This is a genomic window from Microbacterium sp., from assembly GCF_047971895.1.
Classification (GTDB): domain Bacteria; phylum Actinomycetota; class Actinomycetes; order Actinomycetales; family Microbacteriaceae; genus Microbacterium.
On the sequence record NZ_JBKEAF010000075.1, the window covers coordinates 1 to 53,873 of the forward strand.

56 protein-coding genes, 3 tRNA genes and 1 other RNA gene are annotated in these 53,873 nt (G+C 70.9%); 41 read left to right on the forward strand and 19 right to left on the reverse strand.

All coding sequences use genetic code 11. The annotated features are described in order from the left end of the window. Positions 1 to 417 precede the first annotated feature (417 nt). Positions 418 to 494 (reverse strand) — tRNA-Met (locus ACK5IN_RS05980). 87 nt (positions 495 to 581) lie between these two features. On the opposite strand from ACK5IN_RS05980, the gene ACK5IN_RS05985 reads away from it, so the two are divergent. Next, on the forward strand, positions 582 to 929 hold the full coding sequence (locus ACK5IN_RS05985) for a DUF6328 family protein (protein WP_416895291.1): 348 nt from the start codon (positions 582 to 584) through the stop codon (positions 927 to 929). Further along, the gene (locus tag ACK5IN_RS05990) at positions 926 to 1,720 is read left to right on the forward strand and encodes a carbon-nitrogen hydrolase family protein (RefSeq protein WP_416895292.1); all 795 of its coding nucleotides are present in this window, start codon (positions 926 to 928) and stop codon (positions 1,718 to 1,720) included. Before ACK5IN_RS05985 ends, ACK5IN_RS05990 begins: the two co-directional genes overlap by 4 nt. Here the strand turns inward: ACK5IN_RS05990 and ACK5IN_RS05995 are convergent. Next, positions 1,707 to 2,927 (reverse strand): aminotransferase class I/II-fold pyridoxal phosphate-dependent enzyme, encoded by a 1,221-nt coding sequence (locus ACK5IN_RS05995; protein ID WP_416895293.1) that lies wholly within the window; start codon positions 2,925 to 2,927, stop codon positions 1,707 to 1,709. The two genes, ACK5IN_RS05990 and ACK5IN_RS05995, sit on opposite strands and share 14 nt — an antisense overlap. Positions 2,928 to 3,023: 96 nt before the next feature. Between ACK5IN_RS05995 and ACK5IN_RS06000 the strand changes: the two genes are divergently transcribed. The 3 genes from ACK5IN_RS06000 to ACK5IN_RS06010 are packed head-to-tail and all read left to right on the forward strand — an operon-like array spanning position 3,024 to position 7,231. Beyond that, positions 3,024 to 4,523: a S1C family serine protease gene (locus ACK5IN_RS06000; RefSeq protein ID WP_416895294.1), complete on the forward strand. Its 1,500-nt coding sequence runs from the start codon at positions 3,024 to 3,026 to the stop codon at positions 4,521 to 4,523. A 45-nt stretch (positions 4,524 to 4,568) separates the two neighbouring features. Continuing rightward, positions 4,569 to 5,804 carry a CDP-glycerol glycerophosphotransferase family protein gene (locus tag ACK5IN_RS06005; protein ID WP_416895295.1) on the forward strand — a complete coding sequence of 412 codons (1,236 nt, stop codon included), beginning with the start codon at positions 4,569 to 4,571 and terminating at the stop codon, positions 5,802 to 5,804. Beyond that, on the forward strand, positions 5,801 to 7,231 hold the full coding sequence (locus ACK5IN_RS06010) for a CDP-glycerol glycerophosphotransferase family protein (RefSeq protein ID WP_416895296.1): 1,431 nt from the start codon (positions 5,801 to 5,803) through the stop codon (positions 7,229 to 7,231). Before ACK5IN_RS06005 ends, ACK5IN_RS06010 begins: the two co-directional genes overlap by 4 nt. Positions 7,232 to 7,240: 9 nt before the next feature. Here ACK5IN_RS06010 and ACK5IN_RS06015 read toward each other — a convergent pair whose 3' ends face one another. The 4 genes from ACK5IN_RS06015 to ACK5IN_RS06030 form a co-directional block, all read right to left on the reverse strand. Next, a complete protein-coding gene (locus ACK5IN_RS06015) occupies positions 7,241 to 8,257 on the reverse strand; it encodes a glycosyltransferase family 2 protein (RefSeq protein ID WP_416895345.1) in 1,017 nt (338 codons plus the stop codon). Positions 8,258 to 8,360: 103 nt separating this feature from the next. Next, positions 8,361 to 8,594, reverse strand: coding sequence for a hypothetical protein (locus tag ACK5IN_RS06020; protein ID WP_416895297.1), 234 nt, complete (start codon positions 8,592 to 8,594; stop codon positions 8,361 to 8,363). Between the two features lie 27 nt (positions 8,595 to 8,621). Further along, positions 8,622 to 8,933, reverse strand: coding sequence for a hypothetical protein (locus ACK5IN_RS06025; RefSeq protein ID WP_416895298.1), 312 nt, complete (start codon positions 8,931 to 8,933; stop codon positions 8,622 to 8,624). A 125-nt stretch (positions 8,934 to 9,058) separates the two neighbouring features. Continuing rightward, positions 9,059 to 9,751, reverse strand: coding sequence for an NTP transferase domain-containing protein (locus tag ACK5IN_RS06030; RefSeq protein WP_416895299.1), 693 nt, complete (start codon positions 9,749 to 9,751; stop codon positions 9,059 to 9,061). 202 nt (positions 9,752 to 9,953) lie between these two features. Here ACK5IN_RS06030 and ACK5IN_RS06035 point away from each other — a divergent pair, with 202 nt between their 5' ends. The 3 genes from ACK5IN_RS06035 to ACK5IN_RS06045 are packed head-to-tail and all read left to right on the forward strand — an operon-like array spanning position 9,954 to position 12,968. Further along, positions 9,954 to 11,129 carry an ABC transporter ATP-binding protein gene (locus tag ACK5IN_RS06035; protein WP_416895300.1) on the forward strand — a complete coding sequence of 392 codons (1,176 nt, stop codon included), beginning with the start codon at positions 9,954 to 9,956 and terminating at the stop codon, positions 11,127 to 11,129. Between the two features lie 56 nt (positions 11,130 to 11,185). Then, a complete protein-coding gene (locus tag ACK5IN_RS06040) occupies positions 11,186 to 12,670 on the forward strand; it encodes a hypothetical protein (RefSeq protein WP_416895301.1) in 1,485 nt (494 codons plus the stop codon). 31 nt (positions 12,671 to 12,701) lie between these two features. Beyond that, positions 12,702 to 12,968, forward strand: coding sequence for a DUF3039 domain-containing protein (locus tag ACK5IN_RS06045; RefSeq protein WP_416895302.1), 267 nt, complete (start codon positions 12,702 to 12,704; stop codon positions 12,966 to 12,968). 5 nt (positions 12,969 to 12,973) lie between these two features. Here ACK5IN_RS06045 and ACK5IN_RS06050 read toward each other — a convergent pair whose 3' ends face one another. Continuing rightward, complete coding sequence (locus tag ACK5IN_RS06050; RefSeq protein ID WP_416895303.1) at positions 12,974 to 14,272, reverse strand: nicotinate phosphoribosyltransferase; 1,299 nt, start codon at positions 14,270 to 14,272, stop codon at positions 12,974 to 12,976. 40 nt (positions 14,273 to 14,312) lie between these two features. Between ACK5IN_RS06050 and murI the strand changes: the two genes are divergently transcribed. The 4 genes from murI to ACK5IN_RS06070 are packed head-to-tail and all read left to right on the forward strand — an operon-like array spanning position 14,313 to position 17,467. Then, positions 14,313 to 15,137, forward strand: a complete 825-nt coding sequence (murI, locus tag ACK5IN_RS06055; RefSeq protein ID WP_416895304.1) for a glutamate racemase — start codon at positions 14,313 to 14,315, stop codon at positions 15,135 to 15,137. A gap of 22 nt (positions 15,138 to 15,159) precedes the next feature. Next, positions 15,160 to 15,906: a ribonuclease PH gene (gene rph / locus ACK5IN_RS06060; RefSeq protein ID WP_416895305.1), complete on the forward strand. Its 747-nt coding sequence runs from the start codon at positions 15,160 to 15,162 to the stop codon at positions 15,904 to 15,906. Further along, positions 15,903 to 16,532 carry an RdgB/HAM1 family non-canonical purine NTP pyrophosphatase gene (gene rdgB, locus ACK5IN_RS06065; RefSeq protein WP_416895306.1) on the forward strand — a complete coding sequence of 210 codons (630 nt, stop codon included), beginning with the start codon at positions 15,903 to 15,905 and terminating at the stop codon, positions 16,530 to 16,532. Before rph ends, rdgB begins: the two co-directional genes overlap by 4 nt. A gap of 23 nt (positions 16,533 to 16,555) precedes the next feature. After that, positions 16,556 to 17,467, forward strand: a complete 912-nt coding sequence (locus ACK5IN_RS06070) for a cation diffusion facilitator family transporter (RefSeq protein ID WP_416895307.1) — start codon at positions 16,556 to 16,558, stop codon at positions 17,465 to 17,467. Here the strand turns inward: ACK5IN_RS06070 and ACK5IN_RS06075 are convergent, their stop codons facing one another. After that, positions 17,468 to 19,966 (reverse strand): ATP-dependent DNA ligase, encoded by a 2,499-nt coding sequence (locus tag ACK5IN_RS06075; protein WP_416895308.1) that lies wholly within the window; start codon positions 19,964 to 19,966, stop codon positions 17,468 to 17,470. A 47-nt stretch (positions 19,967 to 20,013) separates the two neighbouring features. On the opposite strand from ACK5IN_RS06075, the gene ACK5IN_RS06080 reads away from it, so the two are divergent. After that, entirely contained in the window at positions 20,014 to 20,820 is an 807-nt protein-coding gene (locus tag ACK5IN_RS06080; RefSeq protein ID WP_416895309.1) for a Ku protein, read from the forward strand. Here the strand turns inward: ACK5IN_RS06080 and ACK5IN_RS06085 are convergent. Further along, positions 20,817 to 21,518 (reverse strand): DedA family protein, encoded by a 702-nt coding sequence (locus tag ACK5IN_RS06085; protein ID WP_416895346.1) that lies wholly within the window; start codon positions 21,516 to 21,518, stop codon positions 20,817 to 20,819. The genes ACK5IN_RS06080 and ACK5IN_RS06085 overlap by 4 nt on opposite strands. Positions 21,519 to 21,590: 72 nt before the next feature. Next, positions 21,591 to 21,672 (reverse strand) — tRNA-Leu (locus ACK5IN_RS06090). A 122-nt stretch (positions 21,673 to 21,794) separates the two neighbouring features. On the opposite strand from ACK5IN_RS06090, the gene ACK5IN_RS06095 reads away from it, so the two are divergent. From ACK5IN_RS06095 to ACK5IN_RS06125, 7 genes are read left to right on the forward strand one after another with little or no spacing between them, the layout of a single operon-like run. After that, positions 21,795 to 22,961, forward strand: coding sequence for a CpaF family protein (locus ACK5IN_RS06095; RefSeq protein ID WP_416895310.1), 1,167 nt, complete (start codon positions 21,795 to 21,797; stop codon positions 22,959 to 22,961). Continuing rightward, positions 22,958 to 23,815, forward strand: coding sequence for a type II secretion system F family protein (locus tag ACK5IN_RS06100; RefSeq protein WP_416895311.1), 858 nt, complete (start codon positions 22,958 to 22,960; stop codon positions 23,813 to 23,815). The genes ACK5IN_RS06095 and ACK5IN_RS06100 overlap by 4 nt, the downstream gene beginning before the upstream one ends. After that, entirely contained in the window at positions 23,812 to 24,732 is a 921-nt protein-coding gene (locus tag ACK5IN_RS06105; protein ID WP_416895312.1) for a type II secretion system F family protein, read from the forward strand. Before ACK5IN_RS06100 ends, ACK5IN_RS06105 begins: the two co-directional genes overlap by 4 nt. Positions 24,733 to 24,761: 29 nt before the next feature. Beyond that, positions 24,762 to 24,962 carry a hypothetical protein gene (locus ACK5IN_RS06110; RefSeq protein WP_416895313.1) on the forward strand — a complete coding sequence of 67 codons (201 nt, stop codon included), beginning with the start codon at positions 24,762 to 24,764 and terminating at the stop codon, positions 24,960 to 24,962. A 4-nt stretch (positions 24,963 to 24,966) separates the two neighbouring features. Continuing rightward, positions 24,967 to 25,356 carry a TadE/TadG family type IV pilus assembly protein gene (locus tag ACK5IN_RS06115; RefSeq protein ID WP_416895314.1) on the forward strand — a complete coding sequence of 130 codons (390 nt, stop codon included), beginning with the start codon at positions 24,967 to 24,969 and terminating at the stop codon, positions 25,354 to 25,356. Next, positions 25,331 to 25,825, forward strand: a complete 495-nt coding sequence (locus ACK5IN_RS06120) for a TadE/TadG family type IV pilus assembly protein (RefSeq protein ID WP_416895315.1) — start codon at positions 25,331 to 25,333, stop codon at positions 25,823 to 25,825. Before ACK5IN_RS06115 ends, ACK5IN_RS06120 begins: the two co-directional genes overlap by 26 nt. Further along, a complete protein-coding gene (locus ACK5IN_RS06125) occupies positions 25,825 to 26,262 on the forward strand; it encodes a pilus assembly protein TadG-related protein (protein ID WP_416895316.1) in 438 nt (145 codons plus the stop codon). Before ACK5IN_RS06120 ends, ACK5IN_RS06125 begins: the two co-directional genes overlap by 1 nt. A gap of 10 nt (positions 26,263 to 26,272) precedes the next feature. Here the strand turns inward: ACK5IN_RS06125 and ACK5IN_RS06130 are convergent, their stop codons facing one another. Then, complete coding sequence (locus ACK5IN_RS06130) at positions 26,273 to 27,553, reverse strand: MFS transporter (protein WP_416895317.1); 1,281 nt, start codon at positions 27,551 to 27,553, stop codon at positions 26,273 to 26,275. A 27-nt stretch (positions 27,554 to 27,580) separates the two neighbouring features. Here ACK5IN_RS06130 and prfB point away from each other — a divergent pair, with 27 nt between their 5' ends. The 4 genes from prfB (at position 27,581) to smpB (ending at position 31,116) form a co-directional block, all read left to right on the forward strand. Next, complete coding sequence (prfB, locus tag ACK5IN_RS06135; RefSeq protein ID WP_416895318.1) at positions 27,581 to 28,690, forward strand: peptide chain release factor 2; 1,110 nt, start codon at positions 27,581 to 27,583, stop codon at positions 28,688 to 28,690. Between the two features lie 65 nt (positions 28,691 to 28,755). After that, positions 28,756 to 29,688 carry a cell division ATP-binding protein FtsE gene (ftsE, locus tag ACK5IN_RS06140; protein ID WP_416895319.1) on the forward strand — a complete coding sequence of 311 codons (933 nt, stop codon included), beginning with the start codon at positions 28,756 to 28,758 and terminating at the stop codon, positions 29,686 to 29,688. Continuing rightward, positions 29,685 to 30,599, forward strand: coding sequence for a permease-like cell division protein FtsX (ftsX, locus tag ACK5IN_RS06145; RefSeq protein ID WP_416895320.1), 915 nt, complete (start codon positions 29,685 to 29,687; stop codon positions 30,597 to 30,599). Before ftsE ends, ftsX begins: the two co-directional genes overlap by 4 nt. Positions 30,600 to 30,639: 40 nt before the next feature. Further along, positions 30,640 to 31,116 (forward strand): SsrA-binding protein SmpB, encoded by a 477-nt coding sequence (smpB, locus tag ACK5IN_RS06150; RefSeq protein ID WP_416895321.1) that lies wholly within the window; start codon positions 30,640 to 30,642, stop codon positions 31,114 to 31,116. A 3-nt stretch (positions 31,117 to 31,119) separates the two neighbouring features. Here the strand turns inward: smpB and ACK5IN_RS06155 are convergent, their stop codons facing one another. Genes ACK5IN_RS06155 through ACK5IN_RS06165 form a run of 3 tightly spaced genes read right to left on the reverse strand, consistent with a single transcriptional unit; the run spans position 31,120 to position 34,618 of the window. After that, positions 31,120 to 32,583, reverse strand: coding sequence for an MFS transporter (locus ACK5IN_RS06155; protein ID WP_416895322.1), 1,464 nt, complete (start codon positions 32,581 to 32,583; stop codon positions 31,120 to 31,122). Between the two features lie 38 nt (positions 32,584 to 32,621). Then, positions 32,622 to 33,914 carry a M20/M25/M40 family metallo-hydrolase gene (locus tag ACK5IN_RS06160; protein ID WP_416895323.1) on the reverse strand — a complete coding sequence of 431 codons (1,293 nt, stop codon included), beginning with the start codon at positions 33,912 to 33,914 and terminating at the stop codon, positions 32,622 to 32,624. A 44-nt stretch (positions 33,915 to 33,958) separates the two neighbouring features. Then, entirely contained in the window at positions 33,959 to 34,618 is a 660-nt protein-coding gene (locus ACK5IN_RS06165; RefSeq protein WP_416895324.1) for an SIMPL domain-containing protein, read from the reverse strand. A gap of 126 nt (positions 34,619 to 34,744) precedes the next feature. Here ACK5IN_RS06165 and ssrA point away from each other — a divergent pair. Next, positions 34,745 to 35,114: a transfer-messenger RNA gene (gene ssrA, locus ACK5IN_RS06170) on the forward strand. A 254-nt stretch (positions 35,115 to 35,368) separates the two neighbouring features. Here the strand turns inward: ssrA and ACK5IN_RS06175 are convergent. From ACK5IN_RS06175 to ACK5IN_RS06185, 3 genes are read right to left on the reverse strand one after another with little or no spacing between them, the layout of a single operon-like run. Beyond that, positions 35,369 to 36,364: a pirin family protein gene (locus ACK5IN_RS06175; RefSeq protein WP_416895325.1), complete on the reverse strand. Its 996-nt coding sequence runs from the start codon at positions 36,362 to 36,364 to the stop codon at positions 35,369 to 35,371. A 26-nt stretch (positions 36,365 to 36,390) separates the two neighbouring features. Further along, positions 36,391 to 36,966 (reverse strand): hypothetical protein, encoded by a 576-nt coding sequence (locus tag ACK5IN_RS06180; RefSeq protein WP_416895326.1) that lies wholly within the window; start codon positions 36,964 to 36,966, stop codon positions 36,391 to 36,393. After that, complete coding sequence (locus ACK5IN_RS06185; protein ID WP_416895327.1) at positions 36,963 to 37,769, reverse strand: inositol monophosphatase family protein; 807 nt, start codon at positions 37,767 to 37,769, stop codon at positions 36,963 to 36,965. The genes ACK5IN_RS06180 and ACK5IN_RS06185 overlap by 4 nt, the downstream gene beginning before the upstream one ends. Positions 37,770 to 37,863: 94 nt before the next feature. Between ACK5IN_RS06185 and ACK5IN_RS06190 the strand changes: the two genes are divergently transcribed. The 10 genes from ACK5IN_RS06190 to ACK5IN_RS06235 all read left to right on the forward strand — a co-directional run bounded on the left by ACK5IN_RS06190 (position 37,864) and on the right by ACK5IN_RS06235 (position 46,778). After that, a tRNA-Lys gene (locus ACK5IN_RS06190) sits at positions 37,864 to 37,939 on the forward strand. A 164-nt stretch (positions 37,940 to 38,103) separates the two neighbouring features. Then, positions 38,104 to 39,306, forward strand: coding sequence for a substrate-binding domain-containing protein (locus tag ACK5IN_RS06195; protein WP_416895328.1), 1,203 nt, complete (start codon positions 38,104 to 38,106; stop codon positions 39,304 to 39,306). A 57-nt stretch (positions 39,307 to 39,363) separates the two neighbouring features. Further along, a complete protein-coding gene (locus tag ACK5IN_RS06200; RefSeq protein ID WP_416895329.1) occupies positions 39,364 to 40,122 on the forward strand; it encodes an ABC transporter ATP-binding protein in 759 nt (252 codons plus the stop codon). Beyond that, on the forward strand, positions 40,119 to 40,871 hold the full coding sequence (locus tag ACK5IN_RS06205; protein ID WP_416895330.1) for an ABC transporter ATP-binding protein: 753 nt from the start codon (positions 40,119 to 40,121) through the stop codon (positions 40,869 to 40,871). The genes ACK5IN_RS06200 and ACK5IN_RS06205 overlap by 4 nt, the downstream gene beginning before the upstream one ends. After that, on the forward strand, positions 40,868 to 41,743 hold the full coding sequence (locus ACK5IN_RS06210) for a branched-chain amino acid ABC transporter permease (RefSeq protein ID WP_416895331.1): 876 nt from the start codon (positions 40,868 to 40,870) through the stop codon (positions 41,741 to 41,743). Before ACK5IN_RS06205 ends, ACK5IN_RS06210 begins: the two co-directional genes overlap by 4 nt. Further along, entirely contained in the window at positions 41,740 to 42,873 is a 1,134-nt protein-coding gene (locus ACK5IN_RS06215; RefSeq protein ID WP_416895332.1) for a branched-chain amino acid ABC transporter permease, read from the forward strand. The genes ACK5IN_RS06210 and ACK5IN_RS06215 overlap by 4 nt, the downstream gene beginning before the upstream one ends. Further along, positions 42,870 to 44,459, forward strand: a complete 1,590-nt coding sequence (locus ACK5IN_RS06220) for a class I adenylate-forming enzyme family protein (protein ID WP_416895333.1) — start codon at positions 42,870 to 42,872, stop codon at positions 44,457 to 44,459. The genes ACK5IN_RS06215 and ACK5IN_RS06220 overlap by 4 nt, the downstream gene beginning before the upstream one ends. Beyond that, a complete protein-coding gene (locus tag ACK5IN_RS06225) occupies positions 44,456 to 45,133 on the forward strand; it encodes a TetR/AcrR family transcriptional regulator (protein ID WP_416895334.1) in 678 nt (225 codons plus the stop codon). The genes ACK5IN_RS06220 and ACK5IN_RS06225 overlap by 4 nt, the downstream gene beginning before the upstream one ends. Continuing rightward, on the forward strand, positions 45,133 to 45,885 hold the full coding sequence (locus ACK5IN_RS06230) for a 3-hydroxybutyrate dehydrogenase (protein WP_416895335.1): 753 nt from the start codon (positions 45,133 to 45,135) through the stop codon (positions 45,883 to 45,885). The genes ACK5IN_RS06225 and ACK5IN_RS06230 overlap by 1 nt, the downstream gene beginning before the upstream one ends. Next, entirely contained in the window at positions 45,882 to 46,778 is an 897-nt protein-coding gene (locus tag ACK5IN_RS06235; protein WP_416895336.1) for an alpha/beta fold hydrolase, read from the forward strand. Before ACK5IN_RS06230 ends, ACK5IN_RS06235 begins: the two co-directional genes overlap by 4 nt. A gap of 13 nt (positions 46,779 to 46,791) precedes the next feature. On the opposite strand, the gene ACK5IN_RS06240 is transcribed toward ACK5IN_RS06235, so the two are convergent. Further along, complete coding sequence (locus tag ACK5IN_RS06240) at positions 46,792 to 47,583, reverse strand: IclR family transcriptional regulator (RefSeq protein WP_416895337.1); 792 nt, start codon at positions 47,581 to 47,583, stop codon at positions 46,792 to 46,794. A 108-nt stretch (positions 47,584 to 47,691) separates the two neighbouring features. Here ACK5IN_RS06240 and ACK5IN_RS06245 point away from each other — a divergent pair, with 108 nt between their 5' ends. From ACK5IN_RS06245 to ACK5IN_RS06255, 3 genes are read left to right on the forward strand one after another with little or no spacing between them, the layout of a single operon-like run. Beyond that, positions 47,692 to 48,465: a CoA transferase subunit A gene (locus ACK5IN_RS06245; RefSeq protein WP_416895338.1), complete on the forward strand. Its 774-nt coding sequence runs from the start codon at positions 47,692 to 47,694 to the stop codon at positions 48,463 to 48,465. Position 48,466: 1 nt separating this feature from the next. After that, positions 48,467 to 49,120: a CoA transferase subunit B gene (locus ACK5IN_RS06250; protein ID WP_416895339.1), complete on the forward strand. Its 654-nt coding sequence runs from the start codon at positions 48,467 to 48,469 to the stop codon at positions 49,118 to 49,120. Further along, positions 49,117 to 50,304 (forward strand): acetyl-CoA C-acetyltransferase, encoded by a 1,188-nt coding sequence (locus ACK5IN_RS06255; RefSeq protein ID WP_416895340.1) that lies wholly within the window; start codon positions 49,117 to 49,119, stop codon positions 50,302 to 50,304. The genes ACK5IN_RS06250 and ACK5IN_RS06255 overlap by 4 nt, the downstream gene beginning before the upstream one ends. A gap of 13 nt (positions 50,305 to 50,317) precedes the next feature. Here the strand turns inward: ACK5IN_RS06255 and ACK5IN_RS06260 are convergent, their stop codons facing one another. Further along, on the reverse strand, positions 50,318 to 50,572 hold the full coding sequence (locus tag ACK5IN_RS06260) for a hypothetical protein (protein WP_416895341.1): 255 nt from the start codon (positions 50,570 to 50,572) through the stop codon (positions 50,318 to 50,320). An 83-nt stretch (positions 50,573 to 50,655) separates the two neighbouring features. On the opposite strand from ACK5IN_RS06260, the gene ACK5IN_RS06265 reads away from it, so the two are divergent. The 3 genes from ACK5IN_RS06265 to ACK5IN_RS06275 form a co-directional block, all read left to right on the forward strand. Then, positions 50,656 to 52,068, forward strand: coding sequence for an alpha,alpha-trehalose-phosphate synthase (UDP-forming) (locus tag ACK5IN_RS06265; protein ID WP_416895342.1), 1,413 nt, complete (start codon positions 50,656 to 50,658; stop codon positions 52,066 to 52,068). Continuing rightward, on the forward strand, positions 52,065 to 52,865 hold the full coding sequence (gene otsB, locus ACK5IN_RS06270; RefSeq protein WP_416895343.1) for a trehalose-phosphatase: 801 nt from the start codon (positions 52,065 to 52,067) through the stop codon (positions 52,863 to 52,865). The genes ACK5IN_RS06265 and otsB overlap by 4 nt, the downstream gene beginning before the upstream one ends. 9 nt (positions 52,866 to 52,874) lie before the next feature. Continuing rightward, positions 52,875 to 53,873 (forward strand): dihydroxy-acid dehydratase (locus ACK5IN_RS06275; protein WP_416895344.1); only part of this gene is annotated, 999 nt, incomplete at its 3' end.

Here is a 53,873-nt window from a genome sequence, read left to right on the forward strand (position 1 = left end):
GCGGCCTACGGCGAGGCCGACAAGCGCCTCACGGACGCGGTCACGAAGCTGCTCGAGCTCGACGGCGCTCAAGGTTAGCGAGGGACGCCGGGCCGGTGTCGGCCCGGTGTCGCCGGCGGGCGTGCGAGACGCGCTCGCGCCCCGCGCATGCGAGCGAGGGTGCGTGTGGTGCACGCGGGTTCAGCGATCGTGGGTGGCGGGTGCGGGGCCGAGCATCGCGTCGACTGCCCCAGCCCCACCCCGCCGGTGCATCGAGGCTCAGGGCTGGGTGCTGCTCTGGCAGGCGATCGCGATCGTCCTATGGCCGACCCTGATGACCGCGATCGCCGCCGGCGTCCTCGCGCTCCTGCTCGGCCGACCCGCGCCGCGGGGAACGCGACAGCCCCTGACCGGAGATCTCCGATCAGGGGCTGTTCTTGGTTGCGGGGGCAGGATTTGAACCTACGACCTCTGGGTTATGAGCCCAGCGAGCTACCGAGCTGCTCCACCCCGCGGCACATCTGCCAGCCTAACACGCTCTCAGGAGCCTGGTCGCACGCGGGGCGCTTGTCCGGGACCGACCGGGCGGGGAGGATGAACGCATGGGCGACACGGCCGACCGCACCGAGAACCGTTCGCCAGGCGACGGGCGTGACGAGTCGCCCGCCGAGCGCTACGACCGCAACTGGAGCGAGGTTCTGCAGGATCAGCGCGTGCTGCAGACCGGAACGCAGATCCTCACCGAGTTCCTGCTGGCCCTCGCCTTCCAGCCCGCCCTCGCGACGGTGTCGCTGCTGGTCGTCGGGGTCGTGGCGTTCGTGTTCGTCGTGGTGGTCGGGCTGCCGGCATCCATCATCTCTGCCATTCTGCTGGGAGCACTCATCATCGTCGTGTGGCTGGTGGTCCCGGCGATCATCCACGCGGTGCGCCGCGGGAAGGAGGACGTATGACCGCCGTCGCCGTCGCCCAGTTCGCCCCGGCCGCGAGCGCCGAGGCGAACCTCGAGCACATCGCCGGCCTCATCGCGACCGCGGCCGGGCGCGGCGCCGACCTCGTGGTGTTCCCCGAGTACGCGAGCTACTTCACCGACCCGTTCGACGAATCGCTGCGCGCCCACGCACAGGACCTCGACGGACCCTTCGTGACGGGACTGATCGACCTGGCCGCCCGGCACGACGTGCACGTGGTCGCGGGGCTGCTCGAACGCGGCAGCGACGCGCAGCGTGTGCGCAACACGGTCGTCGCCGTCGACGGGTCGGGTCTTCTCGCCCGCTACCGCAAGCTGCACCTGTACGACGCGTTCGGGCAGCGGGAGTCGGACTGGGTCGAGCCGGGTGACCTCGAGCCGCCGCAGACCTTCGCGATCGGCGACCTCACCTTCGGTCTCATGACCTGCTACGACCTGCGGTTCCCCGAGGTCGCGCGGCTGCTCGCCGACGCCGGTGCCGACGTCATGCTCGTCCCGGCCGAGTGGGTGCGCGGGCCGCTGAAGGAGCACCAGTGGCGCACCCTGCTGCACGCCCGCGCGATCGAGAACACCGTGTACGTCGTCGCCGCCGACCACCCCCCGCCGCTCGGCGTCGGCCATTCGATGGTGGTCGATCCGCAGGGCGTGGAGATCGCCGCGATCGGCACCGCGACCGATGTGGCGGTCGCCTGGGTCGAGAAGGCCGCGATCGACCGCGTGCGGCGGGTCAATCCGGCGCTCGCGCTGCGGCGCCTGAGCGTCACCCCGCGCTGAGGCGGGCCACGGCCTCTTCGAGCACGTCGACGCGCTTGCAGGCGGCGAAGCGCACCAGAGTGGCGTAGGCGGCGCGGTTCGCACCGGTGGCGAACGCGGTGAGGGGGATGGCCACGACGCCGGATGCCTCGGGCAGCGCGCGGCAGAACTCGTCGGCGTCCTGCACCCCGAGCGCGGCCGCATCGGCCACGGTGAAATAGGTTCCCTGCGGGGCGAAGACCTCGTACCCGGCCGCGCGCAGCCCCGCGCCCAGCAGTTGTGCTTTGGCCCGCATGGTGGCAGCGATCCCGGTGAAGTACGCGTCGGGAAGGTCCAGCCCCACTGCGATGGCCGGCTGGAACGGTGCGCCGTTGGAGTACGAGAGGAATTGCTTGACGGTGAGCACGGCGGTGACGAGGTCGGCGGGGCCTGACGCCCAGCCGATCTTCCAGCCGGTGGTCGAGAAGGTCTTGCCTGCCGACGAGATCGTCACAGTGCGCTCCCACGCGCCGGGCAGCGTCGCCACGGGAACGTGCGGCACGAACGAGAGGTGCTCGTATACCTCGTCGGTGACGACGACCGCGTCGTGACGGTGTGCGAGCGCGACGACCCGTCCGAGCACCTCACGGGACAGCACGGCGCCGGTGGGGTTGTGTGGATTGTTCACCAGGATGACGCGAGTGCGGTCGGTCACCGCTGCGGCGAGCTCGTCGAGGTCGGGCTGGAAGCCGGGCCGGCGCAGCGGCACGGTCACCAGCCGTGCACCCGACAGCGCCACGCACGCCGCATAGGAGTCGTAGTGCGGCTCGAACATGACGACTTCGTCGTCGGGGCCGTCGACGAAGGCCAGCAGCGCCGCGGCGAGCGCTTCGGTCGCCCCCGCGGTCACCACGACGTCGCGCTCGGGGTCGAGGGAGAGCCCGTAGAAGCGGTGCTGATGGGCGGCGATCGCCTGGCGCAGGGTCTGGATGCCACGGCCCGGCGGATACTGATTGACGCCGTGTGCGATGGCCTCCTGCGCGGCCGCGAGCACCTCGGCCGGCCCATCCTCGTCGGGGAACCCCTGACCGAGGTTCAGCGCTCCGGTGCGGGCTGCGAGTGCCGTCATCTCTGCGAAGATGGTGGATGCCACCGCCCCCGTCGGGGAGAGGAGCCCGGCCCCGGCCGCGGTGCGGCGCCAGGCCCCGCGGATGCGGTGCTGCGGATCGTGCTGCGTGAGGTCCTGCATGACGTCAGGGTATCCGCATAGGTTCGTCCCACCCGCAACATAAGAAATCCACAGCATCGGCGCCCACGCTGGAGGGGAATCGGAGAAGGAGCGACAATGAGCGACAACCGCGGCGAGCACCCCACGCAGCCCGAACAGCCCGACCAGTCCGCGCAGCCGGGAACGCCCGTGCCACCTGCCCAGCAGACCCCGCCGGTACCGCCCCTTCCCCCGATTCCGCCGGTGCCGGTGCCGGTGCATGGCACTGTGCACGGTACGGTGCAGGCATCCAGCCCGGCCCCCGCCCCCCAGCCGCCGTACGCGGTCGGCGCGACCGCGCAGCACACCCAGCCCACCCAGCCGCTGTACGGCACCCAGAGCGCCCAGGCCACCCAGCCCGTGGCACCGGCCCGGGAGGGGCACAGGGGCGGCGGCATCATCGCCGGTGCCATCGTCGCTGCTCTCGTCGTCGGTGGTGCTGCCGGCCTGGGTGGCACCTACCTCGGCAACCAGCTGTGGCCGGCGCCGGTGGCCACGGGTCAGGCGGCCCCACCCACGGTGACGGTGAACAACCCCGACAAGGTCACCGCGACCACCGCGATCGCCGCGAAGGTCGTGCCCAGCGTGGTCACGATCGCCGCCTCGTCTGGAAGCGCGAGCGGCACCGGCTCGGGCGTGATCCTCACCGCGGACGGCTACGTCGTCACCAACACGCACGTGGTCACCCTCGACGGTGCCACCGGCACCCCCGGTCTGCGCGTGACCACCTCGGACGGGCACGTGTACGACGCGACCATCGTCGGCACCGACCCGGTCTACGACCTGGCGGTCATCAAGCTCGAGAACGCCTCGGGACTCACCCCGATCGAGTTCGCCTCGTCGTCCGACCTCAACGTCGGAGACCAGACCGTCGCCGTCGGCGCACCGCTAGGCCTGTCGAACAGCGTCACCACCGGCATCGTGAGCGCACTGAACCGCTCCATCGAGATCGCGTCATCGGCGGCCCCCGAGGGCGGCGACCAGGGTGATCAGGGCGAGGACGGCGACGAGGGCGAGGGTGGCGGTCCGTTCTTCTTCGACTTCGGCCAGGGCCAGCAGTCGCAGGGCGGCGGCGAGTCGATCAAGATCGCCGTCATCCAGACCGATGCCGCCATCAACCCCGGCAACTCCGGCGGCGCGCTCGTCGACGCAGAGGGCCGGCTCATCGGCATCAACGTCGCCATCGCGACCGCGGGCGGCACCACCGGCAAAGCCGGGTCGATCGGCGTGGGCTTCGCCATCCCGTCCGACATCGTCCAGCGCGTGGCCGACGAGATCATCGAGACCGGTGCGGCCACCCACGGCCTGCTCGGCGCCATGGTGCAGTCCGCCGCATACGTCGAGGGCTCCACGATCACCGGCGCGTACATCGCCGAGGTCACCTCCGGCGGCGCCGCCGCCGACGGCGGCCTGCGCCCGGGCGACACGGTCACCGCGTTCAACGGCGTGCCGATCACCGACTCGGTCGACCTCACCGCGCAAGTGCGGGCGGCGGCGGCCGGCAGCGTCGCGACGGTGACGTACGTGCGCGACGGCGACACGTACACGACCGATGTGACACTCGGCACGTTGCCGTAAGGCGGGCGCCCAGGGACGCCACTGGGCGAGCGGTAGGCTCGCACAGTGGCGTCCTTCTCGTTCGGCGCGGGCAACGCGCACAAGCTCGCCCGCATCCCCCTGTTCTTCCTGGGGCGCCTGATCACGTTCGCCGTCCCGCGTCGCCGCGGCGCCTGGGTCTTCGGCTGCGGCGTCGGCATCGCCGACGGCACCCTCGCCCTGTGGCAGGCTGCGGCGCGGCCGGGAGCCGTATGGCTCACCGGGTCGGCCAGAGAGCGTGCCGACGCGGCCGCACGCGGCATCCCCTCCCTGCCCAAGCACTCGCTCTGCGGCTTCTGGGCGACCGCCCGCGCGAGTGTCGTCGTGGTGACCCACGGGTTCGGCGACGTCAACCGCTACGCCGTGGGCGGGGCGTTCGTCGTGCAACTGTGGCACGGCATCCCGCTCAAGCGCATCGGGCTCGACTCGCCCGCGACCGTGCGGGCGCCGGGCGCGCTGCGGCACGTGCCGGGCCTGTCGCGGCTGATCGCGATGCTCTACCGCGGCGCCGCGCACCGCATCGACCTGCTGCCGGCCGCGTCGCACCTGGTGCGCGGGCGGTTCGAGTCGGCGTTCGGCCTCCCCGATGAGAGGGTCGCGGTCACCGGCGAACCACGCGTCGACGTGCTGTCGCAGGGGGAGCCCGAGGCGCGGCGGGCAGCGGCACGCACCGCCGTCGAGGCGCACACCGGGCCGGTCGGCGAGGCCCGGCTGTGGCTGTACGCACCCACCTGGCGCGACGGTGCCCCCGACCCGGCCGTGCCGACGTCCGCGCAGTGGCGCGCGCTGGTCGATGTGCTGGCCGCACAGGATGCGATCCTGCTCGTACGGTCGCACCCGCTGGGCGCCGGCGACTATGCGCTCCCGTTCGCCACCGACCGGGTGCGCCTGCTCGGCAGCGACCTGCTGCCGGATGTGACGCCCGTGCTGCCTGGCCTCGACACGCTGATCACCGACTATTCGTCGCTCGCCTTCGACGCCGGGCTCGTGCCGCTGCCCGTCGTGTACCTCGCTCCCGACGTCGACGACTACGCCTGCACCCGCGGGTTCTATGGACGCTACGCCGACGTGGCCGGTCCCGACCCGGCCGCGGACTGGGACGAGGCATGCACGCAGCTGGCGGCACTCGCCGACCCCACCGCCCGTGCCGAGCGCGTCGCACGGTCGCGGGCGCTCAGCGCGCGCGTGCACCGCTTCGACGACGGGCACAACACTGCGCGGGTGCACCGCGCCATCCTGGACCGGTCCGGAGGAGGAGCATGACCACGGCACAGTTCGTGACCGACCCGTTCCCCGCGCTCGAACTGCGCGGCACCGGGCCCCGCCCCGCCGAGGTCGCCCTGGTGGGTGCACGGGCACGTGTGACGGCATCATCGCTGACCGGCCGCGGCAAGACCTGGCGCGCCGTGGTGCCGCTGCAGGTGGCGCGCTGGGGCGGGCCGGTGCTGCCGCTGCCCAGCGGGGACTACGAGCTCGTGGGGGCCGTGGCATCCGTCCCGCTCACCCAGCTGGGCACCCTGCGGGCCGCACTCGACGACACACTGCTGCGGATCGATCCGCCGATCGACCCCGCGTACGACTCCGGCGAGGCGCAGGACGCACTCGAACGCCGCTACGCCACCCGCCCCGGCGGGCTGGAGAACGCCGTCTTCTACGAGAGCTTCTACGGGCGCAGCGCGAGCTGCAACCCGCTGGCGATCGACCGGCGACTCGCCGAGGTGCGCCCCGACATCATCCGCTACTGGTCGGTCGTCGACCTGTCGGTGCAGGTGCCCGAGGGGGCCGTGCCGGTCGTCGAGGGCAGCCCGGAGTGGTGGCGCGCCCGAGGCGCGGCCCGGCTCATCGTCGTCAACGACTGGCTGCGGCGGCGCTTCGAGCGCCGGCCCGGGCAGCGCGTGCTGCAGACGTGGCACGGTACGCCGGTCAAGCGTCTCGCCCTGCACCGCTCGTTCCCGTTCGGCGGGGGACTGGACGTGCGGCGCACGCTCGCCGTGCTGCGCGAGTCGCGCCGCTGGAACATCCTGCTCGCGCAGAACCCGTACGGTGCCCGCATCCTGCGCAAGGCGTACGGGTTCCTCACCCGCCCCACGTGGGTCGAGGGCTACCCGCGCAACGATGTGCTGGTCACCGGCGACGGCGCGGCCACGCGCCGCGCACTCGGCATCGGCGCCGACGAGAAGGTGCTGCTGTACGCGCCGACGTGGCGCGACGATCGCGCCGAGATGGTCGACTTCGTCGACCCGGTGCAGTTGGCCGCAGACACCGGCAGCGTGGTGCTGGTGCGGGGTCACTCGCGGACGCTCCTGCCGGGACGAGATGCCGTAGGCCCCCGCGTCATCGACGTCACCGCGTTCCCCGACATGTCGCAGCTGCTGCTGATCGCCGACGCGCTGATCACCGACTACTCGTCGGTCATGTTCGACTACTCCGTCACCGGCAAGCCCATGTACTTCCTGGTGCCCGACCTGGAGCACTACCGCGGCGAGCTGCGCGGCTTCTACTTCGACCTGGGCGAACGCGCCCCCGGCCCGCTCGTGCGCACCCGGGCCGAGCTGGTCGAGGCGCTCGCCGCCGACCCGGGCGCGTACGCCGAGAAGTACGCGCACTGGCGGTCGATGTTCAACGCACGCGACGACGGCCATGCCGCCGAGCGCGTGGTCGCCCGCATCATCGACCAGCGGCTCGTATAGCGCGCCGGTTCACGGCAGCGGCGTGTTGCGCCCGGCCAGCCGCGACGTGTCGACGGTGTCGTGCGCGCCGCGCAGCACGCCCCGCGCGAAGCCGAGACCCCACGCCAGGTGCATGGTCGGCAGCACGGCCAGCGTCCACAGGCGGTCGCGCCAGGTCGCCCCGCCCGCCGCGGAGACGATGGTCAGGGCGGCGTACGCGATCAGGGGCAGATAGACGATGGATGCCGCCAGCGCCCACCATCCCGCGAGCACCCCGGTCAGCTGCAGCACGGCGGCGACGACGGCCAGCACGACCAGGGCGACCAGTGCGGGTGGCGCGAAGAAGCGCAACGCGTTGCGGCGCCCGTAGCGGCGCACCAGCTCGCCGCGCCAGGTGCCGGTGGCGAAGAACTGGCGGGCCAGCCGCGTCCAGCTCTCTCGCGGCCAGTAGGTGACGGCCAGTGCGGGATCGAACCACACGTCGTAGCCGGCCTGGCGGATGCGCAGGTTCAGCTCCCAGTCCTCGCCGCGGCGGATCGTCTCGTCGAAACCGCCGACCTCGTCGAGCACGGCACGGCGCAGGACGCCGAGGTAGGCGGACTCGGCCGGCCCCTCGCGGCCGCCGCCGTGGTACGAGGCACCGCCCAGCCCGACCGGGGAGTTGTAGGCGCGCGCCACGGCCACTTGGAACGCCGTGTGCCCGTCGGCGCGCATGACCCCGCCGACGTTGGCCGCGCCCGTGCGGTCGAGGGTGGCCAGCGCCTGCTGCGTGTAGCCGGGGGAGAGCTCGGAGTGCGCGTCGACCCGCACGATCGTGGGGTAATGCGAGGCGGCGACGGCGAGGTTCAGCCCGACGGGGATATCGGCGCGCGGGTTGTCGACCCGCACGATGCGGGAGTCGCGCGCCGCCAGCTCGGCCGCGACCTCGGTCGTGCCGTCGGTGGAGGGGCCGAGTGCGAGCACCAGCTCGGCGGGCCCGTCGAACTCCTGCGCCAGCACCGTCTCGACCGCGCGCTGCAGGTACGCCCGCTCGTTCAGCACGGGCATGATGAACGACACACCGGCCCTGTCGGGGACCGCCGGCGCGGCTCTGCGACCGGTTCCATGCACATGCACCCGTCGATCCTCCCACGTGCACCGTGGGCGGATGTCACCCCTCAGTCGCGTCGGCGGACTCCTGACCGCACTGTGCCTCCTGCGCGTCACGTACGGCGGGCTCGATGGGGATCGAGATCGAGGCGACTCCGCCGGCGGCGAACCCCAGGTCGTCGAGGGCGGGCGCAGCATCCGGCAGCCGTTCCGCCGGGGATTCGGGGCGCAGGGGCTCACCCGGGATCCCGGCCCACTCGAGCTTCTCCTGGGGGCGGTGCGCGAACAGTGCCATGCATCCATTGTCTCCTGGTGCGGCCGGTCAGACGACGAATCTCCACACGTACTCCTTCTCGTCCGCCTGCCGGAACCACGCGAGGGTCACGGTGGTGTCGTCGGCATCACCCGCGCACAGGCACATCTCGACGACCTCGCCGGGCAGCATCTGCCCCCAGTGCTCGGTGGCGCCGCCGTTCGCCGGCGACCAGGTGAACACGCGCACGAAGTCGACGGGCGCACTGCCGGAGTTGCGCACCAACGGGTGTGTTCCGTAGAGCCGGTCGATGGTCCAGGGGACGCGGTAGGCGGGAGTGCGCGGCGGTCGATCGCGGGGGGAGGGACGCGGTGTCAGCATGCCGGCGACGGTAGGGGCGCGGTGCGACGGTACAGGGCCGCGGCGCGCCGATCCGCGGCGGATCTGTGCACAACCCTGCAGGTGCTTCGCTGGGGAGGAGCGGTTGCGTCGGATCGGCGGGGAGGTCAGACGAACTGGTTGGCGCGTTCGAGGTCTTCGGCGAAGTCGACCTCGACCGCGTACAGGTCGGAGATGTCGAGCGGTTGCAGGCGCAGGCCGTCCTCGGCGATGGCCAGCTCGAGCCCGCGCTCGAAGTAGTCCTGGTCGTCGACGCGCTGCAGTTGACGCATGAACGCGCGCTTGTCGGTGCCCGAGATGTAGTTGATGCCCACAGCCTCGCCGACGCCGCCGATGACGGCCTTCGACAGCTGGTCGATCCGGCCCTCGGCGGTGACGGTGTACTTGACCTCTTCGTCGCTGACTGTCGACGTGTTGACGGTCACGAACGACTCGTCGGCATCGATGAGGGGCATGGCCCGGCCCAGCACACGCGGGTCGAAGACCACGTCACCGTTCATCCACAGCACACCGCTGCGACCCGTGGTTGCCAGCGCGCGCAGCAGGCTCTTCGAGGTGTTGGTCTGGTCGTAGCGGTCGTTGTAGACGTAGTGTGCGTGCGGGAACGCTTCGACGATCGTCTCGGCGCGGTAGCCGACGACCGTCGTTATGCGCGCCGCCGCACCGAACGCAGCACGGATGTTGTCGTGCTGCTGACGCATGATGCTGCGCCCGTCGCCGAGCTCGGTCAGAGGCTTGGGCAGCCCGCGCCCGAGCCGCGAGCCCATGCCGGCGGCAAGAATGACGGTCTGAACAGTCACAAGCGCTCCCGAAGTGTGGGTTAACCGCGGCGATCCGCCGCGTGAACACTCCATCGTGCGAACCCAATGCTAGCGAAACCGCCTGGGAGCGTGCAGGAACAGAGGATTCGTGGTCGTATCGTGACCTGGGAGTTTCCTGATCGCCGAGCCTGTGTGACACCGGGACGATGGGCCTGACGGGCAGGGTTGATACGTTGGATCGGTGACAGCGTCGATGCCCGCACCGCGGGACCCGGAACCGGACGACGGGGCCGCCGCAGGCGACACCGTCGTCGAACGGGCGCCCCGGCCGGTCAAGGCCCTGCCGTCGACGACGTCCGCGAAGAAGGCCCCCGCGAAGAAGGCCCCCGCGAAGAAGCCAGCCCCCGCGAAGAGGCCGGTCCCCGCGAAGAAGCCGGTCCCCGCGAAGAAGCCGGCCCCCGCGAAGAAGCCGGCCCCCGCGAAGAAGCCGGCCCCCACGAAGAAGCCAGCCCCCACGAAGAAGAGCACGACCCTGCGCAAGGCGAGCGCGCCTCCGAAGAGGGCCAGCGAGGCGACCGCCCTCGAGCTGCCCGACGTCATCGAGCACGCCGGCGAGCAGATCGTCGTCCCGCCCCGGCCGCCGGTGCCGCAGACATCCCTTCCCGCACTCCGGCTGCGCGGGGTCGTGAAGGCCTTCGGCGGCACACGCGCGGTCGACGGGATCGATCTGACCGTGCCGGCCGGGTCGTTCTACGGGCTGGTCGGCCCCAATGGCGCAGGCAAGACCACGACCCTGTCGATGATCGCCGGTCTGCTGCACCCCACGCGCGGCACGATCGAGATCAACGGCGTCGATGCGGCATCCGACCCGCTGGCCGCGAAGCGTGCACTGGGGGTGCTGCCCGACCGCCTGCGCACGTTCGACCGCCTCACCGGCCGGCAACTGCTCTACTATTACGGCGTGCTGCGCGGGCTGCCCGCCGCGGTCGTCGAAGCGCGCACCGCCGATCTGGCGCGCGCATTCGATCTCGCCGACGCGCTGGGGCGCGTCGTATCGGACTACTCGGCCGGCATGACCAAGAAGGTCATGCTCGCCGGCGCACTCATCCACTCGCCACGCGTGCTCGTGCTCGACGAGCCGTTCGAGGCCGTCGACCCGCTCTCTAGCGGCATCATCCTCGAGATCCTCAGCGCCTACGTCGCCGGCGGGGGCACCGTCGTGCTCTCGAGCCACGGCATGGACCTGGTCGAACGGGTGTGCACGCGTGTCGCGGTGCTCGTCGCCGGTCAGGTGCTCGCCGAGGGCACCGTCGACGAGGTGCGCGGCGAGCTGAGCCTCGAGCAGCGCTACATCGAGCTGTCCGGAGGGCTCAGCGACGTGGAGGGCCTGGAGTGGTTGCACACGTTCTCCGACTGAGGCTCGCCCTCCTGGCGGGAGCATGGCGCGGCGGACGCCGTGCCGTCGCACGCACGGTGATCGGACTCGTGCTGCTCGTCTCGGCCACCGCCGTTGCGTGCACGGCGATCCTCTCGCTGGGCACCGCGTCGGCCGGCACGGCCCAGGCGGTCGTCGTGCACGGCGGCACCGCCGTGACGCTCGCGTTCGCGCTGTCGCCGCTGATCGCCGGCGCCGACGACCAGCTCGACCCGCGCAGGTTCGCGGTGTTCGGGCTGCCCGAGATCCGCCTCGCCGCCGCCCTGGCCCTCGCCGGACTGCTGGGGCTGCCGACTCTCGCGCTGATCGCCGTCGCCGTGTGCACGGCGGTGCTGTGGTCGATGCATGGGGCGCCCGTGCCGGTCGCGGTGATCGGCGCCGCGCTGGCGATCGCCACCGTCACCCTGCTGTCGCGCACGTGCATGGCGGTGACGGCCATGTTCCTGCGCGATCGCCGTTCGCGCGAGCTATCGGGCCTGTTCGTACTGGCGATCGTCGTGGTCGTCGTGCCCACCGCCGTCTTCCTCTCGTCGCTGGAGTGGGCGGGCGCCGTGCCGCCCCAGCTGTCCGAAGCGGTCGACGTGCTCGGGTACACCCCGTTCGGTGCCGCGTGGGCGCTGCCGGCTGCCGTCGCCGCGGGCTCGTCGCTCGCATGGGTCGTCGCGGTCGTCGCGGTGGTCACCGTCGCGCTGCTGGCCGGCGCCTGGGTGTGGTGCGTGCGGCGGCTGCTGCGCACCACCGAGCGGCCCGTGTCGGTGCGCGAGCGGGCAGGGCTCGGCTGGTTCGTCGTGGCACCGGGCACGCCCGGCGGGGCGATCGCCGCGCGCAGCCTCGTGTACTGGCGGCGCGACCGGCGCTACCTCGTCAACGCGGGGGTCATCCCGGTGGCGGCAGCGATCGTGGTCGTGCCGCCCCTGGTCGCCGGCGTGTCGGCCGAGACTGTGGTGTTGCTGCCCGTGCTCATCATCGCGCTGTTCTTCGGCTGGCTGCCGCACAACGACGTCGCCTACGACTCGACCGCGATCTGGATGCACATCGCCAGCGGCACCCGGGGTCTGGCCGACCGGGTCGGCCGGCTCGTTCCCGTCGTGCTCATCGCGGTGCCGCTGCTGGCGATCGTGATCCCGGTGACCGTCGCCCTGCACGGGCGGTGGGCGATCTTGCCCGCGGTGATCGGGGTGTCGACGTCGCTCTTCCTGTGCGGACTGGGGCTGGCGAGCATCTCGTCGGTGCTCGCGCCGTACCCCGTCTCGCGGCCCGGCGACAGCCCGTTCCAGCAGCCGCAGCACTCGTCGACGGGCGTCGGAGCGCAGGCGCTCGTGCTGCTCGGCGCGGTCGTGCTGAGCGCACCGTCGCTATGGTTCGGGTGGAATGCGGTGACCGTCGACGTGCACGCCGGCGCCGTGGCGCTGTGGCTGGGAGTCGTCATCGGCCTCGCCGTGCTGGTGACCGGCGTGGCGATCGGCGCGGGCCTGTTCCGCCGCCGTGACTCCCGTCTGATGGAGTTCGCCGAGGCCGCCTGACCAGCCCGGTGCGCGGCTACACTTAGCGGCTATGAGCACTCCCGCAGGAACCCCCGACGACGGCGGACTGGCGCTGCTCGACCGCGAGCTCGAAGAGCTGATTCGCGAGGAGAGCATCGAGCCGGGTGACCACGAGCGCTTCTCGCACTACGTGAAGAAGGACAAGATCCTCGAGTCGGCCATCACGGGCAAGCCCGTGCGCGCACTGTGCGGTAAGAAGTGGACGCCTGGCCGCGACCCCGAGAAGTTCCCGGTGTGCCCCACCTGCAAGGAGATCTACGAGCGCCTGCAGGGCTGATCCGGTCAGGCGAAGTTCGTCGGGATGGCCGGATCCGAACGGCTGAGCGCCAGCGCGCGCACCGGCAGCTCTTCGCGCACGCGCGCGTGATGTGCGCGCGCCGAGAGCACCCCGGCGGGTCCCTCGGCGGCGGGGTCGATCTCGCCGTGGGCGACGAGCGCGACCTGCAGTGCCCGCGCGTCGTCCGGTGCCGCGGTGGCGTCGTCGACGACCACCAGCTCCCCGGTGGCGGTGCCGTGGTCGAGGGTGCGGAAGGCCGTCTTGCGACCGCCGGTGGACGACTTGTCGGCGGATGCCTTGGCCACGCCGACCCACGTGCCGTCGCCGCCCTGCCGTGCGACCAGCTTGTAGACCATGCCCGCCGTGGGCACCCCCGAGCCGGTGACCACCGAGGTGCCGACCCCGTACGAGTCGACGGGGGAGGCTGCCAGCGCTGCGATCGCATACTCGTCGAGGTCGCTGGTGACGGTGATCTTGGTGCCCGTCGCGCCGAGCTCGTCCAGCTGCGCGCGCACCTCTGCGGCGACCACCGGAAGATCGCCCGAGTCGATGCGCACACCGCCCAGTCCCGTGCCGGCGATGCGGATGGCCGTCTCGACGCCGCGCCGGGTGTCAAACGTGTCCACCAGCAGAGTCGTGTCGTGCCCGAGTGCGTCGACCTGGGCGCGGAAGGCGTCCTCTTCGCTGTCGTGCAGCAGCGTCCACGAGTGGGCGGCGGTGCCCATGGTGGGAATTCCCCACCGCCGTCCCGCCTCGAGATTGCTGGTCGCGTCGAACCCGGCGATGAACGCGGCCCGCGCGGCGGCGACCGCTGACATCTCGCCGGCACGGCGCGAGCCCATCTCGGCGAGGGGACGATCACCGGCCACGATGCTCATGCGGGCGGCCGCGGTGGCGACCGCCGAATCGTGGTTCAGCACGCTCAGCGCGAGCGTCTCGAGCACGACGGCCTCGGCGAACGTGCCCTCGACGGTCAGCAGCGGAGACCCGGGGAAGTACAGCTCGCCCTCGCGGTAGCCGGTGATCGAGCCCGAGAAACGGTACCCCTCCAGATACGCGACGGTCGCGGCATCCACCACCTTCTCATCGCGCAGGAACCGCAGTTCGTCGTCGCCGAAGCGGAAATCCCGCAGCAGCGTCAGCAGCCGCCCCGTGCCGGCCACGACGCCGAACCGGCGCCCACCCGGCAGTCGCCTGCCGAACAGCTCGAACACGCACGGCCGCTGCGCCGTGCCGTCGCGCAGCGCGGCCTCGAGCATCGTCAGCTCGTAGCGATCGGTGAGCAGGGCGGTGGATGCGGCCATGGGGCCAGCGTACTGACCGACTGGCGTAGGCTGGTCGATCGTGAACGACGCTCCGATCGGCATCTTCGACTCGGGTGTCGGCGGGCTCACGGTGGCGCGGGCGATCACCGATCAGCTGCCGCGCGAATCCATCGTCTACATGGGAGACACGGCGCATTCGCCTTACGGGCCCAAGCCGATCGCCGAGGTGCGCCGCTACGCACTCGAGGTGCTGGACACGCTCGTCGACCAGGGCGTGAAGATGCTGGTCATCGCCTGCAACACGGCCTCGGCGGCGATGCTGCGTGATGCGCGCGAACGGTATGACGTGCCCGTCGTCGAGGTCATCGGCCCCGCGGTGCGCACGGCCGTGTCGACCACCCGCAACGGTCGCATCGGCGTGATCGGCACCGCCGGCACGATCGGCTCGGGTGCCTACCAGGACCTGCTGGGCGTGAACGAGCGCCTCACCGTCTTCACGGCCGCCTGCCCGCGGTTCGTCGAGTTCGTCGAGGCGGGCGTCACCGAATCGCCAGAACTGCTGTCGGCCGCCGAGCAGTACCTCGCACCGCTGCGGCACGCCGGCGTCGACACCCTGGTGCTCGGCTGCACTCACTACCCGTTCCTGAAGGGTGCCATCAGCTATGTGATGGGGTCCGACGTCGCGCTCGTCTCGAGCGACACCGAGACGGCCAACGACGTCTATCGACAGCTCGTCTCGCGCGATCTGCTGGCAGGGTCGGATGCCACGGCCACCCACCTCTACGAGGCCACCGGCGACTCGGCCGACGAGTTCCTGCGGCTTGCCCACCGGCTGATGGGGCGCGAAGTCTCTTCGGTGCGTCTCGTGCAGACCGGTGCCATCGACCTTCCCCGAGATACCTGACGCCCCCTTACAGAGAGAGAACATGAGCGACATTCTGCGCGCCGACGGGCGCACTCCCAACCAGCTGCGCCCCATCACGATCGAACGCGGGTGGAGCGCGCAGGCAGAAGGCTCGGCGCTCATCTCGTTCGGCGGCACCAAGGTGCTGTGCACCGCGTCGTTCACCAGCGGCGTGCCCCGCTGGCTCACCGGGAAGGGCAAGGGCTGGGTCACCGCCGAGTACGCGATGCTGCCCCGCGCGACCAACAGCCGCAACGACCGGGAGGCGGTCAAGGGCCGCATCGGCGGGCGCACGCACGAGATCTCGCGTCTGATCGGCCGGGCGCTGCGCGCCGTCGTCGACACGAAGGCACTCGGCGAGAACACCATCGTCATCGACTGCGACGTGCTGCAGGCCGACGGCGGCACGCGCACCGCGGCGATCACCGGCGCCTACGTCGCGCTCGCCGACGCCATCGAATGGGGGCGTGCACAGAAGTTCATCGCCCAGAAGTCGACCGTGCTGCTCGACTCGGTCGCCGCGGTGTCGGTGGGCATCATCGACGGCGAGCCGATGCTCGACCTGCCGTACGTCGAAGATGTGCGCGCCGAGACCGACATGAACGTCGTCGTGACCGGGCGGGGCCTCTTCGTCGAGGTGCAGGGCACCGCCGAGGGCGCGCCGTTCGACAAGCACGAGCTCGACGCCCTCGTCGGGCTCGGTGTTGACGGGTGCGCGCAGCTGCGCGACCTGCAGACGGCCGTCCTCGCGCAGACGGCGTCACAGTGAGTGCGCGCAACTCCTTCGATTCGGGTGCCCCACGGCGCCGTATCGTGCTGGCGACGCACAATCCGCACAAAGTGGAGGAGTACGCGCACATCGTCGCCGCGGCCCGCCCCGACCTCGAGGTGATCGGGTACGACGGTCCCGAACCGGTCGAAGACGGCGTCACCTTCGCCGAGAACGCGCTGATCAAGGCACGGGCCGCCGCCGCACACACCGGCCTGCCGGCGCTCGCGGACGACTCGGGCATCTGCGTCGACGTGCTCGGCGGTGCGCCGGGCGTTTTCTCGGCGTACTGGGCGGGCCACGCGAAAGATGTCACGGCGAACCTCGAGTTGCTGCTCGACCAGCTCTCCGACATCGCCGACCCGCACCGCACCGCGCAGTACCGGGCGACGATCGCGCTCTTGACCGGCGGGGACGAGCATGTCGTCGAGGGTGTGTGGCCCGGCCGCGTCGCGCGCGCCGCGTCGGGAACGGGCGGCTTCGGCTACGACCCGATCTTCGTCCCCGACGACCAGGAGCCCGACGCCGAGCGCCCCGTGGCGGAATGGAGCGCCGCCGAGAAGAACGCCGATTCGCATCGCGCTCGCGCGTTCCGTGCGCTGGTGCCGCTGCTTGAAGCGCTCTGAGGATTCTGGCCTAGCCTGGAGCCATGCACGACCACGCACCGTCCGGCATCCGCGGTGCCGGCAACCGGCGCCTGCTGGCGATCTCGCTCGGCATCACCGCGACCGTCATGGTCGTGCAGGTCGTCGGGGCGATTCTCAGCGGCTCGCTGGCGCTGCTCGCCGACGCCGTCCACATGTTCACCGATGCGGCGGCGCTGGTCATCGCGCTCGTGGCGAGCACTGTCGCAGCGCGCCCGGCGAACGACCGGCGCACGTACGGCTACCAGCGCGCCGAGGTGTTCGGCGCGCTGGTGAACGGCGTGATCCTGTTGGTCCTGGCCGCGGGCATCGCCGTAGAGGGGATCCGCCGCCTGATCGACCCGGGCGAGGTGGAGGTCGCGGGAACGCTCATGCTGGTGGTCGCCGCCGTCGGGCTGGTGGCCAACGCGATCTCGCTGTGGCTGCTCAGCGCCGCACAGAAGCGCAGCATCAACGTGCGCGGTGCCTACCTCGAAGTGCTCGGTGACCTGCTCGGCTCGGCCGCGGTCATCGTCGCGGCGATCGTGATCGTCACCACCGGGTGGCTCCCCGCCGACGCCATCGCCTCGCTGGCCATCGCGGCGATGATCCTGCCGCGCGCCGTCGGCCTGCTGCGCGAGGTGGTCTCGGTGCTGGCGCAGTCCGCGCCGCCCGGGGTGCACGTGCAGGAGATCCGCGCGCACCTGCGCGAGGCGCCCGGCGTGGTCGGCGTACACGACGTGCACGTATGGCAGCTCACCCGCGGCGCGCCCGTGTTCACCGCTCACGTGGTCGTGGACGACGCGGTGCTCAGCGAGCGGCGTTCGGGTGAGCTGCTGACCGAGCTGCAGGCATGTCTGGCCGACCATTTCGACGTCGAGCACTCCACGTTCCAGCTGGAGCCGTCCGGTCACACCGAGAGCGAGCGGCACGCGTGATCAGTACTCGGGGGTGACGTCGGCGGGGGACTTGTCGGGGCGCAGTCCGCGCCAGCGGGCGTGACGCAGGATGCCGCTCGGTGTCCACTCCGCGAAGGCCACCTCGCCGACGAGCTCGGCACGCACCCACAGCGCATCGGACGCATCCGTGACCGGCACGTCGGCGAACGGCGACTCCTTGATGCGCAGCGGGGTGAGCTGATCTTCCAGCCGCTTCAGCATCGCCTCGGTGAAGCCCGATCCCACCCGGCCCACGTACTCGAGCCCGGCGTCGCCGGGAACACCCAGCAGCAGTGACCCGATCGACCCGGTCCGTCCGCCACGACCGGGCCGGATGCCGCCGATCACCACCTCCTGGGTGCGCACGTTCTTGACCTTGAGCCACGACTCCGAGCGCGCACCCGGGCGGTACGGCGACGACGGGTCTTTCACGACCACGCCCTCCAGCCCGAACCGGCGACTCGCATCGAGTGCCGCATCCACGTCGTCGAACACGGGCGGCACGACGAACGCAGCCCCCGCATCGGCCGCGCGGTGCTCGAGAAGTCGTCGCCGCGCACTGAGCGCAGCATCCATTCTTCCCGGCGCATATGCGTCGAACAGGTGATACCGCACCGGCGTGTGCTTCTGCTCGTGGGCGATCTCGTGCGGCTTCGTGAGGTGTATGCGGTTCTTCAGCAGAGCGAAGCTCGGCGCACCGCGCTCGCCGAGGGCGACGATCTCACCGTCCAGCACGAGCGAGCCGTCGCCGAGCGCCGGTGCGGCGGTGAGCTCTGGATACCGGTCGGTGATGTCGGTGCCACTGCGCGCGTAGAGGCGCAGGTGGGTGCCGTCCCAGACGCCGAGGGCGCGCACGCCGTCCCACTTGATCTCCGCCCAGGGGGCGCCGTCGTCGCCCGCCCAGCGCGCCGCGGCCGCCCGCGCGATGCCCGGGGTCGAGTTCGTCGCCAGCATCGGCTCCGGGCGACGCGCCTGTTCTTCCCGTGCAGTCGATGTCGCCCCTTCGGTCGTCGCATCTGCACGGTCCGCGCCCGAAGCACCCGCTGTTCGCGACGACTCGACGTGTGGGGGGCACGCCACGACGGGCTCGCCGTCGGGCTGCGGGTGGCCTGCGGCATCGGTCTTCGTGCGATGCAGCAGCCACCGGGACTTCTCGCCCTCGCCCTGCGTGCGGATGAGCGCCAGGCGCACCCGTCCGAGCGGCCCGCCCGGCCGGCCCTCCGCGGTGAGGATGATCTCGTCGTCGCGCCACTTCTCCAGGTCGTAGCACCCGTCGTCCCAGATCGTCACGGTGCCCGCGCCGTACTGCCCGTGCGGGATGGTGCCCTCGAACGCGCCGTACTCGAGGGGGTGATCCTCGGTCATGATCGCGAGGCTGTTGTTCGTTGTCGTCGGCGGCACTCCGCGCGGCACCGCCCAGCTCACGAAGACGCCCTCGTGCTCGAGCCGGAAGTCCCAGTGCAGCGCGGTGGCGTGGTGCTCCTGGATCACGAAGCGGGGCCTGTCGGCCGTCGCCGTGGCGCCGAGGGCGTTCGACGGCACGGGCTCGGGGGTTCCGCCGGCCGTGCGCTTGGCGATGTAGCGGGCGAGAGGGCCGTCGTCGGCTTCGCGGCCGCCGGCCCGGAACCCCAACGCGGCCATCGGATCGGCGATGCGCTCGAGCACCTCCTCGAACCGCAACTGGCGCAGGCCCGGATCGTCGAGCTCGGCCCACGTGCGCGGAGCCGCCACGGTCGGCTCGATGCGCCCGCGCAGCGAGTACGGGGCGATGGTCGTCTTCGCGGCGCTGTTCTGGCTCCAGTCGATCAGCACCCTGCCCGTGCGCTCGGCCTTCTTCATGCTGCTGACCACGAGGTCCGGGTGATCGGCTTCGAGGGCGCGGGCGAGCTCCTTGGAGAGCGTCGACGCCGACTCGCTGGTCTGACCCGGCGGCAGCGCAGCATAGATGTGGATGCCCTTGGAGCCGCTGGTCACCGGCATCGGGTCCAGACCCATTCCGTGCAGGATGTCACGGGCCAACCGGGCCACCTCGGCGCACTCGGCGAGCCCCATGCCCGGGCCGGGGTCGAAGTCGAGCACGAGCCGGTCGGCAGGCCCGCGGGTGCCGTCGGCGGCGAAGCGCCACTGCGGCACGTGCAGCTCCAAGCTCGCCACCTGCGCCAGACAGACGAGTGTGGGCACATCGCCGATGAGCGGGTACTCCTTCGCTCCCTTCACGTGCTCGATCGGCAGCCGGCGCACCCAGGACGGCGCCCCGCGCTCCAGGTCCTTCGCGAAGAACACCAGCCCCGGTTCAGCATCGGTTCCCACGCCGTCCGGCCAGCGCTTGCGGGTTACCGGCCGGCCTGCCACGTGCGGGATCAGCAGCGGAGCGATGCGCGTGTAATAGTCGATCACCTCGCCCTTCGTGGTGCCCGTTGCGGGATACAGCACCTTGTCGAGGTTCGTCAGACGCAGGCGGCGCCCGTCGATGCGCACCGTCTGTTCGTCGCCCGCCATGGGCCCAGGGTATGGCAGGGCATGCCGCACTGGTGTTCACTGGAGGGATGAGGGCCATCTGGAAGGGTGCCGTGACCTTCGGGCTGGTGAACGTGCCGGTCAAGGTCTACTCGGCGACCGAAGACCACGACGTGCCGCTGCACCAGGTGCACGCTGCCGACGGCGGCCGCATCCGCTACCAGCGCATCTGCGAGCTCGACGGCGAGGTCGTGCCCTTCCAGGACATCGACAAGGCCTACGACGACGGCGAGCGCACCGTGGTGCTCACCAAGGAGGACCTCAAGGCGCTGCCGGCCGAACGCAGCCGTGAGATCGAGGTCATGGAGTTCGTGCCCCGCGACCAGGTCGATCTGCTGCTGCTCGACCGGGCGTACTACCTCGAACCGGACTCGGCCTCGCCCAAGGCGTACGTGCTGCTGTGCCGCACGCTCGCGCAGACCGATCGTACGGCGATCGTGCGGTTCTCGCTGCGGCAGAAGACTCGGCTGGCGGCCCTGCGCGTGCGCGGCGACGTGCTCGTGCTGCAGACGCTGCTGTGGCCCGACGAGGTGCGCGAGGCATCCTTCCCCGCTCTCGACGACACCCCGGCCGTCTCGGCGAAGGAGCTGGAGCTGTCGGCCGCCCTGGTCGACACGTACGCGAAGGACTTCGATCCGGGGCAGTTCACCGACGAGTATCAGGCCGAGCTGCGCACGCTCATCGAGGCGAAGCTCGAGAAGGGCGAAGCGATCAGCACGGCCGAGACGTTCGGCGACCGCGAAGAGGCGACCGAGGGCGGCGAGGTGATCGACCTCATGGAGGCGTTGCGCGCCAGCGTCGAACGGTCGCGTCAGGCGCGCGGGGCCGTCTCCTAGTCGGCCGCCTCTTCGGTGTCGCTGACCGGCCCGGCCTGCGCGGCGGCCGCCTTGCGGGCCTTGTAGCGCTCCGACAGGTAGTGCCACAGGGTGATCAGCGCCGTGCCGCCGACGGCCAGCAGCAGGATGATGTCGATGTACTCGGTCACCAGGTCGCGGATCCACGGAATGTAGGCGATGAGGTAGCCGACCATGGTGAGCCCGACGCCCCAGATGACGGCGCCGATGAAGTTGTACAGCGTGTAGCGGCGCCACGGCATGTGCCCGACGCCGGCGGCCACCGGCGCGAAGGTGCGCACGATCGGCACGAAGCGGGCGAGGATGATCGTCAGCCCGCCGAAGCGCTCGAAGAACGCGTTGGTGCGCTCCACGTTGCGGCGGCTGAACAGGCCCGACTCCTTGCGTTCGAATACGGCCGGACCGCCCTTGTGCCCGATGACGTATCCGACCTCGCCCCCGACGAACGCGGCGAGTCCGATGAGCAGGCACACGATCCAGATGTTGACGCCGAACACGTCGCTGGTGTGGGTGAGCAGGCCGGAGATGACCAGCAGCGTGTCGCCGGGCAGCAGGAAGCCGACCAGCAGCCCGGTCTCGGCGAACACGATGAAGCAGACCACCAGCAGCGCCCAGGGCCCGGCCGCCGAGATGATCGTTTCGGGGTCGAGCCAGGGGATGAGTGCGGTCGGTGCGTGCAGGGCGGTCTCGAGCACGAGGAGTCCCGTCGGTCGTGTGCGTTCGGCGGATGCGGCGCAATGGATCACCGCCCGTGCGGAAGGTGGGACTTGAACCCACACGCCCGAAGGCACAGGAACCTAAATCCTGCGTGTCTGCCAGTTTCACCACTCCCGCGTGGGTCAAGTCTATCGGCGCACCTGCGCGCACGCTGGGGGAGAACCCCCGGATGCCGGGGGGTCCCACCGCGCTGTGGATAACTTGCGGCGCGGCCGGGGCATTCTTGCGATCATTCACGAGTGCCCCCGGTCCCCGTCGCATCCGCTCCGCCCGCGACTCCTGCCGCGGCGGTGGCCGAGCGCGTGCGGGAGCGGCTGCGTACCGAGCGTGCCGATCCCGCCCGCCACCCCGACCTGGCGGCGCGCATCGCGTACGCCGAAGTGCGACGGCACAACGACTTCGCGCTGGCCCGCGGGCTCGTCCCCGTCGAGGACGAAGCCGCGTGTGTGCGCGACGTGCTGGCTGCCGTCACCGGCTACGGCCCGCTGCAGCCGTACCTCGACGATCCGTCGATCGAAGAGGTCTGGATCAACGCGCCCGACAGGATCTTCGCGGCCCGCGGTGGCGTCGCCGAGCGCACGCCGCTGCAGCTGACCGACTCGGCGGTGCGCGATCTCGTCGAGCGCATGCTGCACGCCAGCGGCCGCCGCGTCGATCTGAGCCAGCCGTTTGTCGATGCGTCGCTCCCGGACGGCTCGCGGTTGCACGTGATCATCCCCGACATCACCCGCCGGCACTGGTCCGTGAACATCCGCAAGCACCTGCCGCAGTACCGTGACCTGGGCGCGCTCATCGCCGCCGGGTCGCTTCGCCCCGAGGCCGCCGACCTGCTGCGCACGGCGATGCGCATGGGGCGCAGCGTGCTCGTGTCGGGGGCGACGCAGGCGGGCAAGACGACGCTGCTGGGTGCGCTCATCGCGGCGGCACCCGCGCAGCACCGCATCGTCACCGTGGAGGAGACGTTCGAGCTCGCCGTCGACGCCCCTGACCTGGTCGCTCTGCAGGGCCGTCAGCCGTCGCTCGAGGGGACGGGTGAGGTGACCCTGCGCCGCCTCGTGAAAGAGGCGCTGCGTATGCGCCCCGACCGCATCGTGGTGGGCGAGGTGCGCGATGCCGAAGCCCTCGACCTGCTGCTGGCACTCAACACAGGCGTCCCCGGCGCCGCGACCATCCACGCGAACTCGGCCCGCGACGCGCTGCGCAAGCTGTGCGCGCTGCCGCTGCTGGCGGGCCGCAACATCGACGCGGGCTTCGTGCAGCCGGCGGTGGCGACCTCGGTGCACCTGGTGGCGCACTGCGAGCTGGATGCCACCGGTCGCCGCCGCATCGCCGAGATCGCCGTGCCGACCGGCCGAATCGCCGACGGAGCCATCGAGGCCGACACGGTCTACGAGGACCGGCGGTGACGCTCGTCTGGGGTGCCGTCCTCGCCGCGGGGCTGCTGCTCGTGCTGTCGCCGTGGTTATGGCCCGTGCGCCCCGCCGTGCCCGTGCCCGTGTCGTCCGGACGGCTGATGCGCCTGCTCGAGGACGCGGGCCGCGCACACGTGCGTCCGCGCACCGTCGTGGTGGCCGCCGCCGTGGCCGGTGCTGTCGCGGCAGCCATCGCCTTCGTCTTCACGACCGTGCCTGCCTTCGCGACCGTGGCCGCGGCGGCCGGCGCGGCGGCGCCGTTCGTGTGGCTGCGTACGCGGAGGCTCGCCCTGCGTCGCTCACGGCGCGCGCTGTGGCCGGACGTGTGCGACCTGCTGATCGCGTCGGTGCGCGCCGGGATGTCGCTCCCCGACGCGGTGGCGAGCCTCGCCGACACCGCGCCTCCCGCCCTGCGGCCGGCTTTCGCGGCCTTCCGCCGCGACCTCGCGGCATCCGGGCACTTCGACTCCGGCGCGGTGCGGTTGAAGACCGTGCTGGCCGACCCCGTCGCCGACCGCATCGTCGAGACGCTGCGCATGGCACGGCAGGTGGGCGGCACCGAGCTGACCCCCGTGCTGCGGGCGCTTTCGACCTCGGTGCGTGCCGAGGCGTCGCTGCGCGCCGAGGTGGAGGCCCGGCAGTCGTGGATCCGCGGCGCCGCAGTGCTCGGTGTCATCGCACCATGGGTGATCGTCGCGCTGCTCGCCATGCGCCCGGAGGGCGCCCGCGCGTACGCCAGCCTGGAGGGCATCGTGCTCGTGATCGGCGGCGCCGTCGTCTCGTTCGTCGCGTTCCGGGTGATGTTGCGCATCGGCCGTCTGCCCGAACCGCGGCGGTGGTTCGCGTGACCGGGCCCAGCGACCTCGCGCTCGCCGTCATCCTGGGTGTCGCGTTCGGCCTCGGGGTGTGCAGCCTGCTGGCGGTCACGCCGCGATGGGGCGCGGCATCCCTCTCGCGTCGCATCGCGCTGTACGTGCGCGACGTCGCCGACCCGCGCGGCGCGACCGGGTGGCCGGACGCGCCCGGCCTCGACAGCGTGCGTGCTGCGGCGCAGCAGCGCCTGAGCCGGCTGCTCGGCGGGGCCGACGGCGTGGCGCGCCGGCTGGCACAGGCCGGATGGACGATGGATGTCTCGGCCTTCCGCGGCCGGCAGCTCGCCTGGGCGCTCGGTGCGGTGATCCTCGGCGGCCTGGTCGCCGTGCTGCTCGCGGTGCTCGGTCGCTGGACACCCGCGGCGGCGCTCCTGCCGCCGGTGCTCGGCGCCGTCGCTCTCGTGCTGTGCGACGCGCGGCTGACCGCTGCCGCACGGTCGCGGGCGCGTCGTGTCGAAGAGGAACTGCCGACCGTGCTGGAGTTCCTCGCCCTGTGCCTGGCTGCGGGGGAGGGACTGCTCGAGAGCCTGCGACGCATCGGCGATGTGGGTGCGGGCGACCTCACCACCGAGCTGCGCGGCGCCATCGTCGCCGTCGGCACGGGTTCGTCGCTGTCAGAGGCGCTGACCGCCACCGCACAGCGGCTGCAGGTTCCGGCACTCTCGCGCTCGGTCGACCACCTGGTGGCTGCCATCGAGCGCGGTGCACCGCTCGCGCAGGTGCTGCAGGCGCAGGCCGGCGACGCGCGTGACGACGCCAAGCGCGTGCTGATCGAGCAGGCCGGACGCAAGGAGATTCTCATGCTCCTGCCGCTGGTGTTCCTCTTGTTGCCCCTCTCGGTGATCTTTGCGATCTTCCCGGGAATCCTCATGTTGCGGCTCGGCATCGGCTGAGCCCACGACCGATCGGAAGGAAACGCGCGATGACATCGCTTCGAACGAGACTGCTGCCGCGCCCGCTGCGCGACGCATGCACGACACTGCGCGACGACCGCGGCGACGTGCCCGGCTGGGTGCTCGTCACATTGATGACGGCCGGACTCGTCGTCGTGATCTGGGCGCTTGCCGGTCCCGCCCTTGCGGGCCTGTTCGAGCAGGCGATCGCGCGCGTCTCAGGGTTCTGAGCGGATGCGCGCCGGCCTGTCGGACGACCGCGGCAGCAGCCCGGTCGAGTTCGTTCTCGTCGGCGCCCTGCTCACCTTGCTGACGCTCGGCGTACTGCAACTCGGCTTCGCCGTCTACGTGCGCAACGTCGTGCATGACGCGGCGGTCGAGGGGGCGCATCACGCCGCGCTCGCCGACACGACGCTCGATGCGGGCGTCGCCCGCACAGCAGACCTCATCACTCGCACGGTGGGTGCCGACTACGCCGGCGACATCCGTGCGCACCAGACGCTGCGACTCGGGCACGAGGTCGTCGAGGTGACCGTTTCGGCGACACTGCCGCTCGTCGGGCTGCTCGGCATGCCCGCTGCGATGGAGGTGACCGGCCATGCGCCGCTCGAGTCCCTGGGCTGAGCCGAAGCGCTGGGCCGATGCCGCGCGCCGCGTCCTGCGCGACGACCACGGCTCGGCGGCGCTCGAGTTCATCACCGTCGGAGTGCTGATGCTCGTGCCGCTCGTCTACCTCGTGGTCGCGCTGGGCGCGATCCAGGGGCAGGCGCTCGGCGCCGAGGCCGGCGCCCGGCACGTTGCCCGGGCCGTGTCGACCGCGCCCGATTCCGCCACGGCGACCCAGCGCGCCGACGCGGTGCTGCGGGCGATCGTCGACGAGTACGGGCTCTCACGCGACGAGATCGCCCTCTCGCTCAGCTGCCGCCCCGCCACGGCGACCTGTCCCGCTGCCGGGGCGACGCTCGTCGTGACCGTGCGCACGAACGTGCCGCTGCCGCTGGTGCCGCCCGTGCTCGGGCTCGACGCCATCGCGAGCGTTCCCGTCGAGGCGTCGTCGGCGCAGAAGGTCTCTCGGCTGTGGCGGGACGGGTGATGCGCCGCCTGCACCGCCGGATCGTGCGCACGGCCCGCGGCGACGCCGGCAGTGTGCTGCTCCTCACGCTCGGCTATGCGGCGCTTGCGATCGTCGCGATCCTCGTGTGCGTCAACGCGACGAGCCTGTATCTCGCTCAGAAGCGCCTCGACGGCCTCGCCGATGCGGCGGCGCTTGCGGGCGCCGACGGCTATACGCTGCGGGTCGAGGCGGGGCGCATCCACGCCGACCTCGACGATGCAGGGGTGCGCGATCAGGCCGAGGCCCTGGTCGCCGTGGTGGGCGACGGCGCGGTCGTCGTCACGGCCGGCACCGCCGACGGCACGTCGGCTCGGGTCACGGTGCGGGCCGACTGGCATCCGCCGCTGCTGTCGCTGTTCGTTCCCGACGGCCTCGCACTGCAGGCGACGGCCACGAGCCGCACGGCCCTGAACTGAACGAGCCCGGTCAGCCGTGCCCGGCGCGGGGGATGAGGCGGGGGATCCACCGCCAGAACGCGGCCGCCCCCACGAACCCGAGCACACCGATCGCACCGGCGGCGACCGACAGCGATGTGACCGCGGTGATACCGGCCACGAGCAGCGGTGCCAGCGCGCCGCCGGCGTCGGTGAGCGTGCGCCACGAGCCGAGGAACGGCGCCGGGTCGCCCTGCGGCGAGAGATCGGCGCCGAGGGTCAGAAGGATGCCCGACGACAGTCCGTTGCCGACCCCGAGCACGGCGGCGAACATCGCGAACCACATGGCTGCGGCATCCAGCTCGTGGGTGAAGGCGAGCGCGAGGAATCCCGCGCCCATCAGCAGCATCGCCGGCAGCGCCGCCCACAGCCGCCCGAACCGGTCCATCACCTGCCCGCTGGCATAGAAGAGCGCGAAGTCGATGGCGCCCGAGATGCCGACCACCAGTGCGATCGTCGTCGCGTCGAGCCCGATCGACACGCCCCACAGCGGCAGCACGAGCTGACGGGCCGAGCGTACGGCCGACAGGCACGCGGCCGCACCGCCCAGTCGTGCGAGCACGCCGCGGTGCTGCCTCATTGTGCGGAATACGCCGGGTCGCGTGCCCGCCGTCGGAATCGAGCCGGTCACGGCCTCGCCCGTGTCTTCGGGGACGACCAGAGACGTGGATGCCTGCGGCACCGGCGCCACGGTGAGCTCGCGCTCGGGGTCGGGCCCCAGCAGCACGAGCAGGATCACCCCGGCCAGGCACCCGGCGAAGAACCACAGGGCGGCCGCCTCCGTGCCGAACAGGCCGAGCAGCCCGGCGGCGACGAAGGGCCCGACGAACACGCCCAGCCGGTAGGCGCCGCCCAGCAGCGACAGCGAGCGCGCGCGGAGCGCAAGCGGCACGCGCGTGGTCATGAACGCATGGCGGGCCAGGCCGAAGGCGGCGGCGCAGAAGCCGATGACGAGGACGGATGCCGCGAACACGGCCAGCGACGGCGCGAACACCATGCCGAGCACGCCGACGACCGACACCGCCGCGGCCACCGTCATGGTCAGGCGCTCGCCCATGCGGGCCACCGCCCAGCCGGCCGGGATATTGCCGCACAGCTGCCCGACCACGAGCGCGGCGGTCACCAGCGCGGCCATCGCGACGTCTGCGCCCAGTGCCGAGGCGATCACGGGAATCAGCGGGATCACGGCACCCTGGCCGAGGCCGTACAGCACCGTGGGCCCATAGATCATGGGCGCGAAGCGCAGCAGCAGGTGACGGGCGGAATCGGTCATACCCCAGAAACGTTAGTCTGGAGTGTCATGCTCGAGCTCGATCTGTCTTCTGAAATCGCCGACCTGAGGTCCACCTTCACCGAGATCCAGGCGGTGGTCGACGTTCCCGCGCTCACCGAGGAGATCGCGCGGCTGAGCGAGCAGGCCGGTGCGCCCGACCTGTGGGACGATCCCGAGCAGGCGCAGAAGGTGACCAGCGCGCTGAGCCACAGGCAGGCCGAGTTGGGTCGCGTCACCGCCATCGAACGCCGTCTCGACGACCTCGAAGTGCTCATCGAGCTCGCGAACGAGATGGATGACGAGGAGTCGGCCGACGAGGCGCGCGCCGAGCTGTCGGCGCTCGCCGATGTCATCGCCCAGCTCGAGGTGCAGACGCTGCTCGACGGCGAGTACGACGATCGCGGTGCCGTCATCACGATCCGCTCCGGCGCCGGCGGCGACGACGCCACCGACTTCGCCGAGATGCTGCTGCGCATGTACCTGCGGTGGGCCGAACGGCACAAGTACTCGGTCAAGGTCATGGACACCTCCTACGCCGAGGGCGCCGGCATCAAATCGGCGACGTTCGAGGTCGACGCCCCGTACGCGTACGGCACGCTGTCGGTCGAGGCGGGAACCCATCGGCTGGCGCGCATCAGCCCCTTCGGCTCCGCCGACAAGCGGCAGACGTCGTTCGCCGCGGTCGAGGTCATCCCGGTCATGGAGGAGGCGCAGGAGGTCGAGATCCCCGAGAACGACATCCGCGTGGACGTCTTCCGTTCGTCGGGTCCCGGCGGGCAGTCGGTGAACACCACCGACTCGGCCGTGCGCCTCACCCACATCCCGACCGGCATCGTCGTGTCGATGCAGAACGAGAAGAGCCAGATCCAGAACCGCGCCGCCGCCATGCGCGTGCTGCAGACGCGACTGCTGCTGCTCAAGCGCGAGGAGGAGGCCGCCAAGAAGAAGGAGCTCGCCGGCGTCATCACGGCCAGCTGGGGCGATCAGATGCGCTCGTACTTCCTCTACGGCCAGCAGCTCGTCAAGGACCTGCGCACCGGCTATGAGGTGGGGAACCCGGCGAGCGTGTTCGACGGCGACCTCGACGGGCTGATCGCCGCCGGCATCCGCTGGCGCAAGCGCAAGGACGACGACTGAAGGTTCGTCGTCGGCCGGGTGTCGCAACCGGCAACCGTGACGGTGCCGCCTAGGCTGGCACAGCCATGATCCGGTTCGAGAACGTCACCAAGCGGTATCGCGGCACCGCCAGCCCCGCGCTCAGCGATGTCGACTTCGAGGTGCAGCGCGGCGAGTTCGTGTTCCTCGTCGGGGCGTCCGGCTCGGGAAAGTCGTCGTGCCTGCGCCTGATCCTGCGGGAGGACGTCCCCTCCGCCGGGCGCGTCGTCGTGCTCGGCCGTGACCTGCGCACCCTGTCGAACCGCAAGGTGCCGTATTTCCGGCGGCACATCGGCGCGGTGTTCCAAGACTTCCGGCTGCTGCCGACCAAGACCGTGTTCCAAAACGTCGCCTTTACCCTGCAGGTGATCGGCTCGTCGCGCGGCTTCGTACGGCAGGCCGTGCCCGAGGCGCTGGCACTGGTCGGTCTGGAGGGCAAGGAGCGCCGACTGCCACACGAGCTCTCCGGCGGCGAGCAGCAGCGCGTCGCGCTCGCCCGCGCGCTCGTCAACCGTCCGCAGGTGCTGCTGGCAGACGAGCCGACCGGAAACCTCGACCCCGCCACGTCGGTCGACATCATGCAGCTGCTCGCCCGCATCAACGCGGGGGGCACCACGATCCTGACGGCCACGCACGAGGCCGGGTTCGTCAATCAGATGAAGCGACGCGTGATCGAGCTGAAGGGCGGCGAGCTCGTGCGCGACGAGCGTCGCGGCGGATACGGCGACACGTCGGCGATCCCGCTGCTGGTGCCCGAGGCCGATCGCGAGGCCGAGGCGGCGGCGGCGCTGACGGCCGCGCTCGAGGTGAGCAGAGAACGGGAAGTGGATGCCGCGGCCGAGCCCGTCGAGCAGGAGTCGCCGGTCACCCGCCCGGTCGCCCTGCCGGTGCCGGAGATCGACATCGCCGAGCTCGGCGTCGCCGACCGCCTCGGTCTCGGCGCCGCCGAGGACGACGACGAAGTGGGGCCGACCGCATGAGGTTCGGGCTGATCTGGTCGGAGGCGCTGTCAGGGCTGCGCCGCAACGCGTCGATGGTCATCTCGGTGGTGCTGGTCACCTTTGTCTCGCTGACGTTCGTCGGCGCCGCGATCCTGATGCAGATGCAGATCAGCGGCATGCGCACGTTCTGGCAGGACCGCGCGCAGGTGCAGGTGTACCTGTGCGCGACGGGGTCGACCGCCGCCACGTGCACCGAGGGCATGGCCACCGAGGAGCAGATCCAGGCCGTGCACGACAAGCTCGACAGTCCGGCCCTGGCCCCGCTCGTCAAGGAGGTGCAGTTCCAGACCTCCGACGACGCGTACGAAGAGCTCGTCGCACTGCTCGGCGAGGAGGAGGCCAGCTTCCTCTCGCCCGAACAGGTGAGCGCGACCTTCCTCGTGCGCCTGGTCGACCCGATCGAATCCGATGCCATCGTCGAAGCGTTCGCGGGCACCGAGGGCATCGAAGAGGTACGCGACCAGCTCGAGCTGCTCAACCCGCTGTTCTCGGCACTGACGGTCGCCACCTACATCGCGGTGGGCATCGCGGCGCTCATGCTGATCGCCGCGGTGCTGCTGATCGCCACCACGATCCGGCTGTCGGCGTACGCGCGGCGCCGTGAGATCGGCATCATGCGGCTCGTGGGCGCATCGAACAGGTTCATCCAGACGCCGTTCGTGCTCGAGGGCGTCTTCGCCGCACTCATCGGCGCGGTGCTCGCCAGCGCCGCCGTGCTCGCCGGTGTGAAGTTCGGCGTCGAAGGCTATCTGCAGTCGCGGGTGTCGTTCGTGACCACGTGGGTCGGCCTCGGCGAGGCGGCCATCGTCGTGCCGATCCTGCTCGGCATCGGCGGCGTGCTGGCCGCCCTGTCGGCAGGGTTCGCCATCCGTCGGTGGCTGCGCGCGTGAGATAGACTGGCGGGCTGTCGATCAGAGCCGGGAGTGCGCCATGCCGAAGGAACGCGGGGAAAAGGTCATCGCGACCAACCGTCGTGCGCGCCACGACTACGCCATCGAGAAGACCTACGAGGCGGGGCTCGTGCTCACCGGCACGGAGGTGAAGTCGCTGCGCCAGGGGCGCGCGAACCTCTCCGACGGCTACGCGTACATCGACGGAGGTCAGGCCTACCTCGACGCCGTGCACATCCCGGAATATTCGCAGGGTCACTGGACGAACCACGCAACCAAGCGCACGCGCAAGCTGCTGCTGCACAAGGACGAGATCATCAAGCTCTCGCACGCGGTCGCCGCCGGCGGCTACACGCTCGTGCCGCTGCGCCTCTACTTCGTCGACGGCCGCGCCAAGGTCGAGCTCGCAGTCGCGAAGGGCAAGCGCGAGTACGAGAAGCGCCAGACGATCCGCGAGCGCGAGGACAAGCGCGAGGCCGAGCGCGCCATGCGCACCCGCAACCGGCTGGGGGAGTGACCCTCAGCGCGTGAGCGAGTCGGTGTCGAGCAGCGTGTGCGACGACCGGTCGGTGAACGCCCGCTTCGGCACGAACACGAGGATCACCGCGGCGATCAGCGCGGTGACGCCGCAGACCACCCATACGGTGACGTAGCCCGAGAACGAGCCTGCGGTGCCGCCGGTGGCCGCGTGCCCGGTCGCACCCTGCAGCAGCGCGATCCCGAAGATGCACGACGCGATCGCGCCGCCGACGGTCTTCACCGAGTTGGTGAGCCCCGTCGCGACGCCGGTCTGCGTCGACGGCGCCGCCGATGCGGCGGCCGCGGGCAGGGCGGCCACGAGGGCGCCGGAGCCGAGGCCCACGACGACCATGTTCGTGATCATGTGCGCGTAGGCGCTGTGCATCGGCAGGAACATCAGGAACCCGATGCCGACGAGCAGCGCCGCACAGATCAGCGCGACGCGTGGCGAGATGCGCCGCGAGACCGGGCTGTACAGCAGGGCGCCGAAGATCATCGCGACCAGGTAGATGCCGATCACCAGCGACGTCGCGAAGCCGGCGGTGCCGAGCCCGTACCCGTAGATCTCCGGGTCGGTGCGCATGAACGTCGACAGCGGCGCCTGCGCGCCCAAGACGCTTACCCCGAACAGCCCCGCGGTGAGGAACACCGGCCCGAGCGCGGGGGAGCGGAACATGCGCACGTCGATGATGGGGTCGGTGTGGCGCAGTTCCCACAGCACGAACGGGATGACCAGCAGCACGCCGAGCACCACGACCGTCCAAGCCCAGGCATCCACCGGTCCGTTGATGCGCAGCAGACTCAGCCCCCCGGTGAACGCGATGAGCGCGATCGAGATGAGCACCAGCCCGACGGTGTCGAGCCGGCCGCCGGTCGTGTCGGGAGACTCCTTCACGCCGAACAGGATCACGAAGAAGCACACCACGATCAGCAGGCCGGGGATGAGCAGGACGATGGTGAGCGGAAGGATGTCGATGAGGGCACCGCCGACGAGCGCACCGGCGATGGCGCCGGCCTCGAGCGCGGCGACCAGGAAGCCCGCCGCACGGGCAGTGATGGTAGCCCGGCCCTCCATGCGGCGTGACCGCGACCAGATGAGAGCGATCTCCAGCGGCAGCCACACGACGTAGAAGCCCATGAGCGTCCACCACACGAGGAACAGCAGGAACGAGTCGGTGAACGGCAGTGCGAGCCCCGCCGCCGCGGTGAGCGCGGTGGAGATGAGCAGCATGCGCCGGTGCCCGACCATGTCGCCGAGCTTGGCGAAGGCGGGCACGACCAGCGCCGACAGCATCAGCTGCGTGCCCTCGAACCAGTTCACATCGGCATCGGGCACGTTCAGATGCCGGGCGATGTCGGTCATCATGGGCGTGTAGTAGCCCTGTACGACCCCACTCGTGAACTCGACGAAGGCCAGAAAGCCGACCACGCCGGCGAGGGTCGCCAGTGTGACGCGGTGCGCCATTCGTGCTCCTCTGCACTCGATGCTGTGAAACAGCGTGATTACTGTAGCTCCCCGATGAGCGCACGGTGGAATCGCTCGCCGCGCTCGAGACTCGTGATCTCGACGCGCTCGTCCACACCGTGGATCGAGGCGCGCTGCGCGACCGACATCTCCAGCGGCGCGAAGCGGTACACCGCCGGGGCGAACCGGTGGAAGTGCCGCGAATCGCTGGCCTGCATCATGATGTACGGCACCGTGGCCGCACCGGGGTAGGCGGCCGACACGGCAGTCTCGATCGCGGCGAAGGCATCGGTGCCCACCGCGGACTCGGGCGACGGGTCGTCGCCTTCGATGACGATGACCGACACCCGGGCGTCGGCGATGCGGCGGCGCAGCCGTCGCACGGTCGTCTCGACCGTCTCGCCGATCGCGATGCGCAGGTTCACCGTCGCCTGCGCCTGCGACGGCAGCACATTGGCGGCGGTCCCGCCGCCGAGCATCGTCGGCGCGACGGTGGTGCGCACGAACGCGGCGGTCTCGCCGCCCAGGGCGGCGAACACGCGGGCCGACAGGAACGGCGCAGCAGCCAGCATCCGATACAGCGCGCGCGCCGGCCCCCGGCTCATGCCCGCGAACCGCGCGAGCATCGCCGAGATCGCGCGTGGGCTGCGCGCGCGGAAGGTGCCCGGCGCCAGCCGGTCGAGCGCGCGGCCGATGCGGCGGGCGGCGGTGAACGACGGAGGAGCGGATGCGTGGCCGCCCTCGCCGCGCGCCTCGAGCCGCACCGTGAGCACCCCCTTCTCGGCCACGCCCACCATGGCCGACTGCCCGCGCACGAACGGCAACGGCGCCTCGACGACGGCACCACCCTCGTCGAGCACGAGCCACGGCACGATGCCGCGATCGCGCAGGGCTGCAGCGATCGTGGCCGCCGCGTCGCCGAACGTCTCCTCGTTGCCGCCGAACGACAGGTACACGTCGCGTGCGGGCGTGAACCCGGCGGCCAGCAGGTTCTCGACCGCTTCGAGGATCACGATCAGAGGGCCCTTGTCGTCGAGCGCACCCCGCCCATGCACCCAGCCGTCGGCGATGCGCCCCTCGAACGGCGGGTACGTCCACGGGTCGGACTCGTCGACCGGCACGACGTCGTAGTGCGCCATCAGCACGAGCGGACCGTCGGGCGCTTCGCGCCGCCCCTTCCAGCGGAACAGCAGCCCCAGGTCGGTGTGTCGTTCGAGGGTCAGCTGTTCGTGCGTGCGCGGGTAGAGCTCGGCGATCAGGGCGACGAAGTCGTCGAACGGCTGCATGCCCCGCCGCTCGAGCTCGGCCGACACCGTCGGCAGTCGGATCATGCGCGAGAGGCGATCGGCGATGCCCGGGCGGGCAGCGGAGTCCATCATCGTGCAGCGAACCGCGCGTCGACCGACGACGCGACCCGGATCTCTTCCGGCTGGAAGTCGAGCACCGGCCCGCCCGCGTCGGCGCTCATCGCACGCGCGGCGAACATCGCCCGCTGCTCGGGACGATCGCCGTCGCCGAGCAGGCCGGAGTCGGCCACCGACAGCGGTGTCACGCCGGAAAGCTCCAGGGCCAGCGCGTAGGCCTCGGCCCGTTGCACCGCGACCTGCACGGCCCGGGTGGCCACCTCGCGCTCGACGCGCGCCCTCGTCTCGGGCGTCAGCCGCCAGTCGATCCACCCCAGCTGCACACCCTCGCGCACGGCCACTTCGCCGGCCCAGAACGACAGCGCGGCGAAGTCGGCGAAGACCACGGTGAAGTCGACGGATGCGTGGTGCACGGGCGCGAGCCGTTGCCCCTCTGGACTCCACGGGCGGTCGCTCCACACGGCCGCACGCTGGCTCGACCACTCGGCCACATCGCCCGCGCTCTGCCGCTCGGCCAGGTCGGCACGTACCGGCTCGGTCAGCGCGGCCACCCGCTCGACGACGGCGCCGCGCTCGGCGCCCTCGACCACGATGGTCAGGTGCACGACGGCGCGCTCAGGCAGCAGACGGGTCTCGTGCTCGCCGCGAACGGTGATGATGACATCGCTCATGACGTCGAGCCTACGCGGGAATGCGCTCCCGACCCGGCATGTTGTAGTCTGTAATGCTCGGATGCTCAGGCCTCCGTGTTGGCAATTCCACAGTGTGACAGCGGTCCCTCCACACGGAGGTCACTCGGGGCTGATCGGTTTCGACAGCGCCTGTGAATCCACGAGAAGCGGGCCGAGGATGCAGGGTTATCTCGTGAACGCCCCCTGCGAACCAATAGTTGCCGATGCAAAGCGCAACGACTTCGCCCTCGCTGCATAAGCGAGCCCGATAGTCCGTCAGGCCGTGGCTGATTCCGACACGGATCCTGGCGTCATCTAGGAATCTCGCTGCGTGACGGCGTCTGGACGTCACGCGGGACTCTTCCCAGACTGGGCCTGTCGACTTAGGTGTCTGTGACAAAGGTCGGGGCCGAGCAGAACGCTCGCACAGACTGCGCCCGGAGAAGGCGTGGAGACTCAGCGTTGGACGGGGGTTCGATTCCCCCCAGCTCCACAACCCGCTGTCACACCGATGAAGGCCCGACCCCTGGTGTCTCTGGGGGTCGGGCCTTCATCGTGCCTGCACCCCGTCATCGTGCGTGCTCTTCGCCGCACGCGTTGCTCCCTGTGCGTTCACTTGCCCCGTTTCGCGAGTTCTCCCCGCAGAACGCGGCAAGCGAGCGGACGTGGCCGCTGCGCCCCGCGGTTCACCTGTCACGATTCGCGGGTGCGCACCGCAGAACGTGGCACGTGAACGCACGGGCCGGCATGTCAGGTGCGCGGGCGCAGCCGCACGTTCGGCAGTGGCGGGGCGGGCAGCGGTGGCCGCTGCCCCGCCGGGAAGTCGCCGAACAGGCGAGGTTTGCCGGCGTCGTCGGGGTCGGCCGGCTCGAAGCCGAGCTCGGCCTGGTAGCGGCGGCGGAACTCCACGACCTCGTCGTGGCTGCGACCGATGAAGTTCCACCACATGACGATGCTCTCGCCGAGCGGCACCCCGCCCAGGAGGATGACCCGGGCGCCGTCAGGTCCCACGGTGAGCCGAAGGGTGTCGGCGCCTGTCGGGATGTATGCCAGCGTGCGCTCGGGCACGGCGGTGCCGTTGACCTCCACTTCGCCCGTCTCGGCGAGAACCGCGTGCTCGAAGTCGCGCCGCACGGTGAGCGTCACGGTGGCGTCGGGCTGCAGAAGCAGCTCGGCGCCGAGCAAATCGGGCGTGCGGGTGTCGACCGGGGAGTGCGAGCCCAGCAGCTCTCCGATGAACACGCGTGCCGTCAGCCCGGGCGCGCGCACAGGCTCGGGGGCGTAGTGCACGAAGTCGTTGCCGGTGAACCGCGTCGACGCGGGCATCGCATACCACAGCTGCACGCCGTGCAGGGTCGAGGTGTGCGCCGTACTGATCTCGGAGTGCGTGATGCCGCGGCCCGCGATCATGAGGTTCAGCTCGCCCGGCGCGACCTGCGCGGCGTGGCCGTCCGAGTCCAGGTGGTCGATGGCGCCCTGGAACAGCCACGAGACGGTGGCGAGACCGGTGTGCGGATGCCGCGGCACCGCCATTCCGCCGCTGCGGGCGATATCGTCGGGCCCGTAGTGGTCGAGGAAGCACCAGGCGCCCACGAAGGAGCGTGCTTTCGAGGGCAGCGTGCGATACACGGTCATGGCCCGCGGGCCGCCCAGCGGCACCTCGCGCGGCGGGAGCAGCTCGACGCCGACGCACGACTGTCCCGGCTCGAGCACGGCCAGGTGCGGGCCCGGTTCAGGGTTGGTCATCGCGGCGTCCCCTCTCGGGACCGATGCTACGTCTTCGGCCACTCCACGAGCAGCAGCCCCTGCTTGGTGTCGGCGAAGGTCACCCAGTCGTCGCCGAACAGGAAGGTCCACCCGTATCCCTGCTCGTCGGGCGCCGACACCGTGTCGGGGGTCTCGGTCAGATAGATGCCGTCGCCGCCGTCCTCACGCACCCAGCCCTCCTGCAGCAGCGTGCTCTGGTGCTGCGCGGCCTGATCGGCAGTCAGCGGCGCCCAGCCGAACATCTGCACGTGATCGCTGGCCACCGACATGTCGCCCCAGGTGCACGTGATGCCGTCGTCGACCTCTGCGGCGCCGATGCGGAACACGTCTTCGCGGAACGACCAGCCTGCCGCCTCCAGGTCGGCGACCACTTCGGCGGGGATGATCGTGTCGCACGTCGGCTCGGCGGTCGGCTCAGGCGCTTCGGTCTCGCTGGCGACCGGTTCCGCAGCTGGTAGCGCCGACGTCGTCGTCGGCGGCGTCGTGGGATCGGCTGCGGGCTCCGCTGCGGCGCAACCGGTGAGTCCGACGGCGGCGAGGGCAAGCACGGCGAGCGTGCGGGGCAGGGGGTGCCGGGTCATCGGTCCTCTTCTCGGGATGTCGCGGGGGCATGAAGCAGGGACAGGAAGGCGTCGTGCAGGATGCCGTTGGTCGCCAGCGACGAACGTGCCGTGATCGTGGGCTCGCCGTCGAACGACGTCATACGGCCGCCCGCCTCGGTGATGATCGGCACATGCGCGGCGATGTCGTACTCGGCGACGTCGTACTCGGCGACGAACTCGAGCCGCCCCTCGGCCAGCAGCATGTACGGCCACGCGTCGCCGTACCCGCGGTCGCGCCAGACCGCGCGGCTCAGGCGCACGAGGTCATCGAGGTGGCCGGCGGCATCCCACTGCGCGATGCTCTGGAAGCTCACGCTCGACCGTGCGACGTCGTCGACCGCAGAGACCCGGATGCGGCGGGGCTCGCCGCCGGACGTGTTCGTCCACGCGCCGAGGCCGGTGGCGCCCCACCAGCGCCGGCCGATCGCCGGCTGGCTGACGACGCCCACCTGCGGGACGCCGTCGACCGCCAGGGCGATGAGCGTCGCCCACATGGGGATGCCCTTGAGGTAGTTGTGGGTGCCGTCGATCGGGTCGATGATCCACTGGCGACGTGTCGTGCCGGTCGTCCCGTACTCCTCGCCGAGGACACCGTCGTCGGGGCGCTCGGCGGTGAGGATGTTGCGGATGGCTCGTTCAGCGGCCAGATCGGCCTCGGTGACGAAGGTCGCATCCGGCTTCGCCCGCACATCGAGATCGTCGGTGTCGAAACGTGACATCGAGACGCTGTCGGCGGCGTCGGCCAGGCGCAGCGCGAGGGTCAGGTCGGCGGCGAGTATCACGTCTCAAGGATAGTCGGCGACCCGTCGGTCCGATTGGCGATGGCGCCGACCGTGATGGTATCGTTGACCCTTGGTTCGCCTGCTGGCGCACCATGCGCCTCTAGCTCAATCGGCAGAGCAACTGACTCTTAATCAGTGGGTTCAGGGTTCAAGTCCCTGGGGGCGCACCATCCATAACGAAACGTGCACGAAACGCCCTCGACGAGGGCGTTTCGTCGTTTCCGGCGCGATTCGACTTGACGCGTCTCGGGCGACTATCTACTGTGGGCAAGACCTGAATCAGATTTCAGGTTTGCATCATTCATAGCCCCCTCCAAAGGTGAAAGGCACGCACATGCGCGTTACAAGGAAGTTGCTTCTGGGCTCCGTGGTCGCCACGGCCGCCCTCGTGCTGGCGGCATGCGCCCCAGCTGCCGACAACGGCGACAGCGGCGACGGCGGTTCCACCGGACCGAGCGAGGTCACCGTCGGCATCATCACGAGCGAGTCCGGTGCCCTGGCCAGCTACGGCCAGCAGTACCTCGACGGCTTCAAGGACGGCCTCGACTACGCGACCGACGGCACCAACGAGGTCGACGGCATCGCGATCAACGTCGAGTACAAGGACGACGCAGGCGACCCCGACAAGGCCGTCACCGCCGCCAAGGAGCTCATCGGCGAGGGCGTGAACATCCTCGCGGGCACCGCCTCGTCGGGTGTCGCGATGGCCGTGGCCGAGCAGGCCGCGCAGAACAAGGTGCTCTACATCTCGGGTCCCGCCGCCGCCGACACGCTCACGGGGCTGAACGAGTACACGTTCCGCTCGGGCCGCCAGACCTCGCAGGACGTCGCCACCGCCGGGACCTTCCTCGACGACATCGATGGCAAGAAGGTCACCGTGTTCGCGCAGAACACCGCGTTCGGCCAGGGGAACGAGGCCGGCGTGAAGGCGATCCTCGGAGCCAAGGGCGCCGAGGTCGACTCGGTCCTCGTCGCCGAGGACGTCACCGAGTTCACCCCGTTCGCACAGCAGCTGCTCGCGGGCGAGCCCGATCTCGTGTTCGTCGCGTGGGCCGGTGCCACCTCGGGTGCGATGTGGCAGGCGCTCGTCCAGCAGGGCGTGTTCGACGCGGTACCGGTCGTCACCGGTCTCGGCGACGCCGCCACGTTCGGTGCGTTCGGCGAGGCGACCGACAAGATCCAGTTCCTGAACTACTACTTCCCGGGAGCGAACGACTACGAGATCAACAGCACGATGATCGACCTCGTGACCGACGCGGGCGGCAACCCCGACCTGTTCACGCCGGACGGCTTCAACGCTGCGCTCATGATCGTGCACGCGATCAAGGAGGGCAAGGGCGACGTCGACGCGATGATCTCGGCGCTCGAGGGCTACACGTTCGACGGTCCCAAGGGCAAGCTGACCATCCGCGCGAGCGACCACGCCCTGCTGCAGGAGATGTACCAGGTCAAGCTCATCAAGGACGGCGAGAACTTCGTGCCCGAGCTGATCACCGCGGTCCCGGCCGACAAGGTCGACCCCGCCGAGGTCAAGTAGCAGGAAGCGGCTCCTGAGAAGATGAACGCCCCAGTCCCGTCCGCAGGCCGGACGGTCATGACTCCGTCGCCCGCACTGGCCGTACGCGATCTCGGCCTGCAGATCGGCGGCGCCACCATCCTGAAAGACGTGAGCCTCGCCGTCGAGCGCGGCTCCATGGTCGGAGTGATCGGGCCCAACGGCGCCGGCAAGACCACGTTGTTCAACGTGATCTCCGGTGTCATGAAGCCCACCGCCGGCCGCGTCGAACTGGATGGCGCCGACATCACCGGGCTCTCCGTACCGCGTCGCACGCGGGCGGGACTGGGGCGCACCTTCCAGACATCCAGCCTGTTCCCCAAGCTCACGGTCCTCGAGAACGTGCGCTTGGCGGCCCAGGCCCAGCGCGGGGGCAGCTACTCGCTGGTGCGCTTCCCCCGCCGCAGCGACCCCGCCACTGAGCTTGCCGCCGAGAAGCTCACCGAGGTCGGGCTCGGGCACCGCCTCGACGCGCTCGCCGGCGACATCTCACACGGCGACAAGCGCAAGCTCGAGATCGCGGTGCTGCTGGCCAGCGACGCCGACGTCGTGCTCCTCGACGAGCCGATGGCCGGCGTCGCATCCGGCGACGTACCCGGCCTCGTCGAGATCATCCGCGGACTGCACAAAGAGCAGGGCCGCACCGTGCTGATGGTGGAACACCATATGGAAGTGCTGCTCGGCCTCGTCGAGAAGGTCGCCGTCATGCACTTCGGCACGATCATCGCGTTCGACACCCCGGCCGTCGTCATGGCTGACCCGGTGGTGCAGAGCGCCTACCTGGGGACCGCCGCATGACCGACAGCCCGATCCTCACCGTGGAGGGCCTGCGCTGCACCATCGCGGGCCAGCAGGTCGTCGAAGAGGTCACCTTCCAGGTGCCCGCGACCGGTATCACCGCCGTCCTCGGCCGCAACGGCGTCGGCAAGACGTCGACCCTGCGCGGCATCCTCGGTCTGATCGGCCGCAAGGGTGTCGTGACCCTGGCCGGGGAGCGCATCGACGGACTGCCCACCCACAAGGTCGTGCAGCGCGGCGTCGGCTACGTGCCCGAAGACCGCGAGGTCTTCGCCAAGCTGACCGTCGCCGAGAACCTCGCCCTCGCCGAGCGGCAGCGCAACCCGCGCCGCGACCTGGTCGCCGAGCTGTTCCCCGACCTCGTCGCCCGCCGCGACCAGATGGCCGGCACCCTCTCGGGCGGCCAGCAGCAGATGGTGTCGGTGGCGCGTGCCCTGCTCAACGACAACAAGGTGCTGCTCGTGGACGAGCCCACCAAGGGCCTCGCGCCCAAGATCGTCGGCGAAGTCGCCGAGGCACTGGCCGAGGCCGCCAAGACCGTGCCGATCCTGCTGGTCGAGCAGAACCTCGACGTCGTGCGGCAGCTGGCCGGCGACGCCGTGGTCATCGCCGGCGGCCGGGTCGTGCACACCGGCGGCGCCCTCGAGATCCTGAACGACGAAGAGCTCACCCAGCGATTGCTCGGCGTGCACGTCGACGACGACCGCACCGCCGACACGGCGGCCGACACCGAAGGGACCCGCGCATGAGCGGCATCGTCCTGGTCCTCGTGACCGGCGTGGGCCTCGGCGCCCTGTACTTCCTCGTGGCATCCGGCCTCAGCCTCATCTACGGGCTCATGCACGTGCTCAACTTCGCGCACGGCGCCTTTCTCACCCTCTCGGCCTTCATCGGGTGGGAGGTCGCGCAGCGCATGGGCGCGGGCAGTTGGGGCGGCTTCGCCGTCTCGGTGATCGTCGGCGGCATCGTCGGCGCGCTGTTCGCCACCGTCACCGAGCTCGTGCTCATCCGGCCGCTGTACGAGCGGCACATCGAGCAGGTGCTGGTCACGGTGGGCCTGTCGTTGGCTGCCGTCGCCCTGTTCGAGGGCATCTGGGGCCCCGACGTCGCGCACGTGGCCGGGCCCGCCTGGCTCAAGTCGACGACCGAGGTGCTCGGGGCGCACATCCCGAACATCTACTGGCTGCTCATCCTGTGCGCGGCCCTCGTGCTCGCCGCCATCGTGCTGTTCCTGCGCAAGACCCGCTACGGGATGATCATCCGTGCCGGTGTCGAGAACCGGTCGATGGTGACCGCCCTCGGCATCGACGTGCGCCGTTCGTTCACCGTCGTGTTCGCCATCGGCGGCGCCGCGGCGGGCATCGGCGGAGTGCTCGCGATGCACTGGTACACCTTCGTGTCGCCGCACATGGGTGCGACCCTGCTGATCTTCGCGTTCATCGTCACCATCATCGGCGGGCTGGGATCGCTCACCGGGGCGGCCATCGCCTCCGTGCTGGTGGCGGTGCTGCAGCAGTTCGCCAACACCTACCTGGGCGGCACCGGCGATCTCATCGTCGTCGTGCTGCTGGCGGTCGTGCTGCTGGTGCGCCCGCGTGGACTCATGGGGAGGACGGCATGACCCGCACCACCACCGCACGCCCCGCCTGGCGCGCCTACGTCCCCTTCGCCGTCGGCGCGGTGCTGGTCGTCGTCATGGCGATCCTGCCGCTGCTGAACCTGTCGCTGCCGGGAATCCTTCCCGGCCCGACGTACAGCCCCGGCAGCCTCGCGCTGCTGAGCCTGTGCATGGTGTTCGCGGCACTCGCCCTGTCGTACAACCTGCTGCTCGGCTCGGGCGGGATGCTCTCGTTCGGCCACGCGCTGTACTTCGGCGCGGGGGCGTACGGTCTGGGCATCATCCTCGAGAACACGGGGGTGCCCCTGTGGCCGGGCATCTTCCTGGCGCTCGTCGGCGGGCTGCTCATCGCCCTGGTGACCGGAGCGGTGTCGCAGCGGGTCTCCGGCATTCCGTTCGCCATGGTCACGCTCGCCTTCGCGCAGGCGGGCTCGTTGCTGGTGCGCCGCAACGCGCAGATCACCGGCGGCGAAGAGGGCCTGAGCATCAACACGACGAACGTGCCCGACTTCCTCGTCGGCGTGGTCAACACCCGCAACCTGTACTGGGTGTGCCTCGCGGTGCTCGTGATCGTGTACCTGGCGGCACTGTGGGTCGACCGTTCGGCCATCGGGCACGTCGCCCGGGCGGCCTCCGAGAACGACCTGCGCGTGCAGGTGCTCGGCCTGCGCCCCTACGTGGCCAAGCTCGTACTGTTCGTCGTCGCCGGCGGGATGGCCTCGCTCGCCGGTGTCGCCTACTTCCTGCTGCAGTCGGGCACCGTGCCGCGGGCGGTGTCGGCAGATCTGACCATCACCGTCCTTGTCATGGTCGTGCTCGGTGGCGTCGGATTCCGCTGGGGTGCCATCGTAGGGGGCGTGCTGTACACACTGCTCGATCAGCGTCTGACGGTGCTGGCGGGATCCGAGGCGATCGCGTCGCTGCCCGACATCCTGCGCATCCCGCTGTCAGAGCCGCTGTTCCTGCTCGGCACCATCTTCGTCCTCGTGGTCATGTTCCTGCCCGGAGGGATCGCCGGCACAATCGACTCGTGGCAGCGCCGCCGCCGCGGACGAAGCACCCTGCCGGTGCTCGAGCAGGTCGGCCGTGCCGACGACGCCGGCGAGGACGCCAAGGAGGAGGCGCGGATATGACGACGGATGCCTCGGGCGAGCCGCAGTGGGAGCTGCCCGGCGAACCCGTGGCCGACGGTCCGCACACGGTGGGCCGCTGGCTCACCGACCGTGCGGCCGTGTCGCCGACCCGCATCGCCATCGACGACCGCGGGGTCGTCATCACCTACCGCGACCTCGAAGAGCGTGCCCGTGAGCTCGCGACCGCGCTGCGACGTGCCGGGTACGGCCCGGGCGATCGCATCGCGACGGTGTCGGGCAACTCGATCGACCACGTGGTGGCGTTCTTCGCCTGTGCGAAGTCGGGCATTGCGTTCGCACCCCTGTCGTGGCGGCTGACCGCGCGCGAGCTCGCCGGTGTGCTCGAGCGCACCGGTGCTGCGCTGCTGCTCGTCGACGACGAGTACGCGGCGCTCGCCCTCGATGCGCGCGCACGGGTCGGGCAGGGCCCCGCCGTCGTCGAGCTCGGCACGATCGGGGTCGAGGCCACCGTGCCCGCCCGACGCGGCGACCCCGCCCCGCAGCGCGGCGTGCGCGACGACGATCCGCTGCTGATCATCTTCACCTCCGGCAGCGAGGCCGCGCCCAAGGGCGTCGTGCTCACGCACGCCAACTGCTTCTGGAACAACTTGGCCCTGGCCGGGGCGATGCAGCTGCACGCCGAGGACGTCGTGCTGTCGATGCTGCCGCAGTTCCACGTCGCCGCCTGGAACGTGCAGCCGTTGCTGGCGCTGTGGGTGGGGGCGACGGTCATGCTCGAGCGCTCGTTCCAGCCGACGCGCGTGCTGCAGCTGCTGCAGGACCGCGGTGTGACCGCGATGATGGGGGTGCCGACGCAGTACCGGCTGCTCGCCGACGACCCGCGGTTCGCGGTCGCCGACCTGACGCGCCTGCGGATCGCCCTGGTCGGCGGTGCGACGATGCCGACCGCGCTGTTCGCGGAATGGGCGGCGCGCGGCGTGCCGCTGACGCAGGGCTACGGCCTGACCGAGGCGGCGCCCAACGTGCTTGTGCTCTCGCCCGACGAGGCCGTGACGCACCCGGGTGCCGTCGGGCGTCCCTACCCGCACGTGGACGTGTGCCTGGCCGACCCTGGGACCGGCCTCGTCCTCGAGGGACCCGCCACCGGCGAGCTGTGGGTGCGCGGGCCGAGCGTGTTCGCCGGCTACCTCGACGACCCCGACGCCACCGCCCGTGCCATGGCGGGGGAGTGGCTGCGCTCGGGAGACCTCGCCGTGCGCGACGGCGACGGCGTGTATCGCATCATCGACCGACTCAAGGACATCTTCGTCTCGGGCGGCGAGAACGTCGCCCCGGCCGAGGTCGAGGCGGCACTGTGCCTGCACCCGCTCGTGCGCGAGGCAGCGGTCGTCGCTGTGCCCGACCGGGTGTGGGGAGAACGCGGTATCGCGTTCGTGACGCCCGTGGCCGACACCCTGCTCTCGCCCGACGAGGTGATCGCGCACGCACGTACCGTGCTGGCCGTGTTCAAGGTTCCGGTGCGGGTCGAGGTCGTCGACGAGTTGCCGCGCTCGAGTATCGAGAAGCTCGCGCGCTCCCGCCTGCAGGAGCGTGCCCTGGCCCTGATCGAAGGGGGACCCGCATGACCAGGCCCGAGTCCACTGCGCTCGCCGATGAGCCGTCGATCTCGCCGCAGACCGGTCGCCCGCTCACCAAACGGGGCGAGGCGACGCGCCGCAAGCTGCTCGAGGCCGCCGAGGTGGTCTTCGCCGAGGCCGGGTACCACGAGGCATCCATCGTCAAGATCACCGAGCGTGCCGGCATCGGCCTCGGCACCTTCTATCTGTATTTCGACAGCAAGCAGGCGATCTTCGAGGATCTGGTCACCGACCTCAACCGGCGGGTGCGTCACGCGATGGCCGAGGAGATGGCCGGCGCGACCAACCGGCTCGCGGCCGAGCGCGCTGGGTTCGCGGGGTTCTTCCGGTTCACGGCCGAGCACCCGGCGCTGTACCGCGTCGTGCGCGAGGCCGAGTTCGTCTCGCCAGAGACCCTGCGCCTGCACTACACGCGCATCGTCGAGGGCTATGAGTCGGGCCTGCGCGCCGCACAGGCCGCCGGCGAGGTCGACGACGCCCTCGACCCGGCGGTGAGTGCGTGGGCGCTGATGGGCATGGGCGAGCTCATCGGCATGCGCTTCCTGCTGTGGGAGCGGGATGCCACGGGCGAGCCGCCCGCGCAGATGCCGACCGAGATCTTCGACGCGATGATGCAGTTCATCGACAACGCACTGGCCGCACGGCCGGAGAGGAACGGATGATGGTCGATCAGGATCTCGTCGGCAAACGGGCGCTCGTCACGGGCGCCGGCAGCGGCATCGGGCTCGCTTGTGCGCGGGAGTTCGCGGCGCGGGGCGCGCAGGTGACGATCGCGGACGTGTCACGTGAGGCGGCAGAGACCGCCGCCGCCGAGCTCACCGGCGAGGCCTGGGTCGTCGACCTGTCTGACACCGCTGCCCAGGAGGACCTGGAGCTGGACGTCGACATCCTCGTGAACAACGCCGGCATCCAGCGCGTGACGCCGATTCACGAGTTCGACCCCGAAGTGTTCCGCTTCATGCAGCGGCTCATGGTCGAGTCGCCCTTCCTGCTCATCCGCGCGGCGCTGCCCGGCATGTACGCGAAGGGGTGGGGACGGGTAATCAACATCTCCAGCGCCCACGGCCTGCGCGCCAGCGCCTTCAAGGTCGCCTACGTCACCGCCAAGCACGCGATGGAGGGCCTGTCGAAGGTCACCGCGCTCGAGGGCGGTCCGCACGGGGTGACCAGCAACTGCATCAACCCGGGTTATGTGCGCACGCCGCTGGTCGAGAAGCAGATCGCCGACCAGGCGCGCATCCACGGCATTCCCGAGGACGAGGTCGTCGAGAAGGTCATGCTCACCGAGTCGGCGATCCCGCGCCTGACCGAGCCCGGCGAGGTCGCCTCGCTGGCCGGCTGGCTCGCGTCTGACAAGGCCGGCATGGTCACCGGTGCGTCGTACACCATGGACGGCGGATGGACGGCTCGATGACTGCTGTATTCGTGCCGCACGACGTCGCCGTCGTCGGCGGCGACCTTCGTGTCGGCGTGCGCGAGACGGATGCCGCAGATGCGCCGACGGTGCTGCTCGTGCACGGGGTGACCTCGTCGCACCTGGCATGGGCGCACCTGGCCGCGCTGCTCCCCGGAGTTCGCCTGATCGCACCCGACCTGCGCGGTCGCGGTCGCAGTCGCGACCTGGTGGGCCCGGCGGGCATGACTGCCCACGCGGCAGACATGGTCGCCGTGCTCGACCACTTCGGTGTCGACCGCGCGCTCGTCGTCGGGCACTCGATGGGTGCGTTCGTGTCGGTGGTGCTCGCGCACCGCCACCCCGAGCGGGTCGCCCGGCTGCTGCTGGTCGACGGCGGCCTCCCGCTCGACGTACCGGTGGGACTCGAACCCGGCGAGCTGGTGTCGATGATCCTCGGTCCGACGGCGGAACGTCTGTCGATGCGCTTCCCCGACCTCGAGCACTATCTCGACTTCTGGCGGCAGCACCCCGGTTTCGCCGACGATTGGTCGCCCGTGCTCGAGGAGTACTTCGCGTACGATCTTGTGCCGGACGACGCCGGGGCCCTGCACCCTGCCACGGCGTATCAGACCGTCGTGGACGACACGGTCGATCTGAACGCTGCGACGATCACCGACGCACTGGCGGCCCGGCAGCATCCGATCCGCCTGATCACGGTGCCCCGCGGCCTGCAGAACGAGACGCCCGGGCTGTTCGCGGCAGAGCGCATTCTCGAGCTGCTCGAGCGCTACCCCGGCGTCGTGCACGAACGGCACGACGGATTCAACCACTACACGATCGTGATGTCGGGTGCCGGTGCTCGGCTCGTCGGTGCGGCGATCGAGGAGGAGCTCGCCCTCGTCGCGTCGTAGCCGGGGCGCCGGCTCAGCGGTGGGCCGCGGCGACGCGCGTGGTGAGCTGGTGGGCGTGCGCGAGCAGGATGCGACCGAGCTCTGCCTGACGCTCGGGGCCGAAGCGGAACTCGACGCCGGTCAGGCTCAGCGCCCACTGCGGCTGCCCCTGGGCGTCGAAGACGGCGGCGCCCATGCCGAAGCTGCCGGCCACGATGAGGCCAGGGTTCACCGCGTAGCCGCGCGATGTCGTCTCGGCCAAGCGCTGACGCAGCCGGCGCTCGCCGTGGGCGAGGCCCCACCGTTCGGGCAGCTCGGGATGACGTTCCAGGTAGGCATCCACATCGTGGGGTGATTGGAAGGCGAGGATCGCCAGCCCCGCGGATGCCACCCCGAGCGGGAAGCGCACGCCCTCGGCGAGCACGAACGAGCGGATGGGGAACGAGCCCTCCTCGCGCAGCAGGCACACCGTCTCGTCGCCGCGGCGCACCGAGAAGAACGCGCTCTCCTCGGTGCGCACCGCCAGCGATCGCACGATGTCGCGGGCGATCGTCGTGATGTCGTAGCGGACCGCGGCGACACTGCCCATGAGGAACAGCTCGGGCCCCGGCATCCATCGTCCGCTGGCCTCGTCGTGATCGACCAGGCCCTCGTGGCGCAGCGCGCTCAGCAGTCTGTGCGTGGTCGGGCGGGTCAGCTCGGCGCGGCGCGACAACTCGGCCACCGAGGCCCCGTGCTCGCCGGCCGCCGTGATCAGGCGCAGCAGCCGTGCCGCGCGTGCGACCGCCTGCGTGCCGGGGACCATCTGGCTCGCGCGTTTGTCCATATTGTGGACACTACGGCGTCCGTGTTCCACATCGCAAGCGCGCGCGTGCGCGCCGCGGCTGCGAGGCGCATGATGGGCGGAGGACACCGAAGACACGAAGGAGTGGACGTGATCGACAAGACCTACGGCTCAGCCGCCGAGGCCGTCGCCGACATCCCCGACGGCGCGACGCTGGCCGTCGGCGGGTTCGGGTTGTCGGGCAATCCGATGTCGCTGATCGAGGCACTGCACGCGCAGGGGACGAGCGATCTGTCGATCGTGTCGAACAACTGCGGCGTGGACGACTGGGGCCTGGGGATTCTCCTCGGCGACAGGCGCATCCGCAAGATGACCTCGTCGTACGTGGGCGAGAACAAGGAGTTCGAGCGTCAGTTCCTCTCCGGTGAGCTCGAGCTCGAGCTGACGCCGCAGGGCACGCTCGCCGAGAAGCTGCGCGCCGGCGGGTCGGGCATCGCCGCGTTCTTCACGCAGACCGGCGTCGGCACCCAGGTCGCCGAGGGTGGCCTCCCCCGCACGTACGACGGCAGCGGCGGCGTCGCGGTCGCCTCGCCCGCCAAGGACGTGCGCACCTTCGCACCCGGCGGTGTCGCCGGCGACTACGTGCTCGAGGAGTCGATCGTCGCCGATTTCGCCCTGGTGCACGCCAAGAAGGCCGACAGGCACGGCAACCTCGTGTTCAACAAGGCCGCCCGCAACTTCAACCCGCTGGCCGCGATGGCCGGCCGCACCTGTATCGTGCAGGTCGAAGAGCTCGTCGACGCCGGCGAGATCGACCCCGACGACGTGCACCTGCCCGGCGTGTACGTGCACCGCATCGTGCTGGTCGGGCCCGACGTCGAGAAGCGCATCGAGCGCCGCACGGTCTCTGAGGGGAGCAACTGACATGGCACTTTCACGCAGTGAGATGGCCGCCCGCGCGGCGCAGGAGCTCGCCGACGGGTCCTACGTGAACCTCGGCATCGGGCTTCCCACGCTCGTGCCCAACTATGTGCCCGACGGCGTGACCGTCGTGCTGCAGTCGGAGAACGGCATCCTCGGCGTCGGGCCCTACCCGACCGAGGAGAACGTCGATCCCGATCTCATCAACGCCGGCAAGGAGACGGTGACGACGCTCCCCGGCACCGCGTTCTTCGACTCGGCGACGAGCTTCGGCATGATCCGCGGCGGCAAGATCGACGCGGCGATCCTCGGTGCCATGCAGGTGTCGAAGGACGGCGATCTGGCGAACTGGATGATCCCCGGCAAGATGGTCAAGGGTCCGGGCGGTGCGATGGACCTCGTGCACGGCGCCGGCCGGCTGATCGTGCTGATGGAGCACGTCGCCAAGGACGGCTCGGCGAAGATCGTGGACGAGTGCTCGCTGCCGCTGACCGGCCGCGGTGTCGTCGACCGCATCATCACCGACCTCGCGGTCATCGACGTGACCGATGATGGACTCGTGCTCACCGAGCTCGCACCCGGCGTCACGATCGACGAGGTCGTGGCGGCCACCGAGCCGGAACTGATCATCTCAGACGCGCTGAAGGAGCTCGCATGAACACCGACGACATCGTCATCGTCGCCGCAGCCCGCACCCCGCAGGGGCGGCTGAAGGGCCAGCTGGCGCCGCTGACCGCCGTGCAGCTCGGCAGCGCCGCGATCCGCGGCGCCCTCGCGCAGGGCGGCATCCCCGCCGATGCGGTCGACGCCGTGCTCGTCGGCCAGGTGCTCCAGGCCGGGGTGGGCCAGAACCCGGCCCGCCAGGCGGCGGTCGGCGCCGGCATCCCGTGGGGCACGCACTCCGCGTCGGTCAACAAGGTGTGCCTGTCGGGCCTCACCGCGATCATCGACGGGGCCCGGATGCTGCGGGTCGGCGACGCGACGGTGGTCGTCGCCGCAGGCATGGAGTCGATGACCCGCGCACCGCACCTGCTCATGGGCTCCCGCGAGGGCTGGACGTACGGCTCGGTCGAGGTGCTCGACCACATGGCGTACGACGGGCTCACCGACGCCTACGACCAGGAGAGCATGGGCGCCTCTACAGAGCGCCACAACGCGCGCTTCGAGCTGACCCGCGAGGACCAGGACGTCGTCGCCGCCCGATCGCACCAGCGCGCCGCCGCGGCGTGGGACGCGGGCGTCTTCGACGCCGAGATCGTGCCCGTCGAGATTCCACAGCGCCGCGGCGCGGAACCGCTGCTGGTCACGCGCGACGAGGGCATCCGCCCCGAGACCACGGTCGACACGCTGGCGACGCTGCGTCCGGCGTTCGCCGACGGCGGCTCGATCACCGCCGGCAACTCGTCGCAGATCTCCGACGGCGCCTCGGCCGTGGTGCTCACCACGCGCGCGCACGCCGATGCCCAGGGCTGGCGCGTGCTGGCCGTCGTCGGCGCATCCGGGCAGACCGCAGGTCCCGACAACTCGCTGCAGGCGCAGCCCGCCCAGGCGATCGCCAAGGCGCTCGAGAAGCAGGGACTGCAGACGTCCGACCTCGACGTCGTCGAGATCAACGAGGCCTTCGGCGCGGTCGTCGCCCGCTCGCAGCGCGAGCTCGGCCTGCGCGATGAGGTCGTCAACCCGCACGGCGGCGGCATCGCCATCGGCCACCCGATCGGCGCATCCGGCAACCGGCTCGTGGTGCACGTCGTGCACGAGCTCGTGCGGCGCGGCGGCGGCACGGCCGCGGTGGCGCTGTGCGGCGGCGGTGGTCAGGGCGACGCGCTGATCGTCACTCGCTGAGGGATGCCGCGGCTCACCGCGAGACGCGCTGCTTGAGCAGCTGCTGCTCCTTGCCGGAGACGGGGGAGTCCGTGGGCACGAGGTAGCCCTTCGAGGCACGCCGCGTGTCGACGATGGCGCCGATGGCGAGCACGAGTGTGATCGCCCAGCTCAGCCACGCCAGCGCGGTGCGCCACGTGAACTGCTCACCGTCCTTGAGGCTGCGCAGCAGGGTCAGCCCGCCGGTCAGTGCGCCGATGATGCCGGTGCCGAAGATGTACTTGCGCATCCCCTCACGCTACCGGCTCCGTCGGCCGCAGGGGACCCGCCCGGGGTAGCCTGAGGATTGTCGTCCGTCGTGAGGAGCCCTGCGTGTCTGACGCCGATCTGGTCATCGTCGCCAACCGGCTGCCCGTGGACCGCGACGCCGACGGCTGGCGCACCTCGCCCGGCGGTCTGGTGGCCGCGCTCGAGCCGGTGGTGCGTCAGACGAAAGGCGCGTGGGTGGGGTGGCCGGGCCAGCCCGACCTCGAACTGCAGCCGTTCGAGGTGGACGGCATGCGCCTGGTGCCCGTCGCCCTGTCGGAACAAGAGGTCGAGCTCCATTACGAGGGGTTCGCGAACGCGACCATCTGGCCGCTTTACCACGATGTGATCGCGGTGCCCCGCTACCGCCGCGTCTGGTGGGATGCATACGTGCGGGTGAACGAGCGGTTCGCGCAGGCGGCGGCCGCGGCGGCGGCGCCGAACGCCACCGTATGGGTGCACGACTACCAGCTGCAGCTGGTGCCGGCGATGCTGCGGGAGGCGCGGCCAGACCTCACGATCGGCTACTTCCACCACATTCCGTTCCCGGCATACGGTCTGTACTCGCAGCTGCCCTGGCGCCGGCTGGTGCTGGAGGGGCTGCTCGGGGCCGATGTCATCGGCTTCCAGCGGGTGGCGGACGCCTCGAACTTCACCGCGTGCGTGCGCCGCCTGCTGCATTTCGAGACGCGGGCCTCCGGCATCCGCGTGCCCACGGCCGACGGAGGCACGCGCGTCGCGCTGGCGAAGGCGTTCCCCATCTCGATCGACGCGGCCGCGTACGTCGAACTGGCAGGGCGCGCCGAGGTGCAGGAGCGGGCACGGGAGATCCGCGAGAGCCTGGGCGGGCGCACGGTGCTGCTCGGTGTCGATCGGCTCGACTACACCAAGGGCATCCGGCACCGGCTCAAGGCCTACGGCGAGCTGCTGGACGAGGGCAGGCTCGATGTCGAGGACGTGGTGCTCGTGCAGGTGGCCAGCCCCAGCCGGGAGCGCGTGGCCGCCTACGTCGAGCTGCGCGACGAGATCGAGCGCACCGTCGCGCGCGTCAACGGCAACAGCGACACGGTCGGCAGCAGCGCCGTGCGCTACCTGCACCAGAGCTACCCGCGCGAGGAGATGGTCGCCCTGTTCCTTGCCGCCGACGTGATGCTCGTGACCGCGCTGCGCGACGGGATGAACCTCGTCGCGAAGGAGTACGCGGCCTCGCGCGTCGACAACCGCGGGGTGCTGATCCTCAGCGAGTTCGCCGGTGCCGCCGACGAGCTGCGCACGGCGCTGCGGGTGAATCCGCACGACATCGACACGCTCAAGAACGCGATCCTCGAGGCGATCGAGATGCCCGCCGCCGAGCAGTCCCGCCGTATGCGCACGCTGCGCCGGCGCGTGCTCGACAACGACATCGAGGCGTGGTCGCGGGCGTGCCTGTCGGCGCTGGCCGAGGCGCGGGACCAGCGCATGAAGCGGAGCGGGTCGTGAGCCTCGCCGACCGGGCGAGTGCGCTGCGTCGCGTGGCCGGCGCCGAGCGGCTGCTGGTCGCATGCGATTTCGACGGGACGCTCGCGCCGCTGGGAGACGAGCCCATGGCGGTGCGGATGCTGCCGGCCGCGCGCGCCGCCGTCGACGAGCTGACCCGGCTCCCGGGCGTGTGGGTGGCACTCGTGTCGGGACGCAGCCTGGTCGACCTCGAGGTCATCGCCGAGCACGATCCGCTGTCGCCGCTGCTGCTGGCAGGGTCGCACGGCGCCGAGTACTGGTTCCCCGGGGCGGGGGCGATCGAGTCGATCGGCGCCGACGACGACACGGCCCTGCGCGACCGCCTGCGTGCGCATGCGCGCGCCGCGACGGGCGACCTGGAGGGCATCTGGATCGAGCCGAAGACGTTCGGGTTCGGCGTGCACACGCGGCGCGCGACGCCGGCGGCGGCCGAAGAGGCGAACGCGCGCGTCGACGCCCTGGTGCGTGCCGAGGCGCCGCACTGGCGTCGCCGCACGGGGCATAGCATTGTGGAGTACGCCTTCCGTCACGAGGGGAAGGACACCGCCGTCGCACATCTGCGCGAACGCCTGGACGCCACCTGCGTCCTCTTCGCCGGCGACGACGTCACCGATGAGGACGCACTACAGAGCCTCGGCCCCGACGACCTCGGCGTGCACATCGGTGCCGGGCCGACGGCTGCGACCCTGTGTCTTCCCGAGATCCCGGCCTTCGCCGCCTTCCTGCACGACCTCGCCCGCACGCGCGCGGCCGCATCCCACCCCGACACCGAGGAATAGACTTCGAGAATGCCTGAGACGCACGAGAACATCGACATCAAGCCCCGCAGCCGGGTGGTCACCGACGGCATCGAGGCGACGACCTCGCGAGGCATGCTGCGCGGCGTCGGCATGGGCGATGCCGATTGGGACAAGCCGCAGATCGGCATCGCGTCGAGCTGGAACGAGATCACGCCCTGCAACCTCAGCCTCGACCGGCTCGCCCAGGGCGCGAAGGAGGGCGTGCACAGCGGGGGAGGCTACCCGCTGCAGTTCGGCACGATCTCCGTCTCGGACGGCATCTCGATGGGTCACGAGGGCATGCACTTCTCGCTGGTCTCGCGCGAGGTCATCGCCGACTCGGTCGAGACCGTCGTCATGGCCGAACGGCTCGACGGCACGGTGCTTCTCGCCGGCTGCGACAAGTCGATCCCGGGCATGCTGATGGCCTCCGCGCGGCTCGACCTGTCGAGCGTCTTCCTCTACGCCGGCTCGATCGCCCCCGGGTGGGTCAAGCTCAGCGACGGAACGGAGAAAGAGATCACGATCATCGACTCCTTCGAGGGCGTCGGCGCGTGTCTGTCGGGGCGGATGAGCGAGGCCGACCTCAAGCGCATCGAGTGCGCGTTCGCCCCCGGGGAGGGCGCCTGCGGCGGCATGTACACGGCCAACACGATGGCCTCGGTCGCCGAGGCGCTGGGACTCAGCCTGCCGGGCTCGGCCGCGCCGCCGTCGGCCGACCGGCGCCGCGACTTCTTCGCCCACCGCTCCGGCGAGGCCGTGGTGAACCTGCTGCGGCAGGGCATCACGACCCGTGACATCCTCACCCCGAAGGCGTTCGAGAACGCGATCGCACTCGCGATGGCCCTCGGCGGCTCGACCAACGTCGTGCTGCACCTGCTGGCGATCGCGCGCGAGGCCGAGATCGAGCTGACCCTGCACGACTTCAACCGCATCGGCGACAGGGTGCCGCATGTGGCCGACATGAAGCCCTTCGGCAAGTACGTCATGAACGACGTCGACCGCCAC

What these genes read in the sequence shown, in the direction of transcription:
- ACK5IN_RS05985 (WP_416895291.1), top strand. Translation starts at nt 582, where the DNA reads ATGGGCGACACGGCCGACCGCACCGAGAACCGTTCGCCAGGCGACGGG.
- ACK5IN_RS05990 (WP_416895292.1), top strand. Translation starts at nt 926, where the DNA reads ATGACCGCCGTCGCCGTCGCCCAGTTCGCCCCGGCCGCGAGCGCCGAG.
- ACK5IN_RS05995 (WP_416895293.1), bottom strand. Translation starts at nt 2,927, where the DNA reads ATGCAGGACCTCACGCAGCACGATCCGCAGCACCGCATCCGCGGGGCC.
- ACK5IN_RS06000 (WP_416895294.1), top strand. Translation starts at nt 3,024, where the DNA reads ATGAGCGACAACCGCGGCGAGCACCCCACGCAGCCCGAACAGCCCGAC.
- ACK5IN_RS06010 (WP_416895296.1), top strand. Translation starts at nt 5,801, where the DNA reads ATGACCACGGCACAGTTCGTGACCGACCCGTTCCCCGCGCTCGAACTG.
- ACK5IN_RS06015 (WP_416895345.1), bottom strand. Translation starts at nt 8,257, where the DNA reads ATGCCCGTGCTGAACGAGCGGGCGTACCTGCAGCGCGCGGTCGAGACG.
- ACK5IN_RS06020 (WP_416895297.1), bottom strand. Translation starts at nt 8,594, where the DNA reads ATGGCACTGTTCGCGCACCGCCCCCAGGAGAAGCTCGAGTGGGCCGGG.
- ACK5IN_RS06025 (WP_416895298.1), bottom strand. Translation starts at nt 8,933, where the DNA reads ATGCTGACACCGCGTCCCTCCCCCCGCGATCGACCGCCGCGCACTCCC.
- ACK5IN_RS06045 (WP_416895302.1), top strand. Translation starts at nt 12,702, where the DNA reads ATGAGCACTCCCGCAGGAACCCCCGACGACGGCGGACTGGCGCTGCTC.
- ACK5IN_RS06050 (WP_416895303.1), bottom strand. Translation starts at nt 14,272, where the DNA reads ATGGCCGCATCCACCGCCCTGCTCACCGATCGCTACGAGCTGACGATG.
- rph (WP_416895305.1), top strand. Translation starts at nt 15,160, where the DNA reads ATGAGCGACATTCTGCGCGCCGACGGGCGCACTCCCAACCAGCTGCGC.
- ACK5IN_RS06070 (WP_416895307.1), top strand. Translation starts at nt 16,556, where the DNA reads ATGCACGACCACGCACCGTCCGGCATCCGCGGTGCCGGCAACCGGCGC.
- ACK5IN_RS06075 (WP_416895308.1), bottom strand. Translation starts at nt 19,966, where the DNA reads ATGGCGGGCGACGAACAGACGGTGCGCATCGACGGGCGCCGCCTGCGT.
- ACK5IN_RS06080 (WP_416895309.1), top strand. Translation starts at nt 20,014, where the DNA reads ATGAGGGCCATCTGGAAGGGTGCCGTGACCTTCGGGCTGGTGAACGTG.
- ACK5IN_RS06110 (WP_416895313.1), top strand. Translation starts at nt 24,762, where the DNA reads ATGACATCGCTTCGAACGAGACTGCTGCCGCGCCCGCTGCGCGACGCA.
- ACK5IN_RS06115 (WP_416895314.1), top strand. Translation starts at nt 24,967, where the DNA reads ATGCGCGCCGGCCTGTCGGACGACCGCGGCAGCAGCCCGGTCGAGTTC.
- ACK5IN_RS06120 (WP_416895315.1), top strand. Translation starts at nt 25,331, where the DNA reads ATGCGCCGCTCGAGTCCCTGGGCTGAGCCGAAGCGCTGGGCCGATGCC.
- ACK5IN_RS06125 (WP_416895316.1), top strand. Translation starts at nt 25,825, where the DNA reads ATGCGCCGCCTGCACCGCCGGATCGTGCGCACGGCCCGCGGCGACGCC.
- ACK5IN_RS06130 (WP_416895317.1), bottom strand. Translation starts at nt 27,553, where the DNA reads ATGACCGATTCCGCCCGTCACCTGCTGCTGCGCTTCGCGCCCATGATC.
- prfB (WP_416895318.1), top strand. Translation starts at nt 27,581, where the DNA reads ATGCTCGAGCTCGATCTGTCTTCTGAAATCGCCGACCTGAGGTCCACC.
- ftsE (WP_416895319.1), top strand. Translation starts at nt 28,756, where the DNA reads ATGATCCGGTTCGAGAACGTCACCAAGCGGTATCGCGGCACCGCCAGC.
- ftsX (WP_416895320.1), top strand. Translation starts at nt 29,685, where the DNA reads ATGAGGTTCGGGCTGATCTGGTCGGAGGCGCTGTCAGGGCTGCGCCGC.
- smpB (WP_416895321.1), top strand. Translation starts at nt 30,640, where the DNA reads ATGCCGAAGGAACGCGGGGAAAAGGTCATCGCGACCAACCGTCGTGCG.
- ACK5IN_RS06155 (WP_416895322.1), bottom strand. Translation starts at nt 32,583, where the DNA reads ATGGCGCACCGCGTCACACTGGCGACCCTCGCCGGCGTGGTCGGCTTT.
- ACK5IN_RS06160 (WP_416895323.1), bottom strand. Translation starts at nt 33,914, where the DNA reads ATGATCCGACTGCCGACGGTGTCGGCCGAGCTCGAGCGGCGGGGCATG.
- ACK5IN_RS06165 (WP_416895324.1), bottom strand. Translation starts at nt 34,618, where the DNA reads ATGAGCGATGTCATCATCACCGTTCGCGGCGAGCACGAGACCCGTCTG.
- ACK5IN_RS06175 (WP_416895325.1), bottom strand. Translation starts at nt 36,364, where the DNA reads ATGACCAACCCTGAACCGGGCCCGCACCTGGCCGTGCTCGAGCCGGGA.
- ACK5IN_RS06180 (WP_416895326.1), bottom strand. Translation starts at nt 36,966, where the DNA reads ATGACCCGGCACCCCCTGCCCCGCACGCTCGCCGTGCTTGCCCTCGCC.
- ACK5IN_RS06195 (WP_416895328.1), top strand. Translation starts at nt 38,104, where the DNA reads ATGCGCGTTACAAGGAAGTTGCTTCTGGGCTCCGTGGTCGCCACGGCC.
- ACK5IN_RS06200 (WP_416895329.1), top strand. Translation starts at nt 39,364, where the DNA reads ATGACTCCGTCGCCCGCACTGGCCGTACGCGATCTCGGCCTGCAGATC.
- ACK5IN_RS06205 (WP_416895330.1), top strand. Translation starts at nt 40,119, where the DNA reads ATGACCGACAGCCCGATCCTCACCGTGGAGGGCCTGCGCTGCACCATC.
- ACK5IN_RS06210 (WP_416895331.1), top strand. Translation starts at nt 40,868, where the DNA reads ATGAGCGGCATCGTCCTGGTCCTCGTGACCGGCGTGGGCCTCGGCGCC.
- ACK5IN_RS06215 (WP_416895332.1), top strand. Translation starts at nt 41,740, where the DNA reads ATGACCCGCACCACCACCGCACGCCCCGCCTGGCGCGCCTACGTCCCC.
- ACK5IN_RS06220 (WP_416895333.1), top strand. Translation starts at nt 42,870, where the DNA reads ATGACGACGGATGCCTCGGGCGAGCCGCAGTGGGAGCTGCCCGGCGAA.
- ACK5IN_RS06225 (WP_416895334.1), top strand. Translation starts at nt 44,456, where the DNA reads ATGACCAGGCCCGAGTCCACTGCGCTCGCCGATGAGCCGTCGATCTCG.
- ACK5IN_RS06230 (WP_416895335.1), top strand. Translation starts at nt 45,133, where the DNA reads ATGGTCGATCAGGATCTCGTCGGCAAACGGGCGCTCGTCACGGGCGCC.
- ACK5IN_RS06235 (WP_416895336.1), top strand. Translation starts at nt 45,882, where the DNA reads ATGACTGCTGTATTCGTGCCGCACGACGTCGCCGTCGTCGGCGGCGAC.
- ACK5IN_RS06240 (WP_416895337.1), bottom strand. Translation starts at nt 47,583, where the DNA reads ATGGACAAACGCGCGAGCCAGATGGTCCCCGGCACGCAGGCGGTCGCA.
- ACK5IN_RS06250 (WP_416895339.1), top strand. Translation starts at nt 48,467, where the DNA reads ATGGCACTTTCACGCAGTGAGATGGCCGCCCGCGCGGCGCAGGAGCTC.
- ACK5IN_RS06255 (WP_416895340.1), top strand. Translation starts at nt 49,117, where the DNA reads ATGAACACCGACGACATCGTCATCGTCGCCGCAGCCCGCACCCCGCAG.
- ACK5IN_RS06260 (WP_416895341.1), bottom strand. Translation starts at nt 50,572, where the DNA reads ATGCGCAAGTACATCTTCGGCACCGGCATCATCGGCGCACTGACCGGC.